Below are 57,476 nucleotides of genomic sequence, written 5' to 3'. Positions count from 1 at the left end.
GGGCCGAGGCGTCGGCGATGGCCGCGCCCGCCTGGCACACGAGCTGGCAGCGCTCGCGGGGATCTCCCAGCATGAGGATGTCGTCGAGGGCGCCCGCGCAGTCGACCATGACGCCGCGGTAGCCGCCGTCGCCCACGAGCAGGTCGCTGCCCAGGCCCAGCAGGAAGTACTCGACGCCCGTGTCGCGGCAGGCACGCACAACGCGCACGAGCTCGTCCTCGCTCGCGGGCGAGACGAACAGGTCTGCGGGACCGCCCACCTTGAAGGTGGTGTGGGCGCTCATGGGCTCATCGCGGCGCACGCCATCCTCGCCCACGACAGCCACGAGCGCGCCGGCGAGTGCCTCGAGCTTCTCGGTATCCATTGGCATGGGAACTCCTTGGGTGCATGCGGGCACGCATCGACGCGTATTGGCCCGCCTCGTTCTTGTCGTCCAAATCGTAGCGTACCCGCCCGCGCGCCCATTGACACCACACATACGCATGGTTAGCCTATGGGCTGTCAGTTTCAGGGCGGGGTGAGATTCCCCACTGGCGGTAACCGCAGGAGATGCGGAAGCCCGCAACCCGCGAATACGCGGCCGACCCGGTGAGAGTCCGGGGCCAACGGTACAGTCCGGATGGAAGAAACGGAGGGCCACCATGGCCAATTCTGTGCACTCGTCTACCCACGCAACCACCGGCACCACCTCGGGCGGCTGGTCTACTCAGCGCATCGCCATCTGCGCGTTGTTCGTTGCCGTGTCGATGATCGCAAGCTACATCGAGATTCCCGTGCCGCCCGTCGCGTGGCTCAAGTACGACCCGTCGGGCGCCGTCTGCCTCATCGCCGGCCTCGCGTTTGGCCCGCTTACCGGCGCGCTCGTCTCGGTGCTGTCCTGGATGCCCCACGTCCTCATGAACCCGTGGGGCGGCCTCATGGGCATCCTCTGCACGCTCGCGCTCGTGCTTCCCGCCTCGGCCATCTACGCCAAGAGGCACACGCGCGCCGGCGCCATCGCCGGCATGGTCGTCGCCGGCGTCACCGTACTGGTCGTGGCCTGCGTCGCCAACATCATCGTGACGCCGCTCTACACCCCGTCGATGACCGCCGCCGACGTCATTCCGCTGCTCGTGCCCGCGCTCATCCCCTTCAACGTGGTGAAGCTCGTGCTCAACTGCGCCGTCACGGCCATCGCCTACAAGCCCGTCTCCAAGCTCATCGCCCGCTAGGAGCGGCCGGTGGCAGCAAGCCAGAACATACGCGCACGCCTTACGCGCGCACGCCTCTCCTACGACGGGCGCGCCACCTGGGCGCTCGACGGCGTCTCCCTCGAGGTGCGCGCCGGCGAGCGTCTCTGCGTGCTGGGCGCGAACGGCTCGGGCAAGTCGACGCTCGCGCAGCTGCTCGCGGGCCTCGAGGCGCCCGACGAAGGCATCGTTGAGCTCTGCGGCCGCGTTACCTTCGACGGAACGCGCGTGGACGCGGACGCCTACCGCAAGGCGCGCCATCACACGGGCCTCGTGTTCCAGAACCCCGAGGACCAGATTGTCACGAGCGTCGTTGCAGACGACGTGGCCTTTGGCCCCGAGAACCTGGGCGTCGACCCCGCCGACATGCGCCGACGCGTTGAGGACGAGCTGGCGCGCGTGGCGCTTGCATCCTATGCCCAGGCAGACCCCGCACGCCTCTCGGGCGGCCAGCAGCAGCGCGTTGCCATCGCAGGCGCCCTGGCCATGCATCCCGACATGCTCGTGCTCGACGAGCCGGGCGCCATGCTCGACGTGCGCGGCAGACGTGGCATCATGCGCGTGCTCGACCGCCTACAGGCCGCGGGCGCCACGCTCGTGCACGTGACCCACTTCATGGACGAGGCGCTCGCCGCAGACCGCGTCATCGTCATGAGGGCCGGCAAAATCGTCCTCGAGGGCACGCCGCGCGAGGTCTTCTCGCACGCAGACGAACTTGCGGACGCAGGCCTTGAGCTGCCGCTCGTTGCCGAGGTTGCCCACCAGCTGGGCGCGGGCGGCACCCCGTGTGCCCCGTGCGCCTCTTGTACTTTAAGCGCTCGCGAGCTCGCAGCCCAGACGGCCCCGGCCACGCACGCTTCCGCAGCCGGTGACGCCCCCGCCCCCAACAAGAGCCAGGCCGAGAAGAGCCTGGACGAGAAGGGCACCAACGAGAAGGGCAAGGCCGGCTCGTCCGCGCCCGCCCTCTTGATGCAAAACGTCTCGTTTGCCTACGACGGAGCCCCCGCGCTCGACGGTCTCTCGCTTGCCGTTGCCCCCGGCGAGCTCGTTGCCCTTACGGGCCACACGGGCTCGGGCAAGTCGACGCTCGCGCGCCTCGCCTGCGCGCTGGCGGCGCCCACCGCGGGTACGGTCGAGGTCTTTGGCGTGGACACGCAGGACCGTAGGCGCCGCCGCGAGCTGCGCGGCCTCGTGGGCTACGTGATGCAGCGCCCCGAGCGCCAGCTCTTTGCCGAGACGGTCTACGACGACGTCGCCTACGGCCCGCGCAACCTTGGCCTCTCAAAGGCCGAGGTAGACGAGCGCGTCGCCAGCCAGCTTGAGCTCCTGGGCATTGCCGGGAAGGCCGGCAGCTCGCCCTTCGAGCTCTCCGGCGGCCAGCAGCGCCTCGTGGCGCTCGCGGGCGTCCTTGCCATGGAGCCCAGGCTGCTCGTCCTCGACGAGCCCATGAGCGCGCTCGACCCGCGCGGCGCGAGCCTGCTGCGCGACATCGTGCGCACCCTCCACGAGGCGGGCCGCGCCATCGTCCTCATCACCCACTCGATGGACGACGCCGCCGAGCTTGCCGACCGCGTGGTTACCCTCGACCGCGGCCGCGTTGCCCTCTGCGGCACCCCGCGCGAGGTCTTCGCCCACGAGGCCGAGCTCCACGACCTCGGCCTTGGCCTGCCCGACGCGCTCGTCCTCGCCCACCAGCTCGAGGACGAGTGGGGCATCGCGCGCGCAACCCTGGGCGAGCCCCTCACGCGCACCGCCCTCGAGCGCTCACTGCGCATCCGCGGAGGCGAGGCCCCATGCTGAGCTCCCCCATCGGCCGCTACCGGCCCGGCACGTCCGCACTCCACCAGCTCGACGCCCGCGTGAAGTCGCTGTGCCTCGTGGTGCTGCTCGTCCTCATGTTTATCGTGACCACGCCCACGCAGCTTGCGCTGGCGGTGACCCTGTTCGCGGCCCTCGTTGCCCTGTCGGGCACAAGGCCCGCGACCGTTGCCGCGAGCGTGCGGCCCATCGTGCCGTTTGCCCTGCTCGTGGCCGTGTTCAACCTGTTCCTCACCCGCACCGGCACGCCCCTCGCGCAGCTGGGCCCCCTCACCATCACGAGCGACGGCCCCTGGGTGGCGCTGCTCTACGCCCTGCGCCTCGTCATGGCCGTGGGGATGGGCGCGCTGCTGCTCCTCACCACGACGCCCACCGCCATCACCGACGCACTCGAGTCGCTGTTGTCGCCCCTGGGAAGGCTGGGCCTCCCCGCCCACGAGATCGCGATGATCTTCTCGCTCGCCCTGCGCTTCGTACCCGTTATCGCCGACGAGGTGACCTCGGTGCGCGACGCCCAGGTGGCCCGCGGCGCAACCTTTGACGAGGGCGGCCTCGCGAACCGCGTGCGCGCCCTCTCGAGCGTGCTCGTTCCCGTGCTCGCGGGCGCCATCCGCCACGCCGACAACCTCTCGCGCGCCCTCGACGCCCGCTGCTACGAGGGGGGCCGGGGCCGCACCCGCTACCACGAGCAGCGCGTCACGGGCCTCGACCTCGCCTTTGTCGCCGCATGCGCGCTGTGGGCAGCCGTCCTTCTGGCGCTTGGCTTCTTGGGGATTTAGACCACTCGTCCACCATTTCTTCTCGCGCGGCAGGCGATGGGCTATGCTGTTCAGATACGATTCACGACGCTCAACCACAGGCAAACGCACTCAAATTGGAGCAGACATGTCGCGAAGCATCCAGCGCCCCAACCGGGACGCTTCACCCTATGAACCCACCCTCATGACGCGCCGCGCGGCCCTCAAGGCCATGCTCGGCATCACCGCCGTCACGGCAGGCCTCGTCGCAAACCCGCTGCCGGCATTCGCGGCCAAGGCCTCCAAGGAGACGACGGACGCCCTCAACTCCGCGCAGGCCCAGCTCGACGAGGCACAGGCCAAACTCGACGCCATCTCGGCCGAGTACGTGGAGCTCAACGAGAAGCTCAACGACACGGTCAGCCAGATCGAGCAGGTCCAGGCAGACATCCAAGACAAACAGGACGAGATCGACGCCAAGCAGGCAGAGATCGCCGACAAGCAGGACCGCCTGAGCGCCCGCATCTCGAGCAACTACAAGACGGGCAACGCCGACCTGCTCTCCGTGCTGCTCAACTCGGGCAGCTTCGAGGAGCTCAGCAACAACCTCTACTATCTGGGCAAGATCAACGCCAGCGATGAGCAGCTCATCAGCGACGTCAAGCGCGCCAAGGCCGAGCTCGACGCACAGAAGGCCGAGCTCGAGCAGAAGCAGTCAGAGCTCGAACAGCTCAAGCAGCAGCAGACCGAGGAGCTCGCCGCCGTCCAGGCCAAGCAGGACGAGGCGTCCTCCATCGTCGACAACCTGAGCGACGACGTGCGCGACCTCATGGCCAAGCGCGACGCCGAGATCCTCGCCGCCGCCGAGGAGGAGCGCCGCCAGGCCGAGGCCGCCAAGGCCGCTGCCGCCGCAGCAGCCAACCGCAACAACGGCAGCTCGGGCGCCTCGGGCGTGACGGGCAGCCTGTCGGGCGCCAGCGCATCGGTCAAGGGCCAGGCCATCGTCAACGCCTGCTACCAGGTGGGCTCACCCGGCAGCGGCCTGTGCGCCATGTGGGTCTCGCAGGTCTACTCGCGCGCGGGCCTGGGCTACCCGGGCGGCAACGCCAACAACATGTACTGGAACTTCTGCACGAGCTCCAACAAGGCAGACCTGCAGCCTGGCATGATCATCGCCGTGAGCACCTGGACCGGCACCGCGGCCGGCAGGGTCTACGGACATGTGGGCATCTACATCGGCGGCGGCATGGTCATGCACAACGTGGGTTCCATCCAGACGATGAGCGTCGACGCCTGGATTGGCACCTACGGCACCACGGTGACCCCGCGCTGGGGCTGGGCCGCCTAGCTCGCACAATCAGCGCCCGTTTGATCGCCGCCTTGTGACCCCTCGTCACAAGGCGGCTTTCTATTACAAGCAGCCCGCCCACACCCATGCTCCACAGGCGCCGCAGCTGGCGCGATATACTTAAAAGTTGGACAAAGGCGCACGTGCGCCCAAGCCTCGCAACAACAAACGATCGCCACAGGCGAAAGGATCCCCATGAGCGAAGCAATCAAGCCCCAGGACACCTGCGTGCTCGTCACCGGCGGCGCCGGGTTCATCGGCTCGCACACCGTCATCGAGCTGCTGCAGAGCGGCTACGAGGTCGTCGTGGTCGACGACCTCTCCAACGCCAGCGCCATCGCGCTCGACCGCGTGCGCCAGATTGTGGGCGACGAGGCCGCCCAGCGCCTCACGTTCTACGAGGACAACGTGCTCGACCGCGACGCGATGAACCGCATCTTCGACCAACACGACATCGACCGCGTCATCCACTTCGCTGGTTTCAAGGCCGTGGGCGAGTCTGTCACCAAGCCCATCGAGTACTACCACAACAACATCGAGAACACGCTCGTACTCGTTGACGTCATGCGCAACCACGGCTGCAAGTCGATCATCTTCTCGAGCTCCAGCACCGTCTACGGCGACCCCGACAGCCTCCCCCTCACCGAGGAGAGCCCCAAGAAGCCGGCCACCAACCCCTACGGCTGGACCAAGTGGATGATCGAGCAGATCCTCACCGACCTCCACACCGCCGACCCCGAGTGGAACGTCGTGCTGCTGCGCTACTTCAACCCCATCGGCGCGCACCCCTCCGGACTCATCGGTGAGGACCCCAAGGGCATCCCCAACAACCTCGTACCCTACGTGGCGCAGGTCGCCGTGGGCAAGCTCGCCGCCGTCCAGGTGTACGGCAATGACTATCCCACGCCCGATGGCACCGGCGTGCGCGACTACATCCACGTCGTCGACCTGGCCCGCGGCCACGTCGCGGCCCTCAACTGGATGAACGGCCGCGAGGGCGTCGAGGTCTTCAACCTCGGCACCGGCAAGGGCAGCTCGGTCCTCGAGGTCGTCGCCGCCTTCTCCAAGGCCTGCGGCAAGGAGCTCCCCTACGTCATCCGCGAGCGCCGCGGTGGCGACATCGCCGCTAACTGGTGCGACGCGAGCAAGGCCGAGAGGATGCTTGGCTGGAAGGCCCAGTACGACATCAATGACATGTGCCGCGACTCCTGGAACTGGCAGAGCCACAACCCCAACGGCTTCGAGGAGTAGCGCGTGAGCAGCTTCGTCGATTACCTGCGCGCCCGCCTGCCCCTGGTGAACGAGCGCCTCGCCGCCGCTTCGGCACGGCCGCTCACCAGCGAGGGCGTCGCCGTAGACCTCGAGCGCTACCTCTACGAGCCCCTCGCCCACTTCACGGCCGAGGGCGGCAAGCGCGTGCGCCCCGTCTTGTGCCTCATGGGTGCCGAGGCCGCGGGCGGCAACGCCGAGGTGGCGCTGGCCCCTGCCGTTGCCATCGAGCTCTTCCAGAGCGCGGCGCTCATCCACGATGACATCGCCGACGCCAGCGAGCTGCGCCGCGGCGAGCCCTGCCTCTACAAGACGCAGGGCGTGGGTGTGGCCACCAACATGGGCGACCTCGCGCTCGTGCAGGTCATCGACGTGGTGCTGCAGGACGCCGCCCTTCCCGAGGAGCGCAAGCCCGAGGTGCTGCGCCGCCTGGTCGAGATGGAGCTCCACACCCTCGAGGGCCAGGCGCTCGACCTGGGCTGGGCCCGCGACGAGCGCTGGGACGTCACCACTGACGACTACGTCTACATGGTGACGAGCAAGACGGCCTGGTACTCGGCGGCCTCGCCGCTGCTCATCGGCGCCGCTGCCGCGGGCGCGGGTGACGCGCTCAGGGAGGGCCTGCGCAGGGTGGGCCTGCACGCGGGAATCGCCTTCCAGCTGCAGGACGATTTGCTGAACCTCGTGGGAGACGCCGAGGCCCAGGGCAAGGACTTCCGCAGCGACATCACCGAGGGCAAGCGCACGCTCGCCGTGGTGCATGCCCTCGAGAACCTTGGCGCAGCCGAGAGGGACGAGCTCGTGGGCATCCTGGGCAGCCAGGCCACCGAGGCCGCCACGCTCGCCCGGGCCGTGGAGCTCATCGAGCTTGGCGGCGGCATCGAGTGCTGCCGTGACCTTGCCGCAAGCGAGGTGGCACAGGCCGAGGGGCTCGCCCATGGGCTCGAGCAGGACGGTCTCATCTCGGCAGATGCCTGCGAGCTGCTATGCTCAATGGCGCAGTTCTTTGTAAATCGCGCAAGCTAGCCAGCCGGCAGCTTGCTTGGCCGCCGCGCTTGCTCGGGGCGACTAGTCAAGGAGTACACGATGGATCCGATTCGTGAGAGTATGACGGGCGCCGTAGTCGAGGACGTGCAGGAGCGCCTTGCCTCGCTGGGCTTTGACATCGACGAGGGCGAGCGCAAGACCTCGACGTTTGGCAGCTCCACCGCCAACGCCGTGGCGCGCTTCCGCCTTGGCCAGAACCTGCCGCTCTCCAGCGAGGTCGACGCGACCTGCTGGTCTGCGCTCGTCGACGAGTGCTACCAGATGGGCGACCGCACGCTCTACCTGCGCCTCCCCAACTTCCACGGCAACGACGTGCGATGCCTGCAGAACGCCCTCAACGTGCTGGGCTTCTCCTGCGGCGAGGCGGACGGCTACTACGGCCCCCACACCGAGGGCGCCGTGAAGATGTTCCAGGAGAACGTGGGCATGCTCGCAGACGGTATCGCCTTCTCCGACACCTTCGACGCCCTCGAGCGCCTGCGCCACGTCTGGGCCGGCAAGCCCGCCAACGGCCCGCACCCGCAGAGCGGCATGGGCTTTGCCCGCGCCGCGCTCGTGCTCGACGAGGTGCACATCGCCCTCACGGCCGAGGACCCCATCGCCCGCAACGTGGCCGGCCGCATCTGGAACATCGCCAGCGCCACCTCGCAGAACACCGGTCTGCACCTGGTCGAGAGCATTGACGCGACCACACCCGCCGACAACGCCGTGCTCGTGCTGGCCTCCACGCCGCGCCCCGCCGTCTCCAACGTCTCCAACGTCACGATGACCGAGGGCGAGGACCTGGCCCTGCGCCTGCGCACGGCCCTCGAGAGCGCCCGCCGCAAGCCGCCCGTGATTCGCGTGGAGCTGCCCGGCGGCTCCTACGACGGCACGTTCACGCTCAACGACTCGCAGATGCTGGCCGTCTCGCTCATCGACGCCCTCTGCGCCGCCCTGGGCTAGACGCCAAGAAGAAGCAACGACAAGGGAGGCTGCCATCCACTCGGATGACAGCCTCCCTCTTTCTTGGGACAAATTAGCCCGGAGCTATCTTGTCCCACTTTTCCTACGGTTTGGGACGATATAGCTCCGGGCTAATTTGTCCCACCGCCAACGTACGTGCCAAACAAAAAACGGGGCGGCCGCTCGATGCAGCCGCCCCGTTCCACGCAACTAGTTGCCCGCGGCGGCAAGGCCCGCGTCGGAGCCGCCAGAGGCGCCGCGGCCACTGCCGCCCGTAGGGGCGCTCCACGTGCCCATGGCGGCCGGCAGGTCCATGTGCTCGCGCTCGGTGCGCTCGGGAATGGCGCCCGCACCCTTGGAGAAGGTGAGCTTGCCGTCTTCGCCCACATCGACCAGCACGATGTCGCCGGCGCCCCAGCCCTGGGCCAGCAGCTGCTCGGCCAGCGGGTCTTCGATGAGGGTCTGGATGGCACGACGCAGCGGCCTCGCGCCATAGATTGGGTCGGTTCCCTCCTTGGCAAGCACGTCCTTCGCGGCGTCGGTAAGCTCGATGGACATGCCCTGGCCAATGAGGCGGTTGCGCAGCTCGGCCACCATGAGGTCGACGATGCCGCGAATCTGCTCGCTCGAGAGAGACTTGAAGACCACGATCTCGTCAACGCGGTTGAGGAACTCGGGACGGAACAGCTTCTTGAGCTCGCCCATTGCGCGGCTCTTGATCTCCGCGTCGGAGAGCTTGCCCGCGCTCGTGCCAAAGCCCATGCCGCCCGGCTTGGCGATCTCGCGCGCGCCCACGTTGCTCGTCATGATGATGACGGTGTTCGAGAAGTCCACCTTGCGACCCTGGCCGTCGGTGAGCCTACCCTCGTCCAGAATCTGGAGGAGGATGTTGAAGACATCGGGGTGGGCCTTCTCGATCTCGTCGAACAGCACCACGGAATAGGGCCTGCGGCGCACGGCCTTGGTGAGCTCGCCGCCCTCGTCGTAGCCCACGTATCCCGGAGGGGCACCCACGAGCTTGCTTACGGCGAACTTCTCCATGAACTCGCTCATGTCAAAGGTGATGAGCGCGTCCTGCGAGCCAAAGAGGAACTCGGCGAGCGACTTGGCGAGCTCGGTCTTGCCCACGCCCGAGGGACCCAGGAAGATGAACGAGCCGCCGGGGCGACGCGGGTCCTTGAGCGGCGAGCGGCTGCGGCGGATGGCGCGGGCCACGCCGCTCACGGCCTCGTCCTGGCCAATGACGCGCTGGTGGAGAACCTCCTCGCAGCGCAGCAGCTTGGATGCCTCGGCCTCGGTGAGGTTCGAGACAGGCACGCCCGTGATCGAGGAGACCACGTCTGCGATGGCGGCCTCGTCGACCGTCACGACGTTGCCCTCCATCTGCTTGCGCCAGGTTTTCTCGAGCTCGTCACGCTGGGCCTCGAGCTGCTTCTCCTGGTCGCGCAGGCGGGCGGCCTGCTCGAACTCCTGGGCGCTCACGGTGTCGCGCTTTTCGGCACGCACGCGCTTGAGCTCCTCGTCGACCTGGGCAATCTCGGGCGGCAGCACCATCTTGTGCACGCGCGTGCGGGCACCAGCCTCGTCGATGACGTCGATGGCCTTGTCGGGCAGGAAGCGGTCCTGGATGTAGCGGTCAGACAGGGTCACGGCCGCCTGCAGCGCCTCGGGCGTGTAGCGCACGTGGTGGTGCTGCTCGTAGGCGGGCTCGAGGCCCTGGATGATCTTGAGGGTGTCCTCGCAGCTGGGCTCGGCGATGTTCACCGGCTGGAAGCGGCGCTCGAGCGCGGAGTCCTTCTCGATGTGCTTGCGGTACTCCTCGGCCGTCGTGGCGCCGATGACCTGGATCTCGCCGCGCGAGAGGGGCGGCTTGAGGATGCTCGCGGCGTCGATGGAGCCCTCGGCCGAGCCGGCGCCGATGATCGTGTGCATCTCGTCGATGAACAGGATGACGTTGCCGTCCTTCTCGACCTCGGCGATGACCTTCTTGAGGCGGTCCTCGAACTCGCCGCGGTACTTGGAGCCAGCGACGAGCGCAGAGACGTCAAGCGTCCAGATCTGCTTGCCACGCAGCATGTCGGGCACCGTGCCGGCAGCCACGAGCTGGGCAAGGCCCTCGACGATGGCCGTCTTGCCCACGCCCGGGTCGCCCAGGATGAGCGGGTTGTTCTTCTGACGGCGCGCCAGGACCTGCATCACTCGCTCGACCTCGCGGTCGCGGCCAATGACGGGGTCGAGCTTGCCGTCGGCGGCAAGAGCCGTGAGGTTCTTGCCGTACTGCTCGAGCATCGAGGCGTCGTCGCTATTGGCGGCGCTGGAGCGCGCGGGACCCACGGACACGCCGTCGGGGCCAATGCGCACCTCCTGGACCTGCGGCGGATTGTCCTTGGGCGCGTTCTGGTCGATGAGCTCGGTCACAGCGTTGCGCACCGCGTCGCCCGAGACGCCCATGCGCGCAAGCGCCTCCATGGCCACGCCGTTGCCCTCGCGCACGATGCCCAGCAGCAGGTGCTCGGTGGAGATGTAGGTGGCGCCGCGGCTCATCGTCTCGCGATAGGCACCCTCGAGCACGCGCTTGGCGCGCGGCGTGAACGGGATGTGGCCGCCCGGCACGGGCTCGCTCGAGCGCTCCGTGACCTTCTGGACCGTCTCGACCGTCTCGTCATAGGTGATGTCGAGGTTCGAGAGGGCTTGGGCGGCAATGCCCTCGCCCTCCTTGATGAGGGCCAGCAGCAGGTGCTCGGTGCCCACGTACATCTGGCCGAGCGTGCGCGCCTCGTCCTGGGCGAGGCTCATGACCTTGCGCGCCTTGTCTGTGAACTTGTCGAACATGCGAAGGTTCCCCCTCGGTCGTTCCATCAAAATCAAGGTGCCCGTGCGACCACCTGGCGGCACGGGCACTCTGTAAGCTTATACCCTCGCGAGAGGTAGGTGATACCTCGTCACTTATGAAGCTATATCCCTTAGCACTCGGTACGAGGCATGGGTATCTGGATAGTTTCTCCAGTTGACGCCCATAGTGTCCAACTGGCCCTCAGCGATTTTGTCTCGTTTGCCATGTGGCGCAAATCGGACTCGCTTACGACGTATGCCTCCAGCGAGGGTCCGTGAGCGTTCGAGCGGCACCGAGGCCCACCGGGAGAAACGCAACGATGAGCACGGCGCGAACGAACCAACTCAACATGTTGGCCGTATCGAAGACACACATGTAGTACATGGCACGGTAGAGGTATAGTCCCGGAACCATGATGACAATTGACGGAACCGTTAGGGCAATCCTCGGATACGTGAACTTGAGCTCGGCCACACTCGCGAGCAACCCCGAGACAAGCGCTCCAATGAGCGCAGCCGCCTCGGGAGGGACGCCACCAGCCAGCCCAAGCGCCGGAATCAGAGCGTTGAGATCGACGAGCGAGAGCCTCAGCGTGTTCGAGACCGCGCCAATGCAACCCGCCGCCGCAGCCATCTGCACGGGACTGTTGAACATGATCGAGAAGCCAAATACGCCAACGAAGCTCATAAAAGCGCGCAGCGCCGTCAGCTGCAGCGCGCCGAGCCCCTGAGGCGCAAAGTCATCCGGAGAGAGTCCCACGCACTCGGCGACCACCCATCCCACGAGCGTCGCCACCACCACGATTGACACCGCATACGTAAGCCGTTCGATGCCGCTTCTCATGTCGAGCTTTGAGATGTCGAGCCCGGCCGTGATGAGGGGAAATCCGGGAATCACGAACAGCATGGCACCGATATAGCCCTCCTCGTGCGCAAGAGCCATGGGATCAAAGCACGAGAGTCCGAGCAACGCCAACAGATAGCAGACGCACGCCACGGCAACGCCCATCGCAAGCGCACTGAACTGCCCGATCCTTCTCGAGAGCATCGTGGAACGCACGAAGTTGCCGATTCCGGCGCCTACGAACGCGCCGAGCATCTCGATCGGACCGCCACCAAGGAGAAATACGAAGGCACCGCATGCGGCACCGGCAGCAAGCCCCTGCTGAACGGGACGATAGTCTGGCCTCGTCCCCTCAACGGTCGCAAGCATCTCGTGGTACTCGTGCACCGTGAAGTTTCTGCCATACGTCTCAATCTCGCGCAGGAAGTTCTCCATCATCCAGATGCGGTGCGTGTTCACTCCCGTTGTGGGCAAGCTTACGACCTCGTTGAAAATATGATGTCCCTCGATGCACGTGCATTCGAACGACAGCAGGCTCAGGTCCACGTGAATGGTGACGCCAAGGACACTCGCCACGCGATCCATCGTGTCGCGCACGCGCCAGGCGCCCGTTCCGCTCGCGAGCATGAGCATGCCAGTGCGGCAAATGATCGTGGACTTGTCAGCAAGTGGAGCGGAGATGGCGGGAGAGTCTCCCTCGGTCACGACATCGTGCCAGACGGTCTTCATGTGCAGCGCGTTTGCTCGCATGCCGTGATGGTGAAACAACGCGTGACTCAAGGCGTCGGGAGCCAGAGCAGACTCCGGCCTGGATGTGCCAAGACATCCGTCCTCGTCTTCGTCCTCGACAAGATCGAAGTCCTCGATGGGCTCGACCACTCGATGGCCTGGCTCGTCATCGACGTCATCCTCATCTTGCTCGTCAAAGAAGTTGAGGCCCTCCAGGACCTCCTCGCGCTCGCCGTCATCATCGGCAGCATGCTGACCGAAAGCCTGCATCCATGCCTCCCGTCTGGGGTGGCTCGATTGCCCCCCGCACCGGTCACATTCCGCGGCCATATTAGAGCTACGTTATGTAAAGTTGCAAACCTCGATATAAAAAGCCCGCCGAGACCAAATCCTGGCTTCGGCGGGCGTGGAGTCCCAATCTGTAAAGCTGGAAGGCCTGACCCTAGTACAGCTTGGCGCCAGCCGGAATGCGGTCGTCGACCATGAGCAGGTTCAGGCACTCCTCGCCCTCGACCTCGTGGATGGCCGAGAGGAGCATACCGCACGAGTCGATGCCCATCATGGCGCGCGGCGGCAGGTTGGTGATGGCAATGAGCGTCTTGCCCATGAGCTCCTCGGGCTCGTAGAACTTGTGGATGCCTGAGAGGATCGTACGGTCGGTGCCCGTGCCGTCGTCAAGCGTGAACTGCAGCAGCTTCTTGCTCTTCTTGACTGCCTCGCAGGCCTTGACCTTCACGGCACGGAAATCGGACTTGCTAAACGTGTCGAAGTCCACGTAGTCCTCGAACAGCGGCTCGATGGTCACGTTGGAGAAGTCGATGGGCTCGGGCGCGGCCTCGTCAGCCTCGGCGGCGGCAGCGGCCTCCTCGGCAGCCTTGGCCTCGGCGGCACCGTTCTTGGCGCCGGCCTCGGGCTTCATGTGCGGGAAGAGCAGCACGTCACGAATCATGGGCTGGTTGGTGAGCAGCATGACCACGCGGTCGATGCCAATGCCAATGCCGCCCGCGGGAGGCATGCCGTACTCGAGGGCACGTACGTAGTCGGCGTCGAACTGCATGGCCTCGTCGTCGCCCGAGTCGCGCTCGGCAATCTCGGCATGGAAGCGCTCGGCCTGGTCAACCGGGTCGTTGAGCTCGGAGAAAGCGTTGGCGTACTCGTGGCCGGCAATGACTAGCTCAAAGCGGTGCGTCAGGCGCGGCTCGTCCTCGTAGCGCTTGGCCAGCGGCGACACCTCGACCGGGTAGTCAACGACAAAGGTGGGGTTCACGATGGAGGGCTCGCCCAGCTCATCGTAGAGCTCGGCGATGAGCTTGCCGGCGCCCCACTCGGGCTTGGTCTCGATCTTGTTTGCGTAACAGAGCTCCACCAGGTGCTCGACGGGCGTGTCGAGGTCGACCTCCTCGCCAATGGCGTTGGAGACAACCTTGGTCATGGGGATGGAGGGCCAGGTGCCCGAGAGGTCAATCGTGGTGCCCTGGTAGTCGATCTGCTCGGGGTTGCCAATGGCGGCGTTGGCGGCCTTAATGACGCCCTCGGCGAGCTCCTTCATGCCGTCGAGGTCACTGTAGGCGCGGTAGGCCTCCATCGTGGTGAACTCGGGGTTGTGGGTCTTGTCCATACCCTCGTTGCGGAAGATGCGGCCAATCTCGTACACGCGCTCAAAGCCGCCCACGAGCAGGCGCTTCAGCGGCAGCTCGGTGGCAATGCGCAGGAAGCACTCCTGGTTGAGCGCGTTGAAGTGCGTGATGAACGGCTTGGCCGTGGCGCCACCCTGGATGGTCTGCAGTATGGGGGTCTCGACCTCCATGTACTGGTCCTGCTCCATGTAGCGGCGGAAGGCGGAGACGATGGCCGAGCGCTTGCGGAAGGTCTCGCGCACGTCGTCGTTCATGATGAGGTCAACGTAGCGCTGGCGGTAGCGCAGCTCCTTGTCGGAGAGGCCGTGGAACTTGTCGGGCAGCGGGCGCACGGCCTTGGAGAGGAGCTTGACCGAGGTGGGAGCCAACGACAGGGCGCCGCGCTTGGTGCGCATCATGGGGCCGGTGGCCTCGATGATGTCGCCCAGGTCGAACTTGCGCACGGCGGCCATGCCCTCCTCGCCCAGCGCATCGATGCGGCAGAAGAGCTGGATGCGGTCCGTGGCGTCCTGCAGCTCGAGGAAAGCCACCTTGCCCTGACCACGCTTGGCGCGGATGCGGCCGGCGATGCAGTGGGCTTCGCCGTCGACGTCGTCCTCGGTAAGGTTGGCGTAGCGCTCGGCGAGCACTGCCACGTGGTCGGTCACGTCGCAGTGCTCGGGATAGGGGTTTCCACCGGCGTCGATGACGGCCTGGCGGCGAGCGAGGCGGGTCGCGCGCTCGTCGTTGAGCGTGGACTCGGTGCTGGTCTGCTCGGACATGCGGTCTCCTTCTTGCGGCAGCTGGCGGGCGTCCCCGCGTGCGGCCAGTCATGTGGCCTGGCGCGGATGCACCCACGCGCGGCCAAAACTCTGTACAGACGTGAAAACGCCCCTCCCGCGACGGGCACGGAAGGGGCGTGATGCGGACATGATCGCGGGGCTATGCCCGCGAGCGAACCAATCTCGCCCTAGCGCGAGATTATGGTGATGATGTAGTTGCGCGTGGCGCCAGAGGGACTCGTAACCTCGATGACATCGCCCTTGGCGTGGCCCATGAGGGCGGAGCCAACGGGGCTCTCGTTCGAAATCTTGTGCTCGAGGGAGTTGGTCTCGGTCGTGCCCACGATGGTGAACGCAGTCTTCTTGTCCTTGCCCTGCTCCTGGATCTCGACGGTGCAGCCAATCGAGACGGCCATGACATGGCCGGCGTTCTCGGACACCTTGGCGGTGGAGAGAATCTTGCGAATCTCGGCGATGCGGGAGGCGTTCTTGGACTGCTCCTCCTTGGCGTCGTCGTACTCGGAGTTCTCGGACAGGTCGCCGAAGTCACGGGCGACCTTGATGCGCTCGATGATCTCGGCGTCGTGCTCTCCCTCGCGCCAGGCGAGCTCGTCGACGAGCTTCTGGCGGCCTTCGGGGGTAAGGATGATCTCGTTGTCAGCCATGGTCCGCTTTCTTACGTGGGGTGGTACGTACAGACGAAAGCACACCCACGGAGGGTGTGCCTAAGAAAGTGAGTTAGTCGAGCTTTGCTCCGCAGGACTTGCAGAACTTGTTGTCGGTCGGGTTCTCGGCACCGCAGTTGCCGCAGAACTTGACGTCGCCGGCGGGCGTGGCGTCAGCATCGGCGTCCTCGGAGTCGGCGTGCTCGACAACGACATCCTCGGCAGGCTTGGACTCGGACTTGGCGGCGTCGGCCGTCTCGTCCATGCCCTCGCGGATGCCCTTGACGGTCTTGCCAAGGGACTTGCCAAGCTTCGGGAGGTTCTTGGGGCCAAAGATGACCAGGACGACAATCAGAATGATGATGAGCTCAGGAGCACCCAGACCTAGAATCATGTTATTTCCTCTCCGAACAGACACTCGGTCGTGTATTCGTTCGTTAGCTAAGGCCGGTTTGCATCGGCCACGGCAACTTAGAAAGTATACTAGCCCGAGTGCCGTTTACGTGCGCGAAGTTTTCTTATCACGCATGTTGCCGCATTCTCCACGTTGGTTAGGCGTGTACCCGCGCGGGAACGCCTCTAACCACGACACCCTGTAAGCATTTGGGCGGGCCCACGCGAGGCCGCCCGCCGCCGCTGGCTTTGAACCAGGAGCCCCATGACCACCGCAATCATCATATTTGTGCTGCTCACCGTGGCAGGGCTGCTCATCCACCTGCTGTGCATGCGCATCCTGGCGTGGAGGGGCGTCACCATGCGGCGCACCAAGTTTGGCCTGGCGCTGCTGTTCGACACCGCAGACGAGGACGGCACGCCCGTGCGCATGCTCAACGTCAACGGTGCGTTCCAGAGCGTGGCCTATGCCACCGACGAGCTGTGGAGCGAGCTTGCATGCGAGTACCAGCGCGAGCAGGCACGTATCATCAGCGAGCTGCCCCGCCTTCGACGCGTGGCCGTTATTGGCGGAGGTGGGTTCTCGCTGCCCAAGTGGCTCGTGACGCACCTGGCGCCCGTGGCGGTGAGCGCGGTCGAGATTGACGAGAGGATCATCGAGATCGCGCGCGAGAGCTTTGGCCTGGAGAGGCTCGAGCGCGAGTACGCGGGAACGGGCAGGTTCGAGCTTGCGTATGACGACGGCTGGGCGTGGCTGAGGCGCGCCAGCGAGCCCCTTGACCTGGTGGTGAACGAGGCCTTTAGCGGTAGCAAGCCGCTGGGGCCGCTTGCGTGCGACGAGGGCGCGAGGGTCATCCACGATCACCTGAGCGAGGGCGGGGTGTACCTGGCCACGCTCAGGTTTCCCCTGGAGGGTCGCAAGAGCGCGAGCATGTACGAGACGGTCGAGGCGTTTGGCCGCGAGTTTGGCCATGTGTGGCTTGTGCCCGAGTTCCCCGGCGAGCCCACGCAGGCGGGCAACAACACCCTGGTTGCGTGCGACATCGACCTGGTTGAGGCCGGCTGTGCCCCCCTGGCGGGGTTCGAGCGTTAGAATGCGGCGGGCCCGCACCGTGCGCCGCGCATGGCGGCGGCCCGCAGCCCACACGCCACCGCTACTGCGTAAAGGTTGCCTGGCCGCCGAGCTCAACGAACTCCTGGAAGAGCACGGTGTGCTTCTCGTCCACGTTCTTGTCAACGTGGAAGTGGCCGTAGTACCAGCGCTTGAACGCGAGCCTCTGGTCGAGCTCGTCGAGAAAGTCGGTAAGGTAGTCGCGGTCGGGATTCTCCCAGCCACCTTTGGGCCACAGCGTCGCAGACAGCATCGATGTTGAGCAGGTGTGGGTAATCACGTAGTCTACCTGCCAGTTATTGGCATCGAGCGTCTCGAGGGCATGGTCGAGCTCAGCGTGGCTGGGCAGCTCCTGTGGCCACCAGTCCGCGCCGGGAATGCGCCATTCCTTGTCGATGCTCGTGGCACCGCCCAGGGTAAAGATGGTCGTGCTATCAAAGTCGAAGACCTCGCCGCGGCAGAGGCGGCGAATGGGCGAGCCCGGCGAGAGGCGCTGGGTCATGCCACCGTGCCACTTCTCGCATGGACGGTCTTCCCAGTGGTCATAGCGCTCGTGGTTGCCATCGACGAACAGCACCGTGTAGGGGCGGCTCGACAGCCAGTTGATGTCCTCAACCTCGTCCATTGAGAAGCTCCAGGGATAGCCAAAGTCGCCCGCAACGATGAGGTAGTCGCCAGGGCCGGCGGCGTGCGTTGCGTCCCAATCCGAGAGCCTCGCCATCTCGGCCCCAGAGTGAATGTCTCCCGTTACAAAGACGGTCATGCTGCCTCCCCTGTTGCGATTGCGCGCCATGCAGCAAAACTGCATGCCTTGCGCAGTTAATTATCACCACTTGGAGACAATAACTACCTGCGTTTGGCACGCACCCTTGGGCGGAGTAACAAATGTCGCAGAGCTGCCGCGCGCCCTCGCCTACAGATACGCAAGAAACGCACGGGCGGCCAAGCTTAGGTCTACCTCGCGACGGCGCACAAGGTACAGCACGCGGTGCGCGGGCTTCCTCAGGTGGCGAACGTCGAGCTCAAAGCCCGTGCGCTCCAGCGCCAGGCTCGGCAGCAGCGACACGCCCAGCCTCGCCTCGACCATGGCGAGGATGGCGGTAATGTTGCTCGTCTCGCAGTGGATGCACGGACCCTTGAGCTCGCGCTGCAGCAGCGGCGCCGTCTCGGTGTCTGCGATGAAACGCTCGCCCAGCAGCTGCTCCACGGCAATGTCTGCCGGCTCGGGCGCAAAGTGGCCGCGCGGCGCCACCACCACGATCTCGTCCTTGTCGTACACGCTCGAGATGAAGCCCTGGTCCTCGAGCTTGTTGGGAATAAACGCCAGCTCAACGGCACCATTGAGCAGCAGGCGCTCGGCCTCGCCATAGGTGCACTCGTTGATACTCACCTCAACGCCGGGGTGCTCCGCCGAGAAGCGCCCCAGGGGGCCAGGCAATCTCATCGCCACCACGCTCGAGGGCGCCGCCATGCTCACGCAGCCATCGGTCAGCGAGCGCAGGCCCATCACGCGGCGGTCCAGCGCGTCGTAGGCATCGCACGCGGCACGGGCCTCGCCCAGCAGCCGCGCGCCATCGACCGAGAGCGCAAGCGCGGGCCCGTGGCGGTCGAACAGGCGCACGCCCCACTCCTGCTCGAGGCTCGCGACCGAGCGGCTGAGCGTCGACTGCGCCACGCCCAGCTCCTCGGCGGCACGTGAGATGCTACCCAGCCGCGCCGCCTCGGCAAACGCCCGGATCTTGCTCACACTTGCACCCATGCTCCCCCTCCCCTGGCGCCGCACCCAGCGCGGCGCGTTCCCACAATCTACCCATAGAAAGACTCCCCACCGCAGACGCATCTGCAGACGGGGAGCCAGGCTATGCGGGCGGCACCAGACGAGCTGACCGCCCATGCGGTGGGGCCACGGCCCAAGGGGGGGGAGCCGCGGCCCCGAGGGGGCAAACGCTACAGGGCGCCCTTGATGACCTTCTCGCCCTCCTTCATGATCACGTCCATGTTGTCGGGCGTCAGGTCGTGGATGTTGCGGGCCACGTCGCCGGTGACAACCAGCAGGTCGGCGAGCTTGCCGGCCTCGAGCGAGCCAAACTCGTCCTCGTGGTGGACCATCTTGGCGCCGTTGAGCGTGGCGGCCTTGATCGTCTCGAGCACGGAGATGCCCGCCTTGTCGACGAAGTCGTACATCTCGTCGATTGTCACGTAGCCGTACGGCGTCACGAACGAGAAGGAGTCGGAGCCAATGGTGAGCGTGACGCCCAGCTCGTTGGCGCGACGCAGGTTGGCATAGGTGCGCTGCAGCTCGCGCTCGATCACCGTGTCGCCGGGGAACTTGGCGTTGGCCTCGGACTCCTCGGGCGGGTAGGTGGCGTACCAGGTGGGCAGGAAACCAATGGTGGGCGTAAAGAAGGTGCCCTGCTCGGCCATGAGGTTCATGGTCTTGTCGTCGAGCTCAAAGCCGTGGATGAGCTGCTCGGCGCCAAAGCGCACGGAGTCGTAGGCGGCGCTCACCGAGTTGTACGAGTGGCTCCACAGCGGAATGCCCGTGAGCTTGCACTCGTCGGCAACGGCCTGGATCTCCTCGGTGCTCATGAGCTGACGGCGGCCGGAGTCCCAGCGCCAGATGCCGCCGCCCGTGGCCCAGATCTTGATGGCGTCGGGATTCTCGCGCAGGCGCAGGCGCACGGCGTGGCGCAGCTCCCACGGGCCGTCTACCTGGTCGCCCCAGGGGTGGCTGTCCTTGGAGACCTGCAGCGGCAGCTTGTGCGAGTCGCCGTGGCCGGCGGTGCGGCAGAAGCCCAGACCGGTGGCGTAGATTCGCGGGCCCTTCATGACGCCCATGTTCACCAGGTCGCGGATGGCGATGCCGTTGCGGCCAATCTCGCAGACGGTGGTGAGGCCGTGGGTCAGGGCGTCGTAGGACTGCTTGACGGCGCAGGCCTGCTTCTGGGCGGGCGTCTCGATGACCCAGTCGTTGTCGTCGTCGGTGAGGTTGCCCGAGAAGTGCAGGTGGGTGTCGATGAGGCCGGGCATTACGGTCTTGCCCGCGCAGTCCATGGCCTCGTAGCCCGCCGGGATCTCGGTGCGAGGACCGGCGTAGGTAATCTTCTTGTCGTCAACGAGAACGAGGGAGTCGTCAACCGGTGCGGCACCGGTGCCGTCGACGAGCCTGCCACCTGCGAATGCGTACTTGCCCATGATCTGATCCTTTCGATTCAAAACTAAGCTGCACACACTTCTCGCGCGATTCTTGGCCGCGCGATCTTGCTTATTTGAACGTGCTTCTAGCTGCGGGTTATTGGCCGCTTTCGGTCGTCCACGGGGCCGAGCGCGGCCGTTCGCTGGCACCCGCTGGAGCGGTCATTGGCCGCCTGCCACCCGCAGGGACGAGCATTGGCCGTCTGCCACCCGCGGGGCCGGGCGCGTTACCCCTTGCTCGTCGCCTTGCGCCCACCCCCAAACAGCGCCAGGATGCCAAACCCCACGACAATCCAGACAATCGTGATGGCCCACTCGATGGGCGACAGGGCCGCCGGCGAGAAGGGCACCACCATGAGGACGATGATGGCGAGGCCTGCGACGATGGCGGCGGCGATGCCGGCCTTGCCGCCGTTCACCTTGTAGGGACGCGGCAGGTCGGGCTCGGTGCGGCGCAGCTTCCAGCAGGCGAAACCAGCCATGGTGCAGGCAAAGATGAAGCCGAGCGACGCCACGTTGGTGAGCGGCACGAGCATGTTGCGGCCCAGGAACGGGCCCACGAGGGTAAGCACGCTCATGACCACGACGGCCTTCTTGGGAACGCCGGACTTCTCGTCGATCCGAGCAAAGTCCTCAGGCAGCATGCCCTTGCGTCCCATGGCGAGCATGAGGCGACTCGACGCGCCAAAGAACGAGTTCATGGGGCCAAGCGGGCCCAGCGTGGCGATGACGAGCATCGCAACGTAGAAGAAGATGTTGATGCGCTCGAGCACCGCCAGCGCCGGCACGGAGCTGCGCACGAACTCGTGCCAGTCGACGATGGTGCCAAAGCTGTAGATGCACACGAGGTAGAACGCGCCCGAGGCCAGAAGGGCAATGGCCGGAATGAGACCAAACTTCTTCCAGTTGATGCCCTCGGAGGCCTCCTCGGCCTGCTGGGGAATGGTGTCGAAGCCCGCGTAGAAGAACGGCGTCATGACGAGCACCGCAACGATGCCGCCCAGAAGGCTCGTGGCCTCGGTGGCGCTGCCGCCCGCGGCATCCGTGACCTGCGAGAACAGGGGCATGGCGTTGTCGGGCGAGCCGGTCATGAAGCTGATGACCATGGCAAGCACCATGCCCGCGAGCAGGGCCTTGGTGAGGAAGCTCGAGAGCTTGGCGGCCGCACCGGCGCCGCGCAGGTTGAGGAAGATCACGAGGGCCGCGAAGCCCAGAGCAATGACCGTGGGCCAGAGGTAGACGTCTGCGCCCAGGATCGTGTAGAGCTTGACGCTGCGCAGCCACGCGAGCGCGGGGAACTCCGCAAAGCGGTCCGTGAGCAGCGTCGATATGGCAATGGCCTCCCACGGACACAGCGGGGCGTTGCCCAGAAGCAGCATCCAGCCGGTGAAGAAGCCCATCTTGCGACCAAAGGTGCGGTCGACGTACTCGATGATGCCGCCCGAGATGGGAATGGCAGCCGTGAGCTCGCCAAAGCACATGCCAATGGGCACGAGCAGCAGCGCTCCCAGGGCAAACGCAATCATGGCCGGCACGGGGCCGCCGCCCAGCACCATCCAGTCGCCCACGAGCAGCACCCATCCGGTGCCAATGATTGCGCCAAAGCCAATGGTGAAGAAGTTGAACAGCGTCAGCTCCTTCTTCATCCCACCGCTCGACGCCTCCTTCTGAGCCATGTGGTCCTCCTCCTTCGCTCGATCTTTCGTCCTTCTCGCCCCCAAGGGGTCAATCCGTTCTTCACCAAGGATTGTTGGCTTTGGACGGCGTCGGCGCGGCGTGAGCGGCGGCCGTGGCGGCGCGAGTGGCGGCCGTGGCGGCGCGAGCGGTCTTGCGGCATCCGAGAGCGGGCGCAGTTTGCGGCGGCAAACATCGAGGCTGTCGATGGAACAGCGCCTAACTTTGCATAATCCGAGAAGCGCGCGGGGACACGACAGGGGTCTGCAGGCGCAGTCACGCCGGCAGCCAAAGCGCGTGCTCAACGCAGTTAATTACGGGGCAGCTAGGGCCATAACTGCCTGCGTTTGGCACGCACTCTTGAACAGCGGGGGGCAGCGCACGAACACGACGCGGCCCCACGCCGGACCACCGCACGCCGTGCCACGCTGGGACATTGACCTATGGGAGCTCGTCCCAACCGTTTACAAATAAGTGACACTTCGTCGCTTGTATTGCCACTCTTCTCGGCCGATAATTCATGACAGTTGATTGGCGCGCGGGGAATCGCGCCGCACTTACGGAGAGGAAGCGCATGGGACCCTCAAAGGTCTACTTCTGCAACCTGCACACCCACATGGGCGACGGTCTGCCCTGCAAGCTCAAGCGCCTCATCAAGAAGGCCGGCATTGGCCAGATCGACTTCGAGAACAAGTTTGTGGCCATCAAGATGCACCTGGGCGAGCCGGGCAACCTCAGCTACCTGCGCCCCAACTACGCCCGCGCCGTCGTCGACGTGGTGCGCGAGCTGGGCGGCAAGCCCTTCATCACCGACTGCAACACGCTCTACGTGGGCGGCCGCAAGAACGCGCTCGACCACCTCGACAGCGCCTATGCCAACGGCTTCAACCCGTTCCAGACCGGTTGCCACACCATCATCGCCGACGGCCTCAAGGGCCTCGACGAGGTCGAAGTGCCCGTTGAGGGCGGCGAGTACGTCAAGAGCGCCAAGATCGGCCGTGCCCTCATGGACGCCGACATCGTGATCAGCCTCACCCACTTCAAGGGCCATGAGCAGGCGGGCTTTGGCGGCGCCATGAAGAACATCGGCATGGGCGGCGGTTCGCGCGCGGGCAAGATGGAGCAGCACGCGGCCGGCAAGCCCAGCGTCAATGCCAGCATGTGCATCGGCTGCCAGCAGTGCGCCAGGATCTGCGCGCACGACGGCTTCTCGTTTGACGATGTGCACGAGCACGAGTTCGCCAACGGCAAGACCCGCGAGGTCCACGTGGCCACGATCGACCACGACAAGTGCGTGGGCTGCGGCCGCTGCATCGCCGTGTGCAACCAGGACGCCATCACGCCGGACTACGACCAGGCCGTCGAGGTGCTCAACTACAAGATCGCCGAGTACACCAAGGCCGTGGTCGACGGTCGCCCGAGCTTCCACATCAGCCTCGCCATCGACGTGAGCCCCAACTGCGACTGCCACGACGAGAACGACAAGCCCATCGTGGGCGACATCGGCTTCTTCGCAAGCTTTGACCCGGTGGCGCTTGACCAGGCCTGCATCGACGCCGTCATGGCGCAGCCGGCGCTGCCCGACACCGAGTACACCCACATGCACGACAAGCTCGAGGCAGAAGGCGAGCTCGACGAGGACCACGCTCACGACAAGTTCTACGTGACGCACCCCGACACCGACTGGAAGAGCTGCATCGAGCACGCCGAGAAGATTGGCCTAGGCACGCACGAATACGAGCTCATCGAGGTCAAGTAGCTGCGGCCGGCTTTTGAGCCCCACATCGCTGCAAACAGCAGGGCCTCCCGCCGACTATTCAATGGCGGGAGGCCCTCTTTTGCGTCTTGCATAGTAGGCGCAACAGTAGTGTTTTCGTTTTCTTGAGGCTAGATAGCCCCACGCCAGATAGAGACTCTGGTGGCAGCTACAAAACGCGGGTTAGTTAAGCCCCATTTACAGGTCTATGCGTTCCCCTATTATTTAGCCTCAATATTTCGCAATTACTTTCCTGAGGCCCCTGCTCCAGACGGCCCCGTGACCCACGCCATGGCCGCGAGCGGCGCGATTGCCACCACAGCAAGCACCAGGTAAGCTTCGCGCGTGCCCGCCATCGTCGCCACGGCCATGTCTGCGGCGCCAAGCTGCGCGGCCGCCACGATCACAGACGACGCGCTCGTGCCAATGGCTCCGCTCAGCTGCTGCAGCGTGTTGACCACAGCGTTGCCGTCGGCCTTGGTTGCCGCCGGCAGGAAGGACAGCGACTCGGTGAGCGAGTTGCCCACCATAAGGCTCTGGCCATAGGCAAAGCAGACGTAGCAGCAGATGGCGGGCAGTGTCTCGAGGTGAGCAGAGAGCGCGGCAAAGAGCACGACGCCCACCAGGGCGCACGTGGCGCCAATTAGGATGGGGCGGCGCGGCCCCACGCGGTCGAGGATCTGGCCAGACCGCGGCGCCATGCAGGCGCCCACCACGCAGCCCGGCAGAAGGATCGAGCCGGCCTCGGTTTCGCCGGCACCCATCACGAGCTGGGCATAGTTGGGAATAAGAAACGACAGGCCCAGCACCACAAACTGCAGGCACACGATGGCAACAACGCCCATCACAAACCCGCGCTCGGCAAAGACCGACAGAGCCAAGGCAAAAGGCGCACGCTCGGCACATGCCAGGCGTGCGCCCTTGCTATTTGCTCGCCCTCCAGAGGAGGTACGAGTAGACGTAGGCGCCGATTGCCCCCGCAATCGTAAGCCCCACGGCGAGCACGAACCACAGCACACCACCGCCCATGAGGGCCGCGAGCACAAAGGCAAGCCCGCTCACGATGAGCACTACGCCGCCAAAGCGCTGCGTACGGCGCCAGTTGCTCTCGTCATCGAGCGCCCAGGGGGTCCTGAAGCCAAAGGTGTAGTTGTCCCTCACGCGCGGCAGGTAGTTACCCAGCACCACGAACAGCACGCCAACCATGAGGGGAACAACGAGGCCAAAGGAGTCCCCGGAGACCAGGCCAAAGGCAACGAGCTCGGGGGGCCACGTCATCGCCATCATCATCAGCGTGAACAGCACCACAAACAGCTGGTACACCTTGCCCGAGCGCTCGTAGTTGTGACCCTTGGGGTCAATGCGCGGCACAAGGTAGAATAGCGCGAGAAGCGCCAGCGGCAAGACGTCGAGCAGCAGCGCCTGCCACTTGGCGCCCCAGCCGTCCACCTCGCCCGACGCCCCAAAGTGGAGGGGCACCGCATCGGGCAGCTGTGGCAGCAGCGCCAGATGAGCCGCGAGGCTCGCAACGCACAGGACGATGAGGGCAACCCAGCAGCGCACGCTTACCGGGCTCACTCGATTATTATTCATGAGAGAGCTCCTCCCCTTTTGAGCTGTCATACTCGGCCGCCACGGCAAACCCCATGAACCAACCGATGAGGTCCTGCATGACCGTGGTGTTGAGGCTGTAGACGATGTTTTGCCCATGACGCTCGTCGCTCACGAGTCCCGCGGCGCGCAGCGTTGCCAGATGGTGGCTGATCGAGGGCTTGGTCATGTCAAAGTGCTCGGCCAGCTCGCCCGCCGTCATGTCTCGCTCGCGCAAAAGCTCGAGGATACGCCTGCGCGTGGGGTCCGCGAGCGCCTTGAACCCTTCTCCCGCCACGGCCACCTCCTTAGAACAGAACCGGTTAGTTAGGCGTTTGTCTAACTATCAAATAGTCTAATCATGGCGCGGAGCCCGTCAAGACCAAGCCTTAGATTCTCGGGATGAGGGCGAGAGGCGCGGCACCAATACCTCAGGCCTCGGCAAATACAAAGGTCAACGGGACCGGCACCGATAGCGGAATCATCCGCCGCCGGCATTGGCCCGCCCGTCGCGGGCCATCCTCACCATGGCAGCAAACGCGGCACACTACTCGGCAACAAAAAAGCCGCCGGCGTTTCCGCCAGCGGCTGACAATTCGTGGTCGGGTTGACTGGATTCGAACCAGCGACCCCCGCGTCCCGAACGCGGTGCTCTACCAAACTGAGCCACAACCCGATGCAAGAGAGAACTCTACCAGATTCTTACCCCAAAGCCAAGAAAAAGATACCAACTAGCCCAAAGCTCCACCACAAGTCGCCGCCCAGGCGCGCCAGCCGCGTGCCTCGCGGGCATCGCGGGCAATCCGCTCGGCCACGTCCATGCGCTCGCACAGGGCAAACGAGCAGGCGCCAGAACCCGTGACCATCGAGCCCAGCACACCCTGTTGGCGGGCAATCCACGAGCTCACGGCCGCAACGTCCTCGCACAGGCTGCACGCGGCGGGCGCGAGGTTGTTGTAGAGGCTCGCGGCCATGGCGGCAACGTCGCCGCTCGCAAGGGCGGCGCAGGCGGCCTCGTAGCCAGCCGGCGCCTCGCCCGCGCGGTCGAACTCGTCGTAGGCCTCCTTGGTGGAGACGCCGTCGACCGCGGGCATGACCAGGGCAACGGGCAGCGCGAACTCGGGAAAGGTCTGCTCGAGCACGTCGCCCGCACCCAGGTAGAGGCCAGGGTGGGGGTCGAGGAAGAAGGCTACGTCGGCACCCACGCGGCGGGCCACGCCCACCACGCGCTCATCGTGCACGTCAACGTCCCAGCGCTGGGCCAGCGCGCGCAGCACGGCGCCGGCGTCTGCGGACGAGCCGCCCAAGCCCGCCTTCTCGGGGATGCGCGCCGTGACGCTCACACGCACGTTGGGGCTCTCGCCCAGCTCGACGGCGAGCATCGTCGCCGCGCGCCAGACCGTCGTGCGCTCGGGCTCGACCTCGAGCGCGGGCTCGTGGCAGACCTCGAGCGCGGGCGCGTCCTCCACCACGATGGTGTCGCACAGGCTCACGGGGACCATCACCGAGTCGACCCGGTGGTAGCCACGCCCGTCCCTGCCCCGGTGAATGCCCAGGTGCAGGTTAACCTTGCAGGGAGTCTCAACGACCTGGCGGCAAGCCATGCGGCAATCCTACTCGAGGGGCTCGGCGGCCACGAAGTCGAACAGGCGCTCGCCGGTCTCGATGTCGAACAGCTCGACGGTGCCGGTGAGCACGTCGACGTACTGGTAGGACTGGCGGGCCTTGCGGCCACGGTGCTCGTCGACCTCGAGGACAAAGAGCGAGGGGTGCGCCATGACGAGGGTACCGGTGCGCTCGACGATGCGAGAGCGGCCCATGTTGGCCCTCACCTTGAGGCGTTCGCCCTGGAGGCCCTGGAGCTTCTCGCGAATCTCGTCGACCCTGTTGACGGAAGGAACTTCGTTCTCCATGCGTAACTCTCTATTCTGCGGCACGCCTTGGCACCACGCCCGCGGGGCATGACCAAAAAACGGCAGACTGCCGCACTCTGCATTCATACGAACTACTATCGTATTCGGCAGCATCGCGAGGCTCAACAGCCCCGCAGGAAGGAACGCAGAATGAACACGCCTGATAAGGATTGCTTCTCGCCCAGCGGCACGCTTGACCTCGCACGCGCCAGACGCGTCATGGACAATCTCGAGCGCAGGGGCATGCGCCAGATGCTCGTGGTAGACCCCATGTCAATCTGGTACCTCACTGGCTACTGGAACGTGCCCTACGAGCGCTTCTACGCCCTCTACCTTGCACGTAACGAGGCGGGCCGGCTCGGTGCCACGATGTTTTGCAACCGCCTGTTCCCCGACGCCACCCACGTTGGCGCCCGCGTCGTGACCTTCGACGACACCGAGGACCCCATTCCCCTCGTTGCCGAGGCAACCAACCACGACGAGCCCCTGGGCGTCGACAAGGTCCTCGCCGCGCGGTGGCTGCTGCCCATGATGGAGGCGGGCTGCGCAAGCGGCTACCACCTGGGCTCTGCAGCCGTCGACGACGCGCGCGCCATCAAGGACGCCCGCGAGCTCGACCTCATGCGCGCCGCCTCGGCCACCAACGACCGCGCCATGGAGTGGCTCGTGGCCCAGCTCCACGAGGGCGTCACCGAGCACCAGATCGCCAGTGGCCTTCTGGCGGAGTACCGCCGCCTGGGTGCGCAGGATGTGAGCTTTACCCCCATCGTGAGCTTTGGCGCCAACGCCGCCGACCCGCACCACGAGCCCGACGGCACCGTCCTGCACAAGGGCGACCTCGTGCTCTTTGACGTGGGCTGCAAGCAGGACGGCTACTGCTCGGACATGACCCGCACCTTCTTCTTTGGTGCCGAGCCCAGCGCCCATGAGCGCCAGGTCTACGAGACGGTCCGCGCTGCCAACGAGGCGGCCGAGGCCATCGTTGCCCCCGGCGTCACCTTTGCCCAGATTGACCGCGCCGCCCGCAAGGTCATCGAGGACGCGGGCTGGGGTCCCTACTTCACGCACCGCCTGGGCCACCAGATTGGCCTCGAGGACCACGAGCCCGGCGACGTCTCGTCCACCCACGACGAGCCGGTGCGCCCCGGCATGTGCTTCTCGATCGAGCCGGGCATCTACCTGCCGGGTGACACGGGCGTGCGCATCGAGGACCTCGTCATCGTCACCGAGGACGGCTGCGAGGTCATGAACTCCTACCCCAAGCAGCTTACGGTCGTGGGGTAGCCGCGAATAATCATTTGGAGAAGTGCCACAAATACGGGGCGCGCGAGGGTGAGGCCATCCCCCACCGTCGCGCGCCCTCTTTTACACGTGTAAGCTGCACGTCATCGATTGCTCAAGCAGGCCGCGGCCCTACTGGCCCAGCACGTACTTCTCGATGGCCCAGGCGCAGCCGTCCTCGTCGCACGGCGGCGCCACGACGTCCGCCGCGGCCTTGACGCTGTCGGCCGCCTGGCCCATAGCAACGCCCAAGCCCGCGTGCACGAGCATGTGCACGTCGTTGCCGCCGTCGCCCACGGCCATGCACTCGGCCGGCGTGATGCCCAGACGCTTGCAGAAGGCGTCGATGGCGTCGCCCTTGCCGCGGCCGCGCTCCACCACGTCCATGAAGGCCGGGCTCCAGCGGGCGCTCTCGAGGCCGGGGACGTTTGCGAGCAGCTCGTCGTCGAGCGCGGGGTCGCAGTCGACCACCATCTGCAGCACGGGGTTCTCGCCCACCACGGACCAGGGGCGCATGCGGCCGCCCGGCTCGTCCTGGCGCGACTGCCAGCGGACGGACTTCTCGAGCTCCTCGCGCGAGCCGCAGAAGTAGATGTCGTCGGGCTCGGTGATCGTCGTGGAGAGGCCGCTCTCCTCGCACGCCTTGGCGAAGGCCGTGACGTCTGCCGGGTCCATGGGCTGCATGTGGATGAGCTCGCCGTCCGCCATGAAGCAGTACTCGCCGTTGGCCGTCGAGTAGCCGTCAAAGGCAAAGTCGGCGTTCACGCCAATGCCGTCCTTGTAGCGGCCGGTCACGATCATGAGCGCCACGCCCCGGGCGCGGGCCGCCTCGAGCGCCTGGCGCGTGCGGTCGTTGAGGTGCCTCTCGTTGAAGCGCACGAGCGTGCCGTCGATGTCGAGAAAGACTGCCTTGATTGCCACCTGTGTCCCCCAATCAAAGGGGGCCCGAGACGCGCAGCATCTCGGGCCCCCTTGCATGCAGATGCTGCCTAGATATTAGTAGAGACCCTTGCACAGGGAGAGCGCGGCATCATCGCAGACAACGAACACGTTGGGGTGCAGCTGCAGAATCGAGGCAGGGCAGCTCGGCACGATGGGGCCAAAGCACATGTCGTAGACGGCCTGGGCCTTGTTCTCGCCGTTGGCGACCATGAGGATGGCGCGGGCGTTCATGATCGTCTGCGTGCCCATGGTGTAGGCCTGGCGCGGCACGTCCTCCTCCTTCTCGAAGAGGCGGGAGTTGGCCTCGATCGTGCTCTCGGTGAGGTCAACGCAGTGCGTGCCCTTGGAGAACTCGGCAGCCGGCTCGTTGAAGCCGATGTGACCGTTGCGGCCAATGCCCAGGAGCTGCAGGTCGCAGTAGCCGGCCTCGGCGACCATGCGGTCATACTCAGCGCAGGCGGCGTCGGCGTCGGGGTTGGCGCCGTCGGGCACGTGGACGTTGGCCGGATCGATGTTGACGTGGTTGAAGAGCTGGTCGTTCATGAAGTAGTGGTAGCTCTGCGGATCCTCGTGGGTGAGGCCGCGGTACTCGTCGAGGTTGTAGGTGCGAACCTCGGAGAAATCGAGCGAGCCAGACTGGTGCTTCTTGATGAGGCCCTGGTAGGCGCCGATGGGCGTGGTGCCGGTGGCAAGGCCCAGCACGCAGTTGGGCTTGAGCTGAATCTGGGCGGCGAGGATGTCGGCGGCCTTGCGGCTCATGGCCTCGTAAGTTCCACAGTTGATGATTCTCATGGCGCGTCCCTTCTCTTGAGGCGGTGGGACGCGAATTTGCTCGTCGCGCCTCACCGTGCGGCCCGCGTCGGCCGCAACCAACGTGAGACGCGGCCACCAGGGCGAGGTCGCGCAACTATGAGGATGTCCCGGCGCGTCGAGGCCCCTGCCCGTCCACGTCGGCCCAGGGCGTTGCCCTAGACATCTACATGATGCCCCGCTCGCCCCCTCGATTTCAAGCACCAAGCGGACGAGCGGCACCGGGGACAGGGGGACGTGTCTATTGTCATACGACAGAAGGCACGTCCCCCTGTCATATGCCCCACGAGGGTTAGGCCAGCTGGCGAGCGAGGTCTGCCAGGGCGTGGGCGCGGTGCGAGATGGCGTTCTTCTCGGCAGGCTCGAGCTCGGCCATCGTACGGCCCGGGGTGTCGGCGGGCCAGAACAGCGGGTCATAGCCAAAGCCGTGCTCGCCGCGCGGCTCGTGGCCAATGGTGCCCTCGCAGTCGCCCTCGCCCGTGACGCACGAGCCATCGGGGTAGAGCAGCACCACGCTCGAGTGGAAGCGCGCCGTGCGCTCGTCGTCGGCGACGCCCTCCATCTCGCGCATGAGCTTGGCGTTGTTGCGCACGTCGTCGCCGTGGACGCCAGCCCAGCGCGCACTCATGATGCCCGGCTCGCCGGAGAGGGCGTCGACCACGAGGCCCGAGTCGTCGGCAACGGCGGGCAGGCCCGTCTGCTCGCTCGCGGCCTGGGCCTTGATGACAGCGTTCTCGGCAAAGGTGTCGCCGTTCTCCACCGGGTCGGGGAAGTCTCCCAGCTCGCCCAGGGCGTAGAAGGTCACGCCCGGCATGACGGGGGCGAGGATGGCCTCGATCTCGGTGACCTTGTGGGCATTGCCAGTGGCAACGACCACCGTCTTCTCGGGGTCGAGCGCGGCGATGTCGATCTTGGGCATGGGGACTCCAATCTTGTGGGAGAAGCGGGGCTCGCGGCGACGCAGGCCCGCGAGTAACAGCGAGCGGCTAGGACCTAAAGCCCGTGACCTCGTTCTGCAGGCTGCAGAGGCGGGCGATGGCGGGCTCGGCCATGTCGAGAAGGTCGTTCAGCTGGGCGCGCGAGAGCGTGGAGTGCTCGCCGGTGCCCTGGATCTCGACGATGCCGCCCGCGTCGGTGCCAATCAGGTTGAGGTCGACGTCCGCGTGACTGTCCTCGGGATAGTCGAGGTCAAGCATGGGTACGCCGCCTACGATGCCCGCCGAAATGGCGGCGACCTGGCCGGTGAGCGGCAGGCGCTTGATCTTGCCCTGCTCCACGAAGCTCATGAGGGCGTCGTGCAGGGCCACCCAGGCGCCGGTGACGCTCGCCGTGCGCGTGCCGCCATCGGCCTGGATGACGTCGCAGTCAACGGTAATCGTGAACTCGCCCAGGCGGTCGAGGTCGCACACGGCGCGCAGGCTGCGGCCAATGAGGCGCTCAATCTCCATCGAGCGGCCCTTGCGGCCCTTGTACTCGCGGGCAGTGCGGTTGGACGTGGAGGCGGGCAGCATCGCGTACTCGGCCGTGACCCAACCCTTGCGGCTGGCGCGGCGCCACGCGGGCAGCTTCTCCTCGATCGTGGCGGTGCACATGACGCGCGTGTCGCCAAACTCGGACAGGCACGAGCCGTGGGCGTTCTTCATGACCTCGCGGGTAAGCTTGACGGGGCGCATCTGGTCATAGGCGCGACCCTCGGGGCGACGCTGGGTAAGGTCGGTCATTCTGTCTCCTCGCAAAAGTAGCGGATGGTGAACAAGGACGAGCTAGAGATGCCCGTTACGGGCATGGCCGAGAAGCTCGGCAACAGCGGGGCACGCGCAAGGCACGCCGACGGCAGGCTCGTGGCGCCCTACCGCTCGACGAGCGCCTCGAGCGTCTCGAGCTCGATGTGCTCGATCGAGTCGAGCGGGTGGCCAAAGATGAACTTGCCCGCGACGGCAAACGACGTAATGTCGTCGGAGGTCGTGGCGAAGCGGTACTTGGGCTCGCCGCCCGCGCCAAGGTCTGCGGTGTCCTCGTCGGCAAGCTCGCCGCGGCGCTCGAGAATCTCGGCCACCTCGCGGGCGGTCTCCTCGGCCGAGCTCACGGTGCGCACGCCCGGGCCCAGCGCCTCACCAATCTCGTGCGAGAGCAGCGGAAAGTGCGTGCAGCCCAAAACCACCGTGTCGATGCCGCGGCCAAGCAGCGGCGCCACGTTCTCGCGGGCGAGCGCGCGCACCTCCTCGGTGTCGAACACCTCGGGGTTCTCCATCCAGTCGTCGTGCAGGTAGGTTCCCGAGGCGAGCTCGCGCTCCACCAGGTTCACGAAGCTGCCGGCGGGGGCCTGCGTCACGTGGACGCCGGCGTCGAGGTTGTGGATAGCGCGCTCGTAGGCGCCCGAGGTCACGGTGCCCTGTGTGGCGAGCACGCCCACGCGGCGGGTGCGCGTGGCCTGGATGGCGGCGCGAGCGCCCGGCTCGATGACGCCGATGACGGGCACGGCGAGCGCGCGCTGGATCACGTCGAGGCCGGCAGCCGTGGCGGTGTTGCAGGCGATGACCACGAGCTTGACGTCGTGGCTCTCGAGCCAGTGCCCCACCTGGCGCACGAACAGGCGCACCTCGGCCTGGGGGCGCGTGCCGTAGGGGCAGCGCTTCGTGTCTCCCACGTAGTAGATGGATTCGGCCGGAAGCCGCGAGGCGATGGCACGGGCAACGGTGAGGCCGCCGAGGCCGGAGTCAAAGATGCCGATGGGCTTGCTGTGTGACATGCAACCTCCCCCGCGTCTGCGTGCGCGCGTATCTCGGCCTATGAAAGGGGCCGAAGACGCTGGTCTTCGGCCCGTGCTCTCGGTTGGTGGGCGATGAGGGATTCGAACCCCCGGCCTTGTGCGTGTAAAGCACCTGCGCTAGCCACTGCGCCAATCGCCCACAGGCACAGGAAGTGTAGCACACGCCGCGCCCCTCCCCGCGCGCCCGGCACCGACCGCGCACAAACCGCGCGGGTATACTGGTTGGGGTTCATCTAGCAAAAACAGTGGGACAGGGGGCGGCCCCTTTGTCCCAGCAAGTATGAGACGAAGGGGCTGTCCCCACGTCTCATCGAGATGAGGAGTCCATCCATGTCCTGCGCTCCCACCACCCTGGCCGGCCTGTGCGCGCTGCTCGAGGAGCACGGCGTGCTCGTCTCGGGCATCGACGCCACGACAGACGCCCCCGTCACCGGCGCGGCTTGCGACTCGCGCTGCGTCGCGGCCGGCAACGTCTTCTTCTGCAAGGGCCGCGCGTTCAAGCCCGCCTATCTCGCCTCGGCACTCGAGGCCGGCGCCATCGCCTACGTCTGCGAGCCGGCCCACGCCGCCGAGCTTGCCGCCGCGGCCCCGGACGCCCCGGCGATCGTCGCGAGCGACATGCGCCTCGCCATGGCGCTCGTCTCGGCCGCGGCGTTTGGCAGGCCCGACCTCGACATCCCCCAGGTGGGCCTCACGGGCACCAAGGGCAAGTCCACCACCGCCTACATGTTGCGCTCGATCGTCGACGCCGCCTCGGGCAAGGGCTCCTGCGGCATCATCGGCTCCATCGACACCTACGACGGCGTCGAGGACATCGAGTCGACCAACACCACGCCCGAGGCGCCCGACCTGTGGCGCCACCTCGCCAATGCCCGCGACTCCCAGCTTGCCGCCATGGTCATGGAGGTATCGAGCCAGGCCCTCAAGTACGACCGCTCCCTGGGCGTCGAGCTCGACGTCGCGGCCTTCCTCAACATTGGCAAGGACCACATCTCGCCCGTCGAGCACCCCACCTTCGAGGACTACTTCGCCTCCAAGCTCAAGATCTTCTCGCAGTGCCGCCACGCCGTGGTGAACCTGGGCACGCAGAACCTCGAGCGCGTGCTCGATGCCGCGCACCGCGGGGGCGAGCAGGGCGAAGCGCCCGAGCTCGTCTGCGTTTCCTCGGCTGGCCCCGAGCCCGTCGAGTGCGGCAGCTGCGACATGGTCTTCCCCGACATCTGGGCAACCGACGTGATACCCCAGGGTGCCTCCCTCTCGTTTGTGGCACACGGCACCACGAGGGACGGCCACCCCGCGAGCGGCGAGGTCAGGGATGCCTGGGAGCTCTCCGTCACCATTGGCTTCCCGGGCCTGTTCAACGTCGACAACGCCCTCGTGGCCATCGCCTGTGCCGAGCTGCTCGGCATCGATCACGCCTCGATCGCCACGGGCCTCGCCGCCTGCCGCGTGCCCGGGCGCATGGAGCTCATCGGCAACCCTGGCTCGCAGGTGCTCTGCGTGGTCGACTACGCCCACAACGCCCTCTCCTACCAGAGCTTCTTTTCCTCGATGGCCAAGGAGTTCCCAGGCAGGCGCATCGTGGCGCTCATCGGCGCGCCCGGCGGCAAGGCCTACGAGCGCCGCGTCGAGCTGCCCCAGCAGGCGGCCAAGTGGGCAAGCCACATCGTCGTGACCGAGGAGGACCCCGCGCACGACTCCAACGAGGACATCTGCCGCGAGATGGACGCCAACGTGCCCGCGGGCGCCACGCTCGCCGACGGCTCGCCCGTGACGCACGAGTACGTGCTCGACCGCCAGCAGGCCGTTGCCCGCTGCCTCGACGTGGCCCTCTCGTACAACCAGCCGGCCCTCGTGTGCCTGCTGGGCAAGGGCGACGAGACGCTCATCCACCGCGGCGACGAGTTCCAGCCCATGGTGCCCGACGCCAATGCGTTCAGGGACGCCGCAGCCAAGCGAAACATCAAGATCTAGGAGGCCTATGTCCAGCTACGCAACGTTTCCCTCCAAGCCCACCGGAGAGCTCGCCGAGAGGCTCCGCAAGGTTCGCTACGTCATCACCGACGCCGACGGCACGATGTTCACCGGCGCCAAGGCCACCGTCAACACCGCGGGCGAGCCCTCGGCCGAGCTCGTGCAGACGCTCGTCGAGCTCACCCGCGTGGGCGTGAGCGTCATCCCCTGCACCGGCCGCAACCGCGCCATGATCATGGAGGACGCCCGCGTCCTGGGATTTCCCGGCTGGATTGCCGAGATGGGTGGCGTGCTGTGCACCCGCCAGAGTAGCCAGCCCGAGTGGCACTACTTCACCGGTCGCATGCCCTATGACGAGGGCTGCGGCAAGACCCCGCATGACGTGATCTGGGAGACGGGCGTCATCGACGCGATGCTCGAGCGCTGGCCCGGCCACCTCGAGACCTACCACGACAACGGCGTTGGCTTTGAGTACCGCGAGGTCACGGTCTCCATGCGCGGCGACGCCCCCGAGGACGAGATGCAGGACATGCTCGACCACTGCGGCCTTCCGCTCTACCTGTCGGACAACGGCATGGTCGACCACATCTCCGGCGCGAGCAACCTCGCGTGCGACCACGCCCGCCCGCAAGGCATCCACACCTACCACATCACCCCGGCCGGCGTGAGCAAGGGCACGGGCATCGTGCGCTTCGTCGAGCTCGCGGGACTTGCCCCCGAGGAGGTCCTGGGCGCGGGCGACTCGCCGGCAGACTGCGTCATCGCCGACGCCGTGGGCACCTTCCTGTTCATGTGCAACGGCCTGGGGCACGACCGCGCCGCCGAGGAGCTCGCCGCGCGCGACAACATCCTCGTCTCGACCAAGCGCGCCACCGATGGCTGGGTCGACGCGATGCGCGGCCTGCTTGCCGCCAAGGAGTAGGTCCAGATAGAAAATGCCGAGAGCTGCAAATCGGACACTTAAGGGGCTGCGACCCTGCCCCAACTGTCCGATTTGCAGCTCTCGCACTCTTTCTTTCCGGCAGAAGCACCCAGCTGCGAGGCACAAGGAGAGCCCCAGGCTCCGGAGCGGACATTCCGCAGGCCGTAAGGCCGAGGACGTCCGCGAGGAACCTGGGGCTCTCCGCTGGGATGAATCGAGGCGAGCTTAGAAGTCGATGTCCGTGTCGTAGTAGCAGGCCTTGAGGATCTTCTCGAAGTCCGCGGCCTTGGTCTCGCGCGGGTTCTCCGGGGTGCAGGCGTCCTGCTCGGCGTTGGCAGCGATCTCGGGGAGCTTCGCGAGGAACTCCTCCTCGGAGACCATCTGCGGGTGCTCGGCGTCGACCTTCACGCCGCCGTTGGCGTAATCCTTGATGGACTGCGGGATGTTGAGCTCGTCGTTGAGGTCGCGGATCTTCTGGACCAGGGCAGCAATGAGCTCCTCGTTGGTCTCGCCGGGAAGGTGCAGGACCTCCTTGGCGACGTAGGCGTAGCGCTCGGCGGCACGCGGGTCCTTGGAGTTCCACTGGATGACCTTGCCGAGGTACATGGCGTTGGCGGCACCGTGGATGATGTGGCCGTTCTCGAAGGCGGCACCGGTCTTGTGGGCCATGGAGTGCACGATGCCCAGCAGGCCAGAGGAGAAGGCGATGCCGGCGATGCACTGGGCCTCGTGCATGTGCTGACGGGCCTCCTTGTCACCGGTGTAGGACTTCGGGAGCCACTCGACGATCTCGCGGATGCCGTGCAGGGCGTTGGCGTCGGTGAACATCGAGGCGAAGGTGGAGACGTAGGCCTCCATGCAGTGCGTCAGCGCATCCATGCCGGTGTGGGCGCAGAGCTTGGCGGGCATGGAGTAGGTGAGCTCGGGGTCGACGATGGCGACGTCAGGCGTGATGTTGAAGTCGGCCAGCGGATACTTGATGCCCTTGGCGTAGTCCGTGATGACGGAGAACGCGGTGACCTCGGTAGCGGTGCCGGAGGTCGAGGAGATGGCGCAGAAGTGGGCCTTCTGGCGCAGCTCCGGGAAGGAGAACGGCTGGATGATGTTGTCGAAGGACTCCTCGGGGTACTCGTAGAAGACCCACATGGCCTTGGCGGCGTCGATCGGGGAGCCACCGCCGAGGGCGATGATCCAGTCGGGCTCGAACTCGCGCATGGCCTCGGCGCCCTTCATGACCGTCTCGATGGACGGGTCGGACTCGACGCCCTCGAAGAGCTTGACCTCGAAGCCAGCCTCCTCGAGGTCGGCCTGGATGTCCTGCAGGAAGCCGCCGCGGCGCATCGAGCCGCCACCGGAGACGATGATGGCCTTGGAGCCCTTGAGGTTCTTGACCTCGTGGCGAGCGCCCTCACCAAAGTACAGATCACGCGGGTTGGTAAAACGTCCCATGGTGCATTCCTCCAATTCGAATTCCCAGCCAGTCTGTGGCCAGGCCCGGCCGCCCGTGCGAGCCGCCGGCTCTCCCCGAATAGTGGCGCCCGGACATGCCGGATGCGCCGTGCACAGCTGGATGCCAAAGCCCCTGAGGCAGCCAGCCAAGATGCTGCCACAAGCCATAAAACCCCAGCTTCAGGCCACATCTACATAGGATATTATCCATGTGGGCTTCTCAGTAGTCCGACCTTTCCGCGACCGTTGCAAAACCAGCCGCCCGCAGAAAAATACCCTTCGCCGATTTACAACCTCGATTGACCTCGTTCCGATGGACAAGTCGGCACGGCATGATAAGGGCGCCGACACCCCAAACGGTTGCCGGCGCCCCTCGCGTTTGGTCAGGCTTTTATGAGTCGCAGGTCGTCTACAGACCCGATGCTTCGATGGCCGCAACGGCGCGGCGCAGGCCCTCAGGCGGCAGCACGAGCGCCATGCGGACGAAGCCCTCGCCACCCGGGCCAAAGCTCGCGCCTGGCGTCACGATGACGCCCGCCTTCTCCATGAGCTCGAGGCAGAAGGCCATGGAGTCCGTGCGGCCGTGCGGCAGGCGCGCCCACACGAACATCGAGCCGTGGGCGTTGGGGCGCTCCCAGCCAATCGACTCGAGGCCGTCGCACAGGGCGTCGCGGCGCTCCTGATACCTGCGCTCCTGCTCGCGCACCTGCTCGCGCGGACCGGTGAGGGCGGCGATGGCGGCGCGCTGGATGGGGAGGAACATACCGTAGTCGCTCTGGGCACGCAACTTGCGTACCGCGGCGATGACGTCGGGGCGGCCCACGAGGAAGCTCACGCGGGCGCCGGTCATGTTAAACGACTTGGAGAGGCTGAAGAACTCGACACCCACCTCGGAGGCGCCCTCGTTCTCGAAGAAGCTGTGGCCCTCGACGCCGTCGAAGATAATGTCGCTGTAGGCGTTGTCGTGGACGATCAGCAGGTCGTGGGCGCGGGCGAACTCGATGATCTGGGCGTAGACCTCGGGCGTGCCCACCGAGCCCACGGGGTTGGCCGGCAGCGACACCACCATGTACTTGGCGCGGTCGGCCACGGCCGAGTCGATGCGCGAGACATCGGGCAAGAAGTTCGTCTCGGCACTGAGGGGATAGAAGGCGAGGTCGGCGCCGGCGATGAGGGCCGAGGCGCGGAACAGCGGGTAGCAGGGGTCGGGCACGAGCACGAGGTCGCCCTCGTCGAGAAGGGCCGAGGCCATGCGGCCCATGCCCTCCTGCGTGCCGTTGACGCTCATGATCATGTTGGGCTCGAGGCCCTCGACGCCAAAGCGGCTGGCGTAGTAGTCGATGACAGCTTGGGTGAGCTCGGGCAGGTCTGCCAGAGCGTACTTCCACATGTTGGAGTCCTTGGCGGCCTCGACCAGCGCCTCCTTGACGTGCGCGGGCGGCTCGAAATCGGGCGTGCCCACCGACAGGTCGATGACCTCGCGGCCCTGCGCCTCGAGCTCGCGACGGCGCGCGTTGAGCGAGGCAAACACCTCGTCGCCAAATCGGTCGAGTCGCTTCGAGAACCGCATGGGAACCTCCGTTGTGGGCTTGGGCGCATCGTGCGCGTGCATACAAGGGCTCATTCTACGCCGCGAGCGGGTGGCGCGGCGCGGTAGGACGAGACGGACGCGCAGCAGGCATGCGGGCCGCGGCCGGCACATCAGCCACTAGAGGGTGGCGAGCAGGGCCTCGCAGCCGGCGCGGACGTCGCGGTAGGCGTCGTCGAAGTTGCCGGTCCACCAGGGGTCGGCCACGTCGCGGACGGTGCCGTCGTGCAGGTGGGCGCGCGGGCGAAAGCTCGAGTCCTCGGGGATGAACGAGAGGAGCTTGGCGCACTTGTGCTCGGGATCGTTGTTGAACAGGCGCATGAGCGCCCACTCGTTGTCCTCGTCCATGTAGACGATGAGGCCCCACTTGTCGTACTCCGCGGCGCGGACGCGGCGAGCGTGGTGAGCAACGAGCGAAATGTGCTCGCGGCGGAGCTTCTCGGCAGTGCCGCGGTGCGGCGGGTTGCCGCTCTCCTCGGAGCTCGTACCTGCGGAGTCGATGACAAACTCGTCGGCGCGGCCCGCCTCGTCAACCAGATATTGCATGACGGACTGGGCCATCGTCGAGCGGCAGATGTTGCCAAGGCAAACAAACAGGATGCGGTGCATGGGCCTCCCCTTCTGGAGACATTCGTTTACGCGTCTTTCGATGTTAGCCCACCGCCGCGCGCTCGCCCCGCGTGTCCGTCGCGACAATCCGGGCGACGAGCTCATGGACGTTGCGCCACTTGCAACGGTCCTCGTCCTTCTCTCGGCCGGCCTCTTCCTTGTTAGCCGAAGCATCCGGAACTAAGACACCCCAGCCTTTGCAGTGGACAACAAACGGGCCCGAGCTTGTGTACAGCTCGGGCCCGCGCTGGTTACGCCATGCGCTCGCTGCTATTTGGCCCTACCGCGAAGGCCGCGGACGGGACCAGACGGCAGGGGGATGTTGAGACCCAGCAAGAAGTTGATGAGCCACACAAAGAAGAGCAGCACAAGGATGGGGATGACGCAGTCGGTCACGATCATCACGGCAAACGACTCGACGAGCGTGGCGATGGCTCCCTTGGCCCAGTCGAGCACCGAATTGGCCCCGTTCATGAGCGCGCTGGCGGCGCCCGTCGCGGCGTCGGCCACGCCCTGGCCAATGCCGCCCAGCCAGTTGGCAAAGTCGCTGAGCGGGTTTGACTCACCCGAGTCGTGGTTCGAACTCGAGCTGGAGCCGCTCGTCTCGGCTTGCTCGGATTGCTCGCCCACGGCCTCCGCGCCCTGGTTCACCTGCTCCGCCACGGCCGAGGCGTCGTAGTTGAACGTGCTCTCGATAAGTCCGGACACCCCGACGCTCGCCGGCACGAGCGCTACCATCGCCACCGCGAGCAGCACAAGGCGCAGCACCAGCCCGCGAATCCTCGCGCGCGTGGACTCGCCAAGGCGCGCAAGGAGCAACACGACTCCCAAGCCGCACGCCAGTGGCACCACAATTCTGCAGGCCGCAAGCCCCAGAATCGTAAGCAGATACTTCTCGAGATAGATTGCCGCAAGCACTATGCCCAGGTTGGCCGCGATGTCGAGCAGCTTGCCCGAGATTCCCGAACCTCCCGGGAAGAACGACGTGGCAACCGAGGCCGCCGTCGAGGCACCCACGAGGGCCGTGACGTCCGCTGCCTTCTTGTCGAGCGCCACGATAGTACCGGCATGCGTGTCGGGAGAGGAGGCAAGCGTCGCCAGTGGGAAGAAGCTCAGCAGCGCGATGAGCACCATGGCCACGCAGCCAATGATCTTGGCGCGCCGGCTCAGGGGCTCGCTGCCTTCGGGCGAAGGGATGGGCACGGGCTGCCCAGCCGGTTGCCGCGTCTCGGTCTTCTCGAGCTCGTTCATGGCATGCTCCTTCTCGTCGAATACCAGCATGGGCAGCTCACTGCTTATCTACCCCTCCTCGACGCGCAACGTAGAGCCGGTGCGCCCGCGCTCGACCACGATCTTGCGCCCAATGCTCTGGCGCAGCAGCTCGACGTGGCTGATGATGCCCACGAGCTTGTTGCCGTTCTCGGGGCCCGTGAGCGTGCGCATCGTGAGGGCGAGCGACTCCTCGTCGAGCGTGCCAAAGCCCTCGTCGACGAACATCGTGTCGAGCTCGATGCCACCGGCATGCGCTTGAACCACGTCGGACAGCCCCAGCGCCAGGGCAAGGGATGCCTTGAACGACTCGCCGCCCGAGAGCGATGACGCGTCGCGTTCCTTGCCCGTGAAAGCGTCAAGAACATCGAGGTCAAGGCCCGTTTGCGCACTGCCCGAGGTCTCGGCGGAGAACCCGCGGCGAACGAGCTCGTAGCGACCGTCGGTCATGACGGAGAGGCGCTGGTTTGCCGCCGCAAGCACGCGGTCGAGCCAACGCATCTGCAGGTACGTCTCGAAGCTCACGCGCCTCTTGCCCGAGAGCTGGCCGTTTGCCGTCCTCGACAGCGTGTCCATCTCGGCCAGGCGAGTTGCGAGGTCGCGCGCCTCTCCACCCAGTGCCTCGATCTGGCCGGCCAAGCTCGCGTTGGCCTTCCTGCGCGCACGGACCATCTCACGCTCCTCGTCCACACGCGCTTTCTCGGTACGGGCAGCGGCAAGCTGTGCGGCGGCATCCTCGGCGGACCCGCCATCATGCTCAAGCCGCGCGACCTGCCCCTCGAGGCCGCGCTTGCGCTCCTCGAGCACGTTGAGCTGGCGCTCCAGTTCCGCAGCCTTCGCCTGGGCGGCTTCGAGCTGGCAGTCGAAGTCCTCGACGAGGGCGCTCTTGCGCGCCCGCTCAGACTCGACCTCCTCGCGAGAGCCCGAGCTCAGCTGCGCGCCAATCGCCTCGGCGGCAGCGTGGGCGCTCGCCAGCTCGCGCTGCGCGACAGCGGCCTCCTCCCGAGCCGCCCCCATCGCCTCCTCGAGCGCGGCAACCTCCTTTTCGCTGGAAGCCACGCGCTCCTTGGCCTCTTTCAGCTCACCGACGGCACGGGTGGCCACCTGCACGCGCTCTTCCGCGCCAGCGAGCGCATCCCCCGCGACGGCGAGGGCGACGTTGGCCGCTTGGGCGTCCCGCTCCAAGAGCGTCCCCGCGAACTCGTTGAGGGCGGCCTCGCGCTCCCTGAACCTGGCCTGTGCCTCGTTTGCCGCATCCTGGCAGGCAGCCGCTCGCTCCTGAAGGGTGACCTGGCACTTCTCGGCCCGAGCGACCAGGATTTCGTTTTTCTCGAGCTCATCGACGCGTGCGAGAAGAACGGCAAGCTCTCGGTCTGCCTCCCTCTTCTCGCCCGTCAGCTTGGCGCCCAGCGCCTCGATCTGCTCGCAGGTGCCAAGGCGTTCCACGGCGGCATCGAGCTCTGCCTGCGCGGTCTCGGCCTGCTTGCGGGCCGCGGCCACGGCGGCGGACTTCTCGTTGGCGCAACCCGCTGCCTTGTCCGCCCTCTCCTTGGCACGGTCGAGCTCGTCGCGCGTGGGAACCGCGCCCTCGTGCACCGTGGGATGGGGATGCGCGGTCGAGCCGCACACGGGACAGGGCTCGCCCTCCCTGAGCTCGGCGGCCAGCACGCCCGCCTGACCATCGAGGAAGGCCTGGCGAAGCGCCGTGTAGGCCCCGTCCTTCGCATTCATCTCGGTACGAGCCGCAGCGTAGACGCTCGTTGCCCTCTCCAGCTCGTCAGAGCGCTCGGCAACGGCAACCTCGCGTGCATGAACCTCCTGGTAGTTCGCGCGCGCCTCGGCAAGCTTGCGTCCAAGTTCAACGACGGCTGCCCTGGCGCGCTCGCACTCGGCTGGCGCGCCGGCCAGCGAGGCCGCGCGGTCGTTCAAGCCCTCAAGCTCGGCACGCGCCGCCTCAAGGTTGGACTCCGCCTGCTCCAGCTCGGCTTCCTTGGCCTTCGCGGCATCCCCCAGCTTCTCGAGCTCGGCCTGGCGGTGCGCAAGCTCGGCGAGGCGCTCGCAGGCCTCCTTGGCCTCCTCGAATGCCTTCCGTGCCGCGTCTTGATCGCCCTTGGCGCGCTCGAGTTCAACGGGGGCATCCGCGTGCGCAGCCATGCGGGCACGCCCCAGCTCGAGCCGCTCGCACGCACCGTCATGGTCGATGGCGAGCTTCTCGGCAGCGCTCTGCTTCGCCTTGGCCTCCTGGGCGGCCTCGACCTCCTCGGCCCTTGCCTCGTCGAGCCTCCTCAACGCCTCGAGCTCCTGGTCAAGGCGTGCCACCTGGGCGGCAAGTCCCTCGCGGGTGGGCTTGCGCGCCTCGAGCTCCGCAAGCTTGTCGCGCGCGGGCGCCACCTTCTGCCCCGCCGCCACAAACTCGCTGGCGGCCTGCGCAAGTTGCCTCTTGCAATCGGCAAGGCGGGTCGCGCGGTCTGCCAGGGTCACGAGCCGCTCGACCTCGCTGGCCGCGCTGGCGCACGTCTCGTCAAGGGCAACGAGCGCCCGCCCATCGGCCTCGTCTTGCTCCGCGATAAGGGCCAGGGCCTCGTCGGCGTTGGGCAGCGAGGCCTCACACAGGGCCTCCGCCCTCTCTGCACGCTCCTCGCCCTCCACCTGGATGTTGGGCACGAGGGCAAGGAGCTTCTCCCTGCCTGCGCGGCCCCGCTCCTCAAGCTCGCCCGCACGGGCCTTCAGGGCCCTCTGGAAGCTCTCGTAGGGAGCCGTGCCAAAGAGCCTGCGCATGATCTTGCCGCGCTCGCTGGTGTCTGCCTTGAGGAGGCGGCGGAAGTCTCCCTGCGCGATCATCACCACCTGCGAGAACTGGTTGCGGTCGATGCCCAGCAGCTCCTGGATTGCCTCGTTGGCCTCCTTCATGCGCGTGATGGGCGCCTCGCCCCCAGCCATGAAGCTTACGCCGGCGAGCTGCGTCGCCATGCCCTCGCCGCGCTTCTTGGGGCGCTCGTACTCGGGGTTGCGGCGCACGGTGTAGGCCTTGCCATGGTGAACGAACTCGAGCTCAACGTAGGTGGGCGTCTCCTTCTTGGCAAAGTCGCTGCGCAGGCTGCGCGTGGTGCGGTCCGAGCCGCTCGCCTGCCCAAACAGGGCAAACGAGATCGCGTCGAAGATGGTGGTCTTGCCGGCACCCGTGTCACCGCAGATGAGGTAGAGGCCGTGCGCGCCCAGGCGGTCGAAGTCGATGGTGACCTCGCCCGCATAGGGGCCAAACGCGCTGATGGTGAGTTTGGTGGGTCTCATCTACTTCTCCTCAATCTTCTTGAGCTCGTCGACGACCACGCCGCGCTGGGCATCCGTGAGCTCGCTTCCGTTCTGCAGCTCGTAGAACTCGCAGAACAGGTCAAGCGGGCTCGCGCCGTCCTCGCCCGCCGCCGGGGCGTCCGAGGACACGCCGGCGGCGCGCGTTCGGGCGTTGTCATACTCGAGGCTCATGACGTTGGGATAGACCTCGCGCAGCTGCGCCAGGGCGTCAAGCACGGGGTTCTCGTCGGTCAGCACGGCGTAGATGTAGTCCTCGCGGCTGGTTCCGGGCTCGCCAGCGACCTCGCTCGACACGAGGCGCTCGAGCGGCCCTCGCAGGCGGCGCAGGTCATGGAGGGGCTCAAGCGCCGCGAGCTCGATGGCGGGCTCGTCGCCGGGCTTGCCCAGCTCGACCAGGGTGGCTGACTTCTGGCCGCGCCACTCGGAGAGGGAGTACTTGAGGATGGAGCCAGAGTAGCGCACGGCATCGCGGCCCACGCGCTGGGCACCGTGGACGTGCCCCAGTGCCACGTAGTCAAACGGGTCGAACACGCTCGCGTCGACGTTGTCCATGCCGCCCAGCGACAGCTCCGAGGCGCAGCGCTCGGGCGAGATGCCGCCACTCGTCACGAACTGGTGGGCCACGCAGACGTTGCGCACGCGCCGGCCCTCTTCGTCAACATCACGCAGCTCGCAGGCGTCGACCACCACGCGCAGGGCGTCGGTGTAGTCCAAGACCTGCGCGTCCGGAAAGAAGTGGCGCACCGTTGCGGGCTGCAGGAAGGGAATGGGCCAGACGTCGACCGGGCCAAGCTCGTCTGTCAGGCGCACGGGCTCGATACGGCCGTCGAAGACCGGCGACACGTGGATGCCCTGGTTGGCGAGCAGGCTCGAGGCATAGGCCACGCGCTCGGCCGAGTCATGGTTGCCCGCGGTCACGATGGCCGGGACGCCCGTGGCGGCGAGCTGGGCGAGGAACCAATCGACGAGGGCCACGGCGTCCGCGCTGGGCATCGAGCGGTCATAGAGGTCGCCCGCGACGAGCACCGCATCGACGCCGCGCCCGCCAATCATTCCTATGACCTGCTCGAGCACATGGCGCTGGTCCTCGAGCAGGGAAAACTCGCACACCGACTTTCCGATGTGCAAATCCGAGATGTGCAGCAGCCTCATGGCCCCTCCCTAGGGTCGAACCGGGATCGAATTCCAATTGTCTCCATTGTATTGCTCGCCCCTGACACTATTTCTCAGTCACGTGACAGGGGGCTGGTCTTCCGTCTCCGCAGATTGGGGACAAAAGACCCGCCCCCGTCCCCGCGCCCCGCGTCCCGCGTCACCGGGCGTGGGCCAAACGGCCCACCCGCATGTCTCCCCACCGCTTATAGGCGGTAAAACCACTTATAAGTGGTGGTGGAATACGGCCACAAACCACATATTTGAGCCATGCCGACTCAAGACACATACTCCCTCACCTGCGCCTTTGCGAAGAAGTTCGCTCTGCGTCTGCGCAGTCTGCGCGAAAGCAGGGGCCTCACCCAGGAGAAGGTCGCCGAGCTTGCCGGCATGAACACGAACACCTACCAAAAGTACGAGCGCGGCATCCTCGACGAGGACAAGCCCGCCAACCCTCGCCTGTCGTCGCTCCTCTCGATTGCCAGCGCATTTGAAATGGACGTGAGCGAGCTGCTCGTAGTCGAGTACGATAGCTCCGTCACCGGACGCGCGACCCTAGCCGGCCAAAACCTCGACCCAGCCTGGACAGGGCAGCACCGCGACGGCGTAACGACCATATAACTCCAGCTCGGAGGTCACATGTACGGACTGCAGGCCGAGGCCCACTTCGACGGTGCCCACTTCCTCACCAACTACTACGGCAAGTGCGAGAACCTCCACGGCCACCGCTGGCGCGTCGTCGCCACGATCGAGGTCGAGCAGCTGCAGGACGGCACCGGCGCCGGAGGCGGCCTTCGCGAGGACGGTACGCAGACCGGCGACGGCACGATGCGCGACATGGTCGTCGACTTTGGCGTCTTCAAGCGCGTCGTCGCCGAGGTAGCAGGCGAGCTCGACCACACCTTCCTCGTCGAGGAGGGGTCGCTTGCGCCCGCGACCATCGCGGCACTCGAGAGCGAGGGCTTCACCCTGACCATCCTGCCCTTCCGCACCACGGCCGAGAACCTCGCCCGCTGGTTCTACGAGCGCCTCGAGCAGCGCGGCCTGCCCGTCTCGCAGGTCGAAGTCGACGAGACGCCCAACAACCGCGCCTTCTACGCTGCAAGCGGTCACGTAGGCCGCTAGCTGAAGCTTTGTCGCTCCATTTGCACTGGGGTGCCCCGCTGTCAACACCCGAACATAGCGTGACGGCCTTGTGGTCGTTTCAGAATCGCCATCCTTAGTGTCCGATTCGCGTTGCATCATGGGTTCACAGGAAAACGAACACGTGTTTGCGAGCGGAGGCGAGGCACATGACAGGCACCACACCCCGGCGCGCGGCCATGCCCAGCGACCCCACAGACACAGGGCACGTCTACCTCTGCATCGACCTCAAGAGCTTCTACGCCTCCGTCGAGTGCGCGGACCTTGGGCTCGACCCGTTTAAGACCAACCTCGTCGTGGCAGACACGAGCCGCGGCCCCGGCACCATCTGCCTGGCGCTCTCCCCCGCCATCAAGGCCTGCGGCCTGTCGGGCCGCCCACGGCTGTTCCAGATTCCCAAGAACATCCGCTACCGCGCCATCAGGCCCCACATGCGCCGCTACATGGAGGTATCGGCGCAAATCTATAGCATCTATCTGCGCTTCATTGCCAAGGAAGACATCCACGTCTACTCGATCGACGAGTGCTTCATCGACGCCACGCCCTACCTTGCGCTCTACCAGACAGACGGGGCAGGCCTCGCGCGTATGCTCATGGACACCGTCTATGCCGAGACGCGCATCTGCGCCACAGCCGGCGTGGGCACCAACCTCTTCCTCGCCAAGGTGGCGCTCGACATCCTCGCCAAGCACGAGCCCAGCCACATCGGCGTGCTCGACGGCCCCACGTTTCGCCAGAAGATCTGGCACCATCGTCCCATCACGGACATCTGGCAGGTGGGCCCGGGCATCGCGCGCAGGCTCGCCCGCCTGGGCGCCTACGACCTCGCGGGGGTCGTCGCCATCGACGAGGCAACCCTGCGCCGCGAGTTCGGCGTCAACGCGGTCCACCTCGCCGAGCACGCCCGCGGCATCGAGAACTGCACCATTGGCCAGATCCAAGCCTACGAGCCGCAGCAGCACTCCATCAGCGTGGGCCAGGTGCTCACGCACCCCTACACGGCAGACGAGGCGCTCACCGTCGTGCGCGAGATGGTCGACGAGGGCGTTCTCGACCTCATCGGCAAGGGCCTGGCCTGCGGCCACGTCTCGCTATGGGTTGGCTACCACATGGATGTGACGGACTGGGAGCTCGCCTGCGTCCGGCGCGGCCCGCACGCCGCGGCCTCGCACAAGCTCGCGGCCCACACCTCGTCGCGCGAGGCGCTCATGCGCGAGGTCGAGCGCCTGTTTGCCGAGGTCGTGGACACGCGGCGCAAGGTCAAGCGCCTGAGCATAGGCCTTGGCGCCCTCATCTCCCAGAGCCTTGCCGAGCCCACGCTGTTCGTAGACGTGCAGGCCGAGGAGACTGAGCGCAGGCTCGTCGCCACGACGCTCGCCGTAAAGCAGCGGTTTGGAAAGAACGCGATCATCCGCGGCCGAAGCTTCCGCGAGGAGGCCACGGGGCGTGACCGCAACGCACAGGTGGGAGGACACCATGCATAACAGCCTTCTTGGTTCGGAGAGCTCGCCCGTGGCACGCGCCGCCACCCCAACCGACGCCGCGCAGTTCATGCCGTTCGCGGCCCTCACCGGCTACTACGACGTCGTGCGCGAGCAGGAGCGCGTCCGCGAGCCGCGCCACACCATGACCGAGGAGCGCACCGAGCAGATCTCGCGAATGCTCTCGCGCCTGGACAAGGGCAGCGAGGTGCGCGTCACCTACTACGCGCGGGACTCCTACGAGACCTGCGTGGGTACGGTGCGCCAGATCGACGCCGCCTTCAGGACGCTCGAGCTCACGCAGGGCGGCTCCCGCTCGAGCAGGCGCATCCTGTTCGAGGACATCTGGGAAATCGACTGGCTCGGCTAGGCACGGTCCGACGCCTCGCCGAGGCACGGAGGGCGGGGTCGGCGGTTCCGTCACCACGGGCGTAGTCCCGCACGGCCAGCACGGGGCGGCAACCACCCGGGGCGTCCGCGCGTACAATGGCACGGACACGAGAGGAGCCCGCATGGCAGAACAGACAGCGAGGTACGAGGAGAGGCGGCGCCTCGAGGCAGACCGCTTCGAGGTCTCCGTTGGCAGGCTGCACGTCAACGACGCTGACTTTCCCTACTCGTTCATACGCATTCGCCCGGGCGTGTGCGTCCTGCCCCTCATCGAGGGCGAGGGTGAGCCCCAGACCGTGCTCATCCGCCAGTTCCGCCCCGCCACGGGCAGCATGCAGGTCGAGCTTCCGGCCGGCGCCATCGACGAAGGCGAGCAGCCCCGCGACACGGCGGCGCGCGAGCTGGCCGAGGAGACGGGCTACGTGGCCTCCGAGCTCGTTGACCTGGGCCCCTTCCACCCCTCGCCCGGTGCCACCGCTGAGACGATCCACCTGTTCCTTGCCCGCTGCGGCGGGCAGACGAGTGACGCGCGCCCAGACGCCAGCGAGGACATACGCCAGCGGGTGGTGCCCCTCTCCCATCTCGAGGGCCTCATCGCAAGCGGCGAGTTCCGCCACGGCGCGGGGCTCGCGGCCTGGGCGCGTGCGCAGGCGCGCGGCCTGCTGAGCGACCAGGCACAACCGGCAACGCCACGGCCCGCGCCGCAGGCAGGGGATGTCGCGCGTGCCGCCGGCCAGGCGGAGATGCGCTCATGACAAGCGAGTCTCCCCTCGACATCCTGCGGCGCGTCTTTGGCTACCCAAGCTTTCGCGCGCACCAGGAGCAGATCATCGACGCCGCCCTTGCCGGGCAAGACGTCATGGCCGTCATGCCCACCTCGGCAGGCAAGTCGATCTGCTACCAGGTGCCCGCCCTGGCCCTCGGCGGCCTCACCGTCGTGGTGTCGCCCCTCATCTCGCTCATGAGCGACCAGGTCTGCGCCCTGCGCGAGTTGGGCGTCGCCGCGGCCTGCCTCAACAGCTCGCTCGCCGCGCCCGACCGCCTCCAGATTCTCGACCAGGCGCGGGCGGGCGAGCTCACGCTGCTCTACGTGGCGCCCGAGCGCCTCGACGACCCCGCCTTTCTCGACCTGACGCACGAGCAGCCGCCCCGCCTGCTCGCCATCGACGAGGCCCACTGCATCTCGCAGTGGGGCAACGACTTTCGTCCCAGCTACCAGCGCATTCGCGAGTTCGTCGACCAACTCGAGACCCGCTGCCCCGTCATGGCGCTCACCGCAACCGCCACCCGCCAGGTGCGCGAGGACATCGAGGGCTCCCTTGGCCTCGAGAACCCCCTGCGCGTCGTGGCGAGCTTCGACAGGCCCAACCTCTCGTTTGCGGTCGAGCGGCCCACAAGCAGGCGCGCCAAGGACGAGGCGCTCGCGCGCTTCGTCGCCGACCGGCCGGAGCGCAGCGGCATCATCTACTGCATGAGCCGCCGCTCCGTCGAGCAGGTCTGCGACGACCTCTGCGAGCGCGGCATCGCCGCCACCCGCTACCACGCGGGTCTCTCCCCCGACGAGCGCGAGCGCAACCAGGCAGACTTCATCTATGACCGCAAGGCCGTCATGGTGGCCACGAACGCCTTTGGCATGGGCATCGACAAGAGCAACGTGAGCTACGTCGTGCACTACAACCTGCCACTCTCGCTCGAGAACTACTACCAGGAGGCGGGCCGTGCCGGCCGCGACGGCACGGCGGCCGAGTGCCTGCTGCTCTACAGCCCCGCGGACGTCCACACGGCGGAGTTTCTCCTCTCGCGCACCGAGCGCTCGGACCTCACGCCCGAGCAGCTCGAGCAGCTGCGCCAGGCAGACGACGCCCGCCTGCGCCAGATGGTCTTCTACGCCACTACCACCAACTGCCTGCGCTCGTTCATCCTGCGCTACTTTGGCGAGGAGGCCCCGGCCTACTGCGGCAACTGCTCGAACTGCCTCGCAGACTTCGAGGAGACGGACGAGCGCACCAACGCTCTCAAGATCGTGAGCTGCGTGGCCCGCGTGCGCCAGCAGGCCCGCGCGCAGGGAATGTATGCCGAGAGCGTTGGCGCGGGCCTCATCGTCGACATCCTGCGTGGCTCGCGCGCCGCCCGCGTGCTCGAGCGCGGCTACGACGCCCTGTCGACCTACGGCATCATGGCAGACGTCCCCGTGCCGCAGATTCGCTCGCTCATCGACGAGCTCGTCTACCGCGGCGTGCTCGGCCGCTCGGCGGGCAACTTCCCCACCATTACCCTCACCGCCCGCAGCGGCGCCTTCCTGCGCTCGACCGAGCCCCTCCTCGTCAAGGTTGCCAAGGGCAGGCCTCGGCCGGCCAAGCGCGCCCGCACCGCCCAGGACGCAACGGCGGAGCGCGCGGACCTCACGCCCGAGCAGGCCCAGCTCTTCTCGGCCCTGCGCACGCTGCGCACCGAGCTCGCCCGCGAGCAGCAGATTCCGCCCTACCTCATCTTCAACAACGCCACGCTCGAGGACATGTGCCGCAAGCGCCCCCGCAGCACGGAGGAGCTGCTCGAGGTAAGCGGCGTGGGCGCCAAGAAGGCCGAGCGCTACGGGGAGGCCTTCCTCGAGGCCATCGCCAACGCGCCCGGCTGGTCGCCCGAGCGTTTCTGATCGGTGAACTTCGCCAGGCGGCCCGGCGTGGCGTGGCACGCGCCTCGCATCGCATTCCTACAATTGCGCTAGGAGATGATTTGCATGGACAACGCCACCAAGAGCTCGGTCCAGGAGGCGCTCGCGGCGCTGGGCCTCTCGCCCAGTCGCCTCATCAAGGACACCACGCGCGAGCAGCGTATCGAGATCATCGAGCGCTCGCTGTCGTGGTGTGGCGAGGGCAGCTGCGACAACTGCGGCTCGTGCCGCCTGGGGTCGGGCGACCCCTGGAAGACCTACGCGCCCTACATCGACGGCCTCAAGGAAATCGACGAGATTAACGCCGAGATAGCGGCGGCTCGCGAGAGCCACCTCGAGCGAGGCTAGCGGCCCGTCGGCTACAATCGCACAGAGCACAAACACACCGCCGCGCCCATCCGCGCGGTACAGCTACGCAAAGGAGAGCACATGCGCACCGTGAACGTTGGCATCATCGGCCTGGGCACCGTGGGCGGCGGCGTCGCCCGCCTCATCCTGAGCCACCACAACGAGTATCTTGCCAGCTATGGCATCGACCTGGGCATCGCCCGCGCCTGCGCGCTCGACCCCGGGGCGGCCCGCGCCTGCGGCATCGCCGACGACACCTTCACCACCGATTGGCACGACGTCGTGAGCGACCCGGCCGTCGACGTCGTAGTCGAGCTCATCGGTGGCGAGCACCCCGCCACCGAGATCTACGAGGCGGCCTTCGCCAACGGCAAGCACGTCGTCACCGCCAACAAGGCCCTGCTCGGCCGTCACGTCGAGGCGCTTGCCGCCAAGGCACGCGCCAACGGCGTGCAGCTCAAGTGCGAGGCGAGCTGCGGCGGCGGCATCCCCATCGTGAGCACCCTCGAGCACGACCTCGTGGGCAACAAGATCCTCACCATCGCCGGCATCCTCAACGGCACCACCAACTACATCCTGTCGCGCATGGAGTCCGAGGGCGCCGACTATGCCGACGTCCTGGCAGACGCCCAGGCCAAGGGCTACGCCGAGGCCGATCCCTCGGCCGACGTCGACGGCTTTGACGCCGCAAGCAAGACGGCCATCCTCGCCTCGATTGGCTTCCGCACCCGCGTCACCACCGACGACGTCTTCCAGCAGGGCATCCGCACCATCGCCGCTGAGGATATCGCCGCCGCGCACGAGCTTGGCTACACCATCAAGCTACTTGGCATCGCCCGCAACACCAGCGACGGCGTCGACGTGCGCGTACACCCCACAATGATCCCGCTCGACCACCAACTCGCCAAGGTCTCCGGCGCCATGAACGCCGTGTACGTCGTGGGCGACGCCGTAGGCGAGACGATGTTCTACGGCGCCGGCGCCGGCTCCTTCCCCACCGCGAGTGCCGTCGTGGGCGACATCCTCACCCTCGCCGACCCCATCAGCCACGGCTCGGCGCCCCTGCCCGAGGCCGAGCCCTTCCAGCACACGCTGCCGCTGCGCCCCATGGACGAGCTCGAGACCAAGTACTACGTGCGCCTTGCCGTCGCCGACCGCGTGGGCGCGCTCGCCGAGGTCGTCAACGTCTTCGCCAAGCACGACATCTCGATCTCGCTCATCAACCAGCTCGAGGACGGCACGGCAGACGGCGACGCCTGCTCCGTCATCTTCCTGACGCACGAGGCCCTCGAGAAGAACATGCAGGCCGCCGCGGCCGAGCTCACGCAGGCGAGCTGCGTGCGCGCCGTCGCCAACGTGCTGCGCATCGAGGACACCAACGCCTGGACCGATGGCGTCATGGCCAACTAGCCGCAGCTCACAGTACTCATCGCCACAAAGAGGAACCCTCCGAAGCCAGCTTCGGAGGGTTCCTCTCGCTATCTGCGTATGCGTGGCGCCTAGGCGAGCGCGGCGGCGATGGCGGCGCAGAAGGCCGGGATGTCGTCGGGGCAGCGGCTCGTGATAAGCGTCTGGCCGTCGGAGTCGTCGACGTGGGCCTCCTCGTCGACCCACACGAAGCCGCCGTTCTCCATGTCGATGCGGTTGAACTCGCAGCTCGTCACCGTCTTGCCCTTGGCGACACCGGCGTTCACGAGCAGCCACGGGCCGTGGCAGATGCAGGCCACGACCTTCTTGGCGTCCATGAATTCACGCATGATGCGGTGCGCTTCGGGGTTGATGCGCAGACGGTCCATGTTGACGGTGCCGCCCGGGACGATGAGGACGTCGTAGCCCTCGGCGCCGGCCTCGGCGAGGCTCTTGTCTGGCACGATCTGCTGAGAGTCGTAGCGGTCGCCCGTGACGCAGTCGACAGGGTTGCTCGCCGCGGCAATCGTGACCTCGGCGCCAGCCTCGCGCAGGAACTTCGCAGGCTCGAGAAGCTCGGGCTCCTCGGTGCCGTAGCCCTCGACGATGATCAGGGCGCTCTTTCCGGTAAGGTCTGCCATGTTCCCTCCTTTGGTGCGGCGCGAGGCCGCGAGGATTCTGCCAACAGTGGCAGCGTACGCATCAAAGGTAGGCCGCAAACCCTCTAATTCGCGAGCGGGGGCATGCGGTCGGCAGACAAGCGCCCTACTCGACGCCGCGCTCAGAGAGGCCCACGCAGCCCTCACGCTCCACGGCCTCTCCCGCCAGGGCGCGCACGCAGCGCCCAACGCCGCGAGCCGCCTGCTCGAGGGGCACGTTCCTGGCGTCAACCAGCAGGCGGCCCACCCCCGCCCGCGCCAGCTCGAGCGCCTCGGGCACAAGGTCGACCGGCTCGTCGAGGTAGACGCGCGACCTACCGCGTCCATCGGTCCTCACGGGCAGGGCGCGCTCGTCGATGTTCACGAGCCAGTGGCTCTTGTAACGGTACCGACAGTTCGCATGGTCGCGGTCGCACGCGTAGGCAACCTGCAGCGCGCAGTGTTCGCAGGTCATGAGGCGCGGCCGACCAAAGACGCACGCGCCAACGGGCAGGGCGCCCGCGCGGGCAAGGCGGCACATCTGGCCCAGCGACAGCTCGGGCGAGAGCCAGGCGAGGCAAGCCCCCATGGCGTCGAGCGCGCGCAGGGCAGCGGCGTTGTGCGCGGGAATGCAGCCGCGCGCCTCGGCCAGGGCACCCCGCTCGCAGGCAAGCGCCAGCTCGGAGACGTTTCCCACCGCAACGGACCGCCCCTCCATGACCCAGGGATCAAGGCGGGCGTGGTCGCCCTCGCGACACACCTCGTCGAGCACGGGCACAACCAGGCCGCGACGCACCTCATCCGCCAGCCCCTCTGCAGGCTCACGGTCAATGACGTCGAGGTAGATGCGGGTGGCACCGGCCTCGCGCAGCTCGCGCGCGTCGTCGGGGGCGCTCACCAGCGCACAGATCTCACAGCTCTCGCTCAAGCCTGCTCACCGCCTCGGCCGCCTCGCACACCAGCTCCACGCTCCGCGTCACACGCACGTCGGCGCCAGACGGCACGGCGCGCGGCACCCTCACCACAACGCGCTCGCCCGCAGCCACCGCACGCGGCGCCACAACCACCAGGAAGCGCGTGGGCTCGCTCGCGTGGCGCAGCTCGAGCGAGTCGCCGGCGTCCACTGGGGCGTCGAGCTCAAGCTCGATGGTGCCCCTTAGCTGCTGGCCGTCGCGCGGGACAAAGCCCGGCTCGGGCTCAAAGCCCAGCACGTGGCCCACGAGCTCGCCTCGGTTGCCGCTGCGCTCGTAGCTCATGAGGCCGTTGCCAGACTCGCCGAGAAGGTAGCAGTCGACGAGCCCTCGATTGAAGCTGCGTTTGAGGCGGCGGCGCAGCGCCTCCCCGTTAGGCTGCCCGCCCGCGGCGAGGGCGTCGAGCGCCACGCGGTAGGCGCTCGTCACGGCATAGACGTAAGGGCTCGGCTTCATGCGGCCCTCGAGCTTGAGGGAGGCCACGCCCGCACGGGCGAGCGCACGCACGTCTCCCACCACGCAGTTGTCGCGCGTGCACAGGGCGCGCTCGCGCTCGGCCGGCTGCAGGCGCACGCCCTCCTCTCCCACCAGGTCAAACGGCAGGCGGCAGGGCTGGGCGCACATGCCACGGTTGGGAGAGCGGCCCTCGCGCAGAAAGCTCGAGAGCATGCATGCCCCCGAGTAGCTGGGGCATATTGCCCCGTGCGAGAAAACCTCGAGCTCAAGGCTGGTGCGCCCGGCAATCGCCGCGATCTCTTCCAGCGGCAGCTCGCGCGAGAGCGTCACGCGGCTCGCGCCCAGCTCCTCGCACAGGCTCACACCACGCGCGTCGTGCACGTTGGCCTGGGTCGACACGTGAATCTCGGCCCCGGGCAGCCGGCGACGCACCTCGACCAGAAAACCCCAGTCCTGGATGATCAGGGCGTCGGCCCCGGCGTCAAGCACGCGCACGGCGTCGTCGACGGCACCGGCGAGCTCGTCTTGTGCCACGACCACGTTCATCGTCACGTAGACACGGGCGTCATGGGCATGAGCCAAGCTGCACAGGCTCGCAAGCTCGTCGAACGATATGCCGCCCGCGCGACGGCGCGCGTTGAGGGTGCCCGTCACGCCGCAGTAGATGGCATCGGCTCCCCCGGCGATGGCGGCAAGGAACGCCGCGCGGTCGCCCGCGGGGGCCAGAAGCTCGGGTATGTCATGCTCGCGTGTCATGGGCTACGAGTCTAGCAAAGCTCGCGCGGGCCCTACTCGGCAGGCTCCATCGAGACGAGCTCAACCTTCCACGCAAAGTCGTGCGAGGTCAGGCCGTGGCCGCCCACGACCATCTCACCCACCTGGTTGTCGAACGGATCGTTGCGCAGCACGTCGCAGGCAGGCGCAAGATTACCCTCGAACTGCGCGTTTGCCACCATGCGCCACGGCCCCAGGTTGCCAAAGTAGAAGCGGCGCCGTGCCTCATCGCCATCGCGGCGGGCGGCGGAGCCAAACGAGCAGTCGGCCCAGAGCCAGCCCAGCCCCCCGACGTAAAACATCGCCCAGTCGTGCGGGCCCACATGGTCGGGTGCGGCATACAGACCGCTCTGCCAGCGGGCGGGCACGCCACCCAGGCGACACAGCGTGATGAACGTGAGCGCAAAGACGCCGCAGTCTCCCCGCAGCGACTTAGCGCAGTTGTCGGCAATGCCGTCGAGCAACACATAGGCGGGCTGGAAGCGATAGTCCACGTTCTTGGTCACGTAGTCATAGGCAGCCCGCGCGCGCCCCAGCGCGTCGCCCTCGGCAAGGCCCGCAAAGATGCGGTCCGCGAGCGCGCGCAGGTAGGGGGTAAAAGCAACGTGTGGCCGATCCTCCCGCAAGTCGGCGAGGCAGGGCGCGGGAGCCATGCCGACGCGCGGTGCGGGCGCGGCCGGGGCGTCCGCCCACAGGTCTGCGTAGGGGGCGCAGATCGTGTACTCGTACTCGACATAGAAGCCGCGCGTGCCCTCTCGCTCCCAGTACATCGTGCGCTGCGGCGCGTCCTCGGCGGCAGCGATACCGCCCGGCGTGGCGTCGACCACGCGCATGTCCGCCTGCTGCGGGCACGCGGCCGGCAGCGGCAGCCAGCACCTCACCGGCGTGTCGGCGCCAATCTCAACACCCTCGCCCGCCTCGATGCTCGCGCGGATGCGAACGCGGCGCGCGGCGTGACCCCGCTCGCGCATCTCGTCAATCGTGGCGAGCTGCTCCGTGCGGTCGGGCGCAGGGCACGAGAGCCCCGGCACCTCCTCGGGATACTTGCGCAGCGCGTCGAGAAAGCTCGCGAGGAAACGCTGCTCGCCCTCGACGAGACGCCAGTCGATGCGCCCGCGGTCAATGAGGGCGTCGAGGTCCCCCTCGCCAAAGTCGGGCCACTCGGCACGAATCTGGGCCAGGGCCTGCTCGCGCGTCACGCAGAAGTCGCGCGGCGCCCGCAGCATGCGGGCGCGCTCGGCACGCAGGCAGGCGGCGAGCTCGGGGCGCGCTCCGGCGGCGAGTTCGTCCTCGATGAGGCGAACGGCGTGCGCGAGCTCGCCCGCGTCCTTGAGGCGCGCGATCTCTGCGGGAAGCCCGTCGTCAAGGTGTCGGATGTCCTCGTTCGTCGCGTCGAATTCGCCCATCTCGTCTTTGCTCCCCGTCTTCTCGTCATGGCGCGGGCGCTGCGGGCACAAGGTCCGCAGCGCCACATACGCCCCATGGTAGCCCTAACGAGCTCATCAAGGCTCGCACCAACCGCTCGCCGGACCCGCGGGGCACCGTTCGCCGCAAATTTGGGCTATGCCGCACGGCCGCGCATATCCAGGCGGCAGGCAGGGGCGCCCGCCGCACCCAAGCAGAACA

Annotated in this window: 50 protein-coding genes, 2 tRNA genes and 1 riboswitch (1 of these 53 running past the window's edge); of the genes, 20 read left to right on the top strand and 32 right to left on the bottom strand. The window is 66.8% G+C overall.

Annotation, left to right across the window (positions count from 1 at the left end; genetic code table 11):
- Positions 1-370, bottom strand: partial view of a UDP-N-acetylmuramate dehydrogenase gene (gene murB / locus Q3866_RS03980; RefSeq protein ID WP_301829784.1) — the beginning only. Its footprint begins 575 nt before the window's first position; only the first 370 of its 945 coding nucleotides appear in the window; the start codon lies at positions 368-370; the stop codon falls past the left edge of the window.
- Positions 371-499: 129 nt separating this feature from the next.
- Positions 500-635: riboswitch (FMN riboswitch) on the top strand.
- A 6-nt stretch (positions 636-641) separates the two neighbouring features.
- Between murB and Q3866_RS03975 the strand changes: the two genes are divergently transcribed.
- The 7 genes from Q3866_RS03975 to Q3866_RS03945 all read left to right on the top strand — a co-directional run bounded on the left by Q3866_RS03975 (position 642) and on the right by Q3866_RS03945 (position 8,393).
- Positions 642-1,211 carry an ECF transporter S component gene (locus Q3866_RS03975; RefSeq protein ID WP_293826242.1) on the top strand — a complete coding sequence of 190 codons (570 nt, stop codon included), beginning with the start codon at positions 642-644 and terminating at the stop codon, positions 1,209-1,211.
- Positions 1,212-1,220: 9 nt separating this feature from the next.
- The gene (locus tag Q3866_RS03970) at positions 1,221-3,029 is read left to right on the top strand and encodes an ABC transporter ATP-binding protein (protein WP_301829783.1); all 1,809 of its coding nucleotides are present in this window, start codon (positions 1,221-1,223) and stop codon (positions 3,027-3,029) included.
- On the top strand, positions 3,023-3,826 hold the full coding sequence (locus tag Q3866_RS03965; protein WP_301829782.1) for an energy-coupling factor transporter transmembrane protein EcfT: 804 nt from the start codon (positions 3,023-3,025) through the stop codon (positions 3,824-3,826). The genes Q3866_RS03970 and Q3866_RS03965 overlap by 7 nt, the downstream gene beginning before the upstream one ends.
- Before the next feature lie 106 nt (positions 3,827-3,932).
- Positions 3,933-5,132 carry a CHAP domain-containing protein gene (locus Q3866_RS03960; protein WP_301829781.1) on the top strand — a complete coding sequence of 400 codons (1,200 nt, stop codon included), beginning with the start codon at positions 3,933-3,935 and terminating at the stop codon, positions 5,130-5,132.
- 195 nt (positions 5,133-5,327) lie between these two features.
- Positions 5,328-6,383, top strand: a complete 1,056-nt coding sequence (galE, locus tag Q3866_RS03955) for a UDP-glucose 4-epimerase GalE (protein ID WP_293673293.1) — start codon at positions 5,328-5,330, stop codon at positions 6,381-6,383.
- A 3-nt stretch (positions 6,384-6,386) separates the two neighbouring features.
- On the top strand, positions 6,387-7,427 hold the full coding sequence (locus Q3866_RS03950) for a polyprenyl synthetase family protein (RefSeq protein WP_301829780.1): 1,041 nt from the start codon (positions 6,387-6,389) through the stop codon (positions 7,425-7,427).
- Positions 7,428-7,487: 60 nt separating this feature from the next.
- Positions 7,488-8,393, top strand: coding sequence for a peptidoglycan-binding protein (locus Q3866_RS03945; RefSeq protein ID WP_301829779.1), 906 nt, complete (start codon positions 7,488-7,490; stop codon positions 8,391-8,393).
- Positions 8,394-8,603: 210 nt separating this feature from the next.
- Here the strand turns inward: Q3866_RS03945 and Q3866_RS03940 are convergent, their stop codons facing one another.
- The 5 genes from Q3866_RS03940 to tatA form a co-directional block, all read right to left on the bottom strand.
- Positions 8,604-11,225 (bottom strand): ATP-dependent Clp protease ATP-binding subunit, encoded by a 2,622-nt coding sequence (locus Q3866_RS03940; RefSeq protein ID WP_301829777.1) that lies wholly within the window; start codon positions 11,223-11,225, stop codon positions 8,604-8,606.
- Positions 11,226-11,472: 247 nt separating this feature from the next.
- Positions 11,473-13,068: a threonine/serine exporter ThrE family protein gene (locus Q3866_RS03935; protein WP_301829775.1), complete on the bottom strand. Its 1,596-nt coding sequence runs from the start codon at positions 13,066-13,068 to the stop codon at positions 11,473-11,475.
- Positions 13,069-13,240: 172 nt separating this feature from the next.
- Entirely contained in the window at positions 13,241-15,196 is a 1,956-nt protein-coding gene (gene lysS, locus Q3866_RS03930) for a lysine--tRNA ligase (RefSeq protein WP_301829773.1), read from the bottom strand.
- 188 nt (positions 15,197-15,384) lie between these two features.
- Entirely contained in the window at positions 15,385-15,861 is a 477-nt protein-coding gene (gene greA / locus Q3866_RS03925) for a transcription elongation factor GreA (RefSeq protein ID WP_301829771.1), read from the bottom strand.
- A gap of 73 nt (positions 15,862-15,934) precedes the next feature.
- Positions 15,935-16,255 (bottom strand): twin-arginine translocase TatA/TatE family subunit, encoded by a 321-nt coding sequence (gene tatA, locus Q3866_RS03920; RefSeq protein WP_293673300.1) that lies wholly within the window; start codon positions 16,253-16,255, stop codon positions 15,935-15,937.
- Positions 16,256-16,519: 264 nt separating this feature from the next.
- On the opposite strand from tatA, the gene Q3866_RS03915 reads away from it, so the two are divergent.
- Entirely contained in the window at positions 16,520-17,347 is an 828-nt protein-coding gene (locus tag Q3866_RS03915) for a spermidine synthase (RefSeq protein WP_301829770.1), read from the top strand.
- 61 nt (positions 17,348-17,408) lie between these two features.
- Here the strand turns inward: Q3866_RS03915 and Q3866_RS03910 are convergent, their stop codons facing one another.
- From Q3866_RS03910 to Q3866_RS03895, 4 genes are all read right to left on the bottom strand, one after another.
- A complete protein-coding gene (locus tag Q3866_RS03910; protein WP_301829769.1) occupies positions 17,409-18,128 on the bottom strand; it encodes a metallophosphoesterase family protein in 720 nt (239 codons plus the stop codon).
- Between the two features lie 150 nt (positions 18,129-18,278).
- On the bottom strand, positions 18,279-19,112 hold the full coding sequence (locus Q3866_RS03905) for a LysR family transcriptional regulator (RefSeq protein WP_301829768.1): 834 nt from the start codon (positions 19,110-19,112) through the stop codon (positions 18,279-18,281).
- 200 nt (positions 19,113-19,312) lie between these two features.
- Positions 19,313-20,560, bottom strand: a complete 1,248-nt coding sequence (locus tag Q3866_RS03900; protein ID WP_301829767.1) for an amidohydrolase family protein — start codon at positions 20,558-20,560, stop codon at positions 19,313-19,315.
- Positions 20,561-20,787: 227 nt separating this feature from the next.
- Positions 20,788-22,236 carry an APC family permease gene (locus Q3866_RS03895; RefSeq protein ID WP_293673305.1) on the bottom strand — a complete coding sequence of 483 codons (1,449 nt, stop codon included), beginning with the start codon at positions 22,234-22,236 and terminating at the stop codon, positions 20,788-20,790.
- A 572-nt stretch (positions 22,237-22,808) separates the two neighbouring features.
- Here Q3866_RS03895 and Q3866_RS03890 point away from each other — a divergent pair.
- Positions 22,809-23,993: a DUF362 domain-containing protein gene (locus tag Q3866_RS03890; protein WP_301829765.1), complete on the top strand. Its 1,185-nt coding sequence runs from the start codon at positions 22,809-22,811 to the stop codon at positions 23,991-23,993.
- A gap of 242 nt (positions 23,994-24,235) precedes the next feature.
- Here the strand turns inward: Q3866_RS03890 and Q3866_RS03885 are convergent, their stop codons facing one another.
- The 6 genes from Q3866_RS03885 to Q3866_RS03860 form a co-directional block, all read right to left on the bottom strand.
- On the bottom strand, positions 24,236-25,009 hold the full coding sequence (locus tag Q3866_RS03885; RefSeq protein ID WP_301829763.1) for an MFS transporter: 774 nt from the start codon (positions 25,007-25,009) through the stop codon (positions 24,236-24,238).
- The gene (locus Q3866_RS03880) at positions 24,915-25,583 is read right to left on the bottom strand and encodes an SdpI family protein (RefSeq protein WP_301829761.1); all 669 of its coding nucleotides are present in this window, start codon (positions 25,581-25,583) and stop codon (positions 24,915-24,917) included. The genes Q3866_RS03885 and Q3866_RS03880 overlap by 95 nt, the downstream gene beginning before the upstream one ends.
- On the bottom strand, positions 25,576-25,878 hold the full coding sequence (locus Q3866_RS03875; RefSeq protein WP_301829760.1) for an autorepressor SdpR family transcription factor: 303 nt from the start codon (positions 25,876-25,878) through the stop codon (positions 25,576-25,578). The genes Q3866_RS03880 and Q3866_RS03875 overlap by 8 nt, the downstream gene beginning before the upstream one ends.
- A gap of 301 nt (positions 25,879-26,179) precedes the next feature.
- Positions 26,180-26,256: transfer RNA gene (locus Q3866_RS03870), tRNA-Pro, on the bottom strand.
- A 55-nt stretch (positions 26,257-26,311) separates the two neighbouring features.
- Positions 26,312-27,184 (bottom strand): 4-(cytidine 5'-diphospho)-2-C-methyl-D-erythritol kinase, encoded by an 873-nt coding sequence (locus Q3866_RS03865; protein ID WP_301829759.1) that lies wholly within the window; start codon positions 27,182-27,184, stop codon positions 26,312-26,314.
- 9 nt (positions 27,185-27,193) lie between these two features.
- Positions 27,194-27,493 (bottom strand): Veg family protein, encoded by a 300-nt coding sequence (locus Q3866_RS03860; RefSeq protein WP_293673311.1) that lies wholly within the window; start codon positions 27,491-27,493, stop codon positions 27,194-27,196.
- A 150-nt stretch (positions 27,494-27,643) separates the two neighbouring features.
- Between Q3866_RS03860 and Q3866_RS03855 the strand changes: the two genes are divergently transcribed.
- Positions 27,644-28,777 carry a Xaa-Pro peptidase family protein gene (locus Q3866_RS03855; protein WP_301829756.1) on the top strand — a complete coding sequence of 378 codons (1,134 nt, stop codon included), beginning with the start codon at positions 27,644-27,646 and terminating at the stop codon, positions 28,775-28,777.
- 129 nt (positions 28,778-28,906) lie between these two features.
- Here Q3866_RS03855 and Q3866_RS03850 read toward each other — a convergent pair whose 3' ends face one another.
- The 6 genes from Q3866_RS03850 to Q3866_RS03825 all read right to left on the bottom strand — a co-directional run bounded on the left by Q3866_RS03850 (position 28,907) and on the right by Q3866_RS03825 (position 33,435).
- Positions 28,907-29,695: an HAD family hydrolase gene (locus tag Q3866_RS03850; RefSeq protein ID WP_301829754.1), complete on the bottom strand. Its 789-nt coding sequence runs from the start codon at positions 29,693-29,695 to the stop codon at positions 28,907-28,909.
- 75 nt (positions 29,696-29,770) lie between these two features.
- Entirely contained in the window at positions 29,771-30,508 is a 738-nt protein-coding gene (nagB, locus tag Q3866_RS03845) for a glucosamine-6-phosphate deaminase (protein WP_293673314.1), read from the bottom strand.
- A gap of 310 nt (positions 30,509-30,818) precedes the next feature.
- Positions 30,819-31,445 (bottom strand): RdgB/HAM1 family non-canonical purine NTP pyrophosphatase, encoded by a 627-nt coding sequence (gene rdgB, locus Q3866_RS03840; protein ID WP_301829750.1) that lies wholly within the window; start codon positions 31,443-31,445, stop codon positions 30,819-30,821.
- A 67-nt stretch (positions 31,446-31,512) separates the two neighbouring features.
- On the bottom strand, positions 31,513-32,247 hold the full coding sequence (gene rph / locus Q3866_RS03835; protein WP_293673316.1) for a ribonuclease PH: 735 nt from the start codon (positions 32,245-32,247) through the stop codon (positions 31,513-31,515).
- Positions 32,248-32,375: 128 nt separating this feature from the next.
- On the bottom strand, positions 32,376-33,275 hold the full coding sequence (murI, locus tag Q3866_RS03830; RefSeq protein ID WP_293673317.1) for a glutamate racemase: 900 nt from the start codon (positions 33,273-33,275) through the stop codon (positions 32,376-32,378).
- 84 nt (positions 33,276-33,359) lie between these two features.
- Positions 33,360-33,435, bottom strand: a tRNA-Val gene (locus tag Q3866_RS03825).
- A 191-nt stretch (positions 33,436-33,626) separates the two neighbouring features.
- Between Q3866_RS03825 and Q3866_RS03820 the strand changes: the two genes are divergently transcribed.
- Positions 33,627-35,270, top strand: a complete 1,644-nt coding sequence (locus Q3866_RS03820) for a Mur ligase family protein (RefSeq protein WP_301829747.1) — start codon at positions 33,627-33,629, stop codon at positions 35,268-35,270.
- Positions 35,271-35,277: 7 nt separating this feature from the next.
- Positions 35,278-36,192, top strand: coding sequence for an HAD-IIB family hydrolase (locus tag Q3866_RS03815; protein ID WP_301829745.1), 915 nt, complete (start codon positions 35,278-35,280; stop codon positions 36,190-36,192).
- A 225-nt stretch (positions 36,193-36,417) separates the two neighbouring features.
- Here the strand turns inward: Q3866_RS03815 and Q3866_RS03810 are convergent, their stop codons facing one another.
- From Q3866_RS03810 to Q3866_RS03785, 6 genes are all read right to left on the bottom strand, one after another.
- Positions 36,418-37,641 (bottom strand): iron-containing alcohol dehydrogenase, encoded by a 1,224-nt coding sequence (locus Q3866_RS03810; RefSeq protein ID WP_301829744.1) that lies wholly within the window; start codon positions 37,639-37,641, stop codon positions 36,418-36,420.
- 409 nt (positions 37,642-38,050) lie between these two features.
- Positions 38,051-39,211 (bottom strand): pyridoxal phosphate-dependent aminotransferase, encoded by a 1,161-nt coding sequence (locus Q3866_RS03805; RefSeq protein ID WP_301829742.1) that lies wholly within the window; start codon positions 39,209-39,211, stop codon positions 38,051-38,053.
- A 138-nt stretch (positions 39,212-39,349) separates the two neighbouring features.
- Entirely contained in the window at positions 39,350-39,838 is a 489-nt protein-coding gene (locus Q3866_RS03800) for a low molecular weight protein-tyrosine-phosphatase (protein WP_301829740.1), read from the bottom strand.
- 270 nt (positions 39,839-40,108) lie between these two features.
- Entirely contained in the window at positions 40,109-41,119 is a 1,011-nt protein-coding gene (locus tag Q3866_RS03795; protein WP_301829738.1) for a hypothetical protein, read from the bottom strand.
- An 18-nt stretch (positions 41,120-41,137) separates the two neighbouring features.
- A complete protein-coding gene (locus Q3866_RS03790; RefSeq protein ID WP_301829736.1) occupies positions 41,138-44,398 on the bottom strand; it encodes an SMC family ATPase in 3,261 nt (1,086 codons plus the stop codon).
- Positions 44,399-45,571 carry an exonuclease SbcCD subunit D gene (locus Q3866_RS03785; RefSeq protein WP_301829735.1) on the bottom strand — a complete coding sequence of 391 codons (1,173 nt, stop codon included), beginning with the start codon at positions 45,569-45,571 and terminating at the stop codon, positions 44,399-44,401.
- A 270-nt stretch (positions 45,572-45,841) separates the two neighbouring features.
- Between Q3866_RS03785 and Q3866_RS03780 the strand changes: the two genes are divergently transcribed.
- The 8 genes from Q3866_RS03780 (at position 45,842) to Q3866_RS03745 (ending at position 53,014) form a co-directional block, all read left to right on the top strand.
- The gene (locus Q3866_RS03780; RefSeq protein WP_293673326.1) at positions 45,842-46,192 is read left to right on the top strand and encodes a helix-turn-helix domain-containing protein; all 351 of its coding nucleotides are present in this window, start codon (positions 45,842-45,844) and stop codon (positions 46,190-46,192) included.
- A gap of 18 nt (positions 46,193-46,210) precedes the next feature.
- Complete coding sequence (locus tag Q3866_RS03775) at positions 46,211-46,696, top strand: 6-carboxytetrahydropterin synthase (protein ID WP_301829732.1); 486 nt, start codon at positions 46,211-46,213, stop codon at positions 46,694-46,696.
- 167 nt (positions 46,697-46,863) lie between these two features.
- The gene (locus Q3866_RS03770; RefSeq protein WP_301829730.1) at positions 46,864-48,198 is read left to right on the top strand and encodes a DNA repair protein; all 1,335 of its coding nucleotides are present in this window, start codon (positions 46,864-46,866) and stop codon (positions 48,196-48,198) included.
- Entirely contained in the window at positions 48,191-48,565 is a 375-nt protein-coding gene (locus Q3866_RS03765) for a YolD-like family protein (protein WP_301829729.1), read from the top strand. Before Q3866_RS03770 ends, Q3866_RS03765 begins: the two co-directional genes overlap by 8 nt.
- 142 nt (positions 48,566-48,707) lie before the next feature.
- Entirely contained in the window at positions 48,708-49,340 is a 633-nt protein-coding gene (locus Q3866_RS03760; RefSeq protein ID WP_301829727.1) for an NUDIX hydrolase, read from the top strand.
- Entirely contained in the window at positions 49,337-51,238 is a 1,902-nt protein-coding gene (gene recQ / locus Q3866_RS03755; protein ID WP_301829725.1) for a DNA helicase RecQ, read from the top strand. The genes Q3866_RS03760 and recQ overlap by 4 nt, the downstream gene beginning before the upstream one ends.
- An 84-nt stretch (positions 51,239-51,322) precedes the next feature.
- Complete coding sequence (locus tag Q3866_RS03750; protein WP_301829722.1) at positions 51,323-51,604, top strand: hypothetical protein; 282 nt, start codon at positions 51,323-51,325, stop codon at positions 51,602-51,604.
- An 81-nt stretch (positions 51,605-51,685) separates the two neighbouring features.
- Entirely contained in the window at positions 51,686-53,014 is a 1,329-nt protein-coding gene (locus Q3866_RS03745; protein ID WP_301829720.1) for a homoserine dehydrogenase, read from the top strand.
- An 89-nt stretch (positions 53,015-53,103) separates the two neighbouring features.
- Here Q3866_RS03745 and Q3866_RS03740 read toward each other — a convergent pair whose 3' ends face one another.
- From Q3866_RS03740 to Q3866_RS03725, 4 genes are all read right to left on the bottom strand, one after another.
- A complete protein-coding gene (locus Q3866_RS03740) occupies positions 53,104-53,652 on the bottom strand; it encodes a DJ-1/PfpI/YhbO family deglycase/protease (RefSeq protein WP_293674181.1) in 549 nt (182 codons plus the stop codon).
- 124 nt (positions 53,653-53,776) lie between these two features.
- Entirely contained in the window at positions 53,777-54,577 is an 801-nt protein-coding gene (locus Q3866_RS03735) for a U32 family peptidase (protein ID WP_301829717.1), read from the bottom strand.
- Complete coding sequence (locus tag Q3866_RS03730; protein ID WP_301829714.1) at positions 54,561-55,832, bottom strand: peptidase U32 family protein; 1,272 nt, start codon at positions 55,830-55,832, stop codon at positions 54,561-54,563. Before Q3866_RS03730 ends, Q3866_RS03735 begins: the two co-directional genes overlap by 17 nt.
- Positions 55,833-55,864: 32 nt before the next feature.
- Complete coding sequence (locus Q3866_RS03725; protein WP_301829713.1) at positions 55,865-57,256, bottom strand: transglutaminase-like domain-containing protein; 1,392 nt, start codon at positions 57,254-57,256, stop codon at positions 55,865-55,867.
- Positions 57,257-57,476 lie beyond the last annotated feature (220 nt).

This window comes from uncultured Parolsenella sp. (assembly GCF_958346945.1).
Lineage (GTDB): Bacteria > Actinomycetota > Coriobacteriia > Coriobacteriales > Atopobiaceae > Parolsenella.
Note: the sequence above shows the minus strand (reverse complement) of the source record. Positions and strands in the feature narration are given on the sequence as shown.

Coding starts and splice junctions, on each gene's coding strand:
- Q3866_RS03790 (WP_301829736.1), bottom strand. CDS start 44,398: ATGAGACCCACCAAACTCACCATCAGCGCGTTTGGCCCCTATGCGGGC.
- Q3866_RS03945 (WP_301829779.1), top strand. CDS start 7,488: ATGGATCCGATTCGTGAGAGTATGACGGGCGCCGTAGTCGAGGACGTG.
- lysS (WP_301829773.1), bottom strand. CDS start 15,196: ATGTCCGAGCAGACCAGCACCGAGTCCACGCTCAACGACGAGCGCGCG.
- tatA (WP_293673300.1), bottom strand. CDS start 16,255: ATGATTCTAGGTCTGGGTGCTCCTGAGCTCATCATCATTCTGATTGTC.
- murI (WP_293673317.1), bottom strand. CDS start 33,275: ATGTCACACAGCAAGCCCATCGGCATCTTTGACTCCGGCCTCGGCGGC.
- Q3866_RS03750 (WP_301829722.1), top strand. CDS start 51,323: ATGGACAACGCCACCAAGAGCTCGGTCCAGGAGGCGCTCGCGGCGCTG.
- Q3866_RS03810 (WP_301829744.1), bottom strand. CDS start 37,641: ATGGGACGTTTTACCAACCCGCGTGATCTGTACTTTGGTGAGGGCGCT.
- Q3866_RS03935 (WP_301829775.1), bottom strand. CDS start 13,068: ATGCAGGCTTTCGGTCAGCATGCTGCCGATGATGACGGCGAGCGCGAG.
- Q3866_RS03975 (WP_293826242.1), top strand. CDS start 642: ATGGCCAATTCTGTGCACTCGTCTACCCACGCAACCACCGGCACCACC.
- Q3866_RS03890 (WP_301829765.1), top strand. CDS start 22,809: ATGGGACCCTCAAAGGTCTACTTCTGCAACCTGCACACCCACATGGGC.
- Q3866_RS03940 (WP_301829777.1), bottom strand. CDS start 11,225: ATGTTCGACAAGTTCACAGACAAGGCGCGCAAGGTCATGAGCCTCGCC.
- galE (WP_293673293.1), top strand. CDS start 5,328: ATGAGCGAAGCAATCAAGCCCCAGGACACCTGCGTGCTCGTCACCGGC.
- Q3866_RS03770 (WP_301829730.1), top strand. CDS start 46,864: ATGACAGGCACCACACCCCGGCGCGCGGCCATGCCCAGCGACCCCACA.
- Q3866_RS03965 (WP_301829782.1), top strand. CDS start 3,023: ATGCTGAGCTCCCCCATCGGCCGCTACCGGCCCGGCACGTCCGCACTC.
- nagB (WP_293673314.1), bottom strand. CDS start 30,508: ATGAGAATCATCAACTGTGGAACTTACGAGGCCATGAGCCGCAAGGCC.
- Q3866_RS03785 (WP_301829735.1), bottom strand. CDS start 45,571: ATGAGGCTGCTGCACATCTCGGATTTGCACATCGGAAAGTCGGTGTGC.
- rdgB (WP_301829750.1), bottom strand. CDS start 31,445: ATGCCCAAGATCGACATCGCCGCGCTCGACCCCGAGAAGACGGTGGTC.
- Q3866_RS03910 (WP_301829769.1), bottom strand. CDS start 18,128: ATGACCGTCTTTGTAACGGGAGACATTCACTCTGGGGCCGAGATGGCG.
- Q3866_RS03815 (WP_301829745.1), top strand. CDS start 35,278: ATGTCCAGCTACGCAACGTTTCCCTCCAAGCCCACCGGAGAGCTCGCC.
- Q3866_RS03855 (WP_301829756.1), top strand. CDS start 27,644: ATGAACACGCCTGATAAGGATTGCTTCTCGCCCAGCGGCACGCTTGAC.
- Q3866_RS03895 (WP_293673305.1), bottom strand. CDS start 22,236: ATGGCTCAGAAGGAGGCGTCGAGCGGTGGGATGAAGAAGGAGCTGACG.
- Q3866_RS03900 (WP_301829767.1), bottom strand. CDS start 20,560: ATGGGCAAGTACGCATTCGCAGGTGGCAGGCTCGTCGACGGCACCGGT.
- Q3866_RS03865 (WP_301829759.1), bottom strand. CDS start 27,184: ATGGCTTGCCGCCAGGTCGTTGAGACTCCCTGCAAGGTTAACCTGCAC.
- Q3866_RS03960 (WP_301829781.1), top strand. CDS start 3,933: ATGTCGCGAAGCATCCAGCGCCCCAACCGGGACGCTTCACCCTATGAA.
- rph (WP_293673316.1), bottom strand. CDS start 32,247: ATGACCGACCTTACCCAGCGTCGCCCCGAGGGTCGCGCCTATGACCAG.
- Q3866_RS03730 (WP_301829714.1), bottom strand. CDS start 55,832: ATGACACGCGAGCATGACATACCCGAGCTTCTGGCCCCCGCGGGCGAC.
- Q3866_RS03860 (WP_293673311.1), bottom strand. CDS start 27,493: ATGGAGAACGAAGTTCCTTCCGTCAACAGGGTCGACGAGATTCGCGAG.
- Q3866_RS03765 (WP_301829729.1), top strand. CDS start 48,191: ATGCATAACAGCCTTCTTGGTTCGGAGAGCTCGCCCGTGGCACGCGCC.
- Q3866_RS03740 (WP_293674181.1), bottom strand. CDS start 53,652: ATGGCAGACCTTACCGGAAAGAGCGCCCTGATCATCGTCGAGGGCTAC.
- Q3866_RS03725 (WP_301829713.1), bottom strand. CDS start 57,256: ATGGGCGAATTCGACGCGACGAACGAGGACATCCGACACCTTGACGAC.
- Q3866_RS03915 (WP_301829770.1), top strand. CDS start 16,520: ATGACCACCGCAATCATCATATTTGTGCTGCTCACCGTGGCAGGGCTG.
- greA (WP_301829771.1), bottom strand. CDS start 15,861: ATGGCTGACAACGAGATCATCCTTACCCCCGAAGGCCGCCAGAAGCTC.
- Q3866_RS03880 (WP_301829761.1), bottom strand. CDS start 25,583: ATGAATAATAATCGAGTGAGCCCGGTAAGCGTGCGCTGCTGGGTTGCC.
- Q3866_RS03760 (WP_301829727.1), top strand. CDS start 48,708: ATGGCAGAACAGACAGCGAGGTACGAGGAGAGGCGGCGCCTCGAGGCA.
- recQ (WP_301829725.1), top strand. CDS start 49,337: ATGACAAGCGAGTCTCCCCTCGACATCCTGCGGCGCGTCTTTGGCTAC.
- Q3866_RS03805 (WP_301829742.1), bottom strand. CDS start 39,211: ATGCGGTTCTCGAAGCGACTCGACCGATTTGGCGACGAGGTGTTTGCC.
- Q3866_RS03800 (WP_301829740.1), bottom strand. CDS start 39,838: ATGCACCGCATCCTGTTTGTTTGCCTTGGCAACATCTGCCGCTCGACG.
- Q3866_RS03775 (WP_301829732.1), top strand. CDS start 46,211: ATGTACGGACTGCAGGCCGAGGCCCACTTCGACGGTGCCCACTTCCTC.
- Q3866_RS03795 (WP_301829738.1), bottom strand. CDS start 41,119: ATGCTGGTATTCGACGAGAAGGAGCATGCCATGAACGAGCTCGAGAAG.
- Q3866_RS03820 (WP_301829747.1), top strand. CDS start 33,627: ATGTCCTGCGCTCCCACCACCCTGGCCGGCCTGTGCGCGCTGCTCGAG.
- Q3866_RS03745 (WP_301829720.1), top strand. CDS start 51,686: ATGCGCACCGTGAACGTTGGCATCATCGGCCTGGGCACCGTGGGCGGC.
- Q3866_RS03780 (WP_293673326.1), top strand. CDS start 45,842: ATGCCGACTCAAGACACATACTCCCTCACCTGCGCCTTTGCGAAGAAG.